35 protein-coding genes (2 of these 35 running past the window's edge) are annotated in these 57,671 nt (G+C 45.8%); 21 read left to right on the top strand and 14 right to left on the bottom strand.

Annotated elements, in window-relative coordinates; translation table 11 throughout:
* From EPX21_RS01705 to EPX21_RS01680, 6 genes are all read left to right on the top strand, one after another.
* Window positions 1–1,179: the 3' portion of an alpha-galactosidase gene (locus tag EPX21_RS01705; protein ID WP_240768465.1), read on the top strand. 1,071 nt of this gene lie to the left of the window's left edge; the window shows 1,179 of its 2,250 coding nt (coding positions 1,072–2,250); its start codon lies off the left edge, out of view; its stop codon occupies window positions 1,177–1,179.
* A 310-nt stretch (window positions 1,180–1,489) separates the two neighbouring features.
* Window positions 1,490–4,537 carry a TonB-dependent receptor gene (locus EPX21_RS01700; RefSeq protein ID WP_134087945.1) on the top strand — a complete coding sequence of 1,016 codons (3,048 nt, stop codon included), beginning with the start codon at window positions 1,490–1,492 and terminating at the stop codon, window positions 4,535–4,537.
* A gap of 19 nt (window positions 4,538–4,556) precedes the next feature.
* The gene (locus EPX21_RS01695; RefSeq protein ID WP_134087944.1) at window positions 4,557–6,356 is read left to right on the top strand and encodes a RagB/SusD family nutrient uptake outer membrane protein; all 1,800 of its coding nucleotides are present in this window, start codon (window positions 4,557–4,559) and stop codon (window positions 6,354–6,356) included.
* A gap of 154 nt (window positions 6,357–6,510) precedes the next feature.
* Window positions 6,511–9,555, top strand: a complete 3,045-nt coding sequence (locus tag EPX21_RS01690; protein WP_134087943.1) for a TonB-dependent receptor — start codon at window positions 6,511–6,513, stop codon at window positions 9,553–9,555.
* 35 nt (window positions 9,556–9,590) lie between these two features.
* Window positions 9,591–11,135 (top strand): RagB/SusD family nutrient uptake outer membrane protein, encoded by a 1,545-nt coding sequence (locus tag EPX21_RS01685; RefSeq protein WP_134087942.1) that lies wholly within the window; start codon window positions 9,591–9,593, stop codon window positions 11,133–11,135.
* Window positions 11,086–13,110 (top strand): glycoside hydrolase family 97 protein, encoded by a 2,025-nt coding sequence (locus EPX21_RS01680; RefSeq protein ID WP_134087941.1) that lies wholly within the window; start codon window positions 11,086–11,088, stop codon window positions 13,108–13,110. The genes EPX21_RS01685 and EPX21_RS01680 overlap by 50 nt, the downstream gene beginning before the upstream one ends.
* A gap of 86 nt (window positions 13,111–13,196) precedes the next feature.
* On the opposite strand, the gene adhP is transcribed toward EPX21_RS01680, so the two are convergent.
* The gene (gene adhP / locus EPX21_RS01675) at window positions 13,197–14,231 is read right to left on the bottom strand and encodes an alcohol dehydrogenase AdhP (RefSeq protein WP_134087940.1); all 1,035 of its coding nucleotides are present in this window, start codon (window positions 14,229–14,231) and stop codon (window positions 13,197–13,199) included.
* A gap of 258 nt (window positions 14,232–14,489) precedes the next feature.
* Here adhP and EPX21_RS01670 point away from each other — a divergent pair, with 258 nt between their 5' ends.
* Window positions 14,490–17,018: a cation-translocating P-type ATPase gene (locus tag EPX21_RS01670; protein WP_134087939.1), complete on the top strand. Its 2,529-nt coding sequence runs from the start codon at window positions 14,490–14,492 to the stop codon at window positions 17,016–17,018.
* A gap of 159 nt (window positions 17,019–17,177) precedes the next feature.
* A complete protein-coding gene (locus tag EPX21_RS01665; protein WP_134087938.1) occupies window positions 17,178–17,981 on the top strand; it encodes a universal stress protein in 804 nt (267 codons plus the stop codon).
* Window positions 17,982–17,996: 15 nt separating this feature from the next.
* Here the strand turns inward: EPX21_RS01665 and EPX21_RS01660 are convergent, their stop codons facing one another.
* Complete coding sequence (locus EPX21_RS01660; protein WP_134087937.1) at window positions 17,997–19,595, bottom strand: sodium:alanine symporter family protein; 1,599 nt, start codon at window positions 19,593–19,595, stop codon at window positions 17,997–17,999.
* Window positions 19,596–20,002: 407 nt separating this feature from the next.
* Between EPX21_RS01660 and proC the strand changes: the two genes are divergently transcribed.
* Window positions 20,003–20,818: a pyrroline-5-carboxylate reductase gene (proC, locus tag EPX21_RS01655; RefSeq protein ID WP_134087936.1), complete on the top strand. Its 816-nt coding sequence runs from the start codon at window positions 20,003–20,005 to the stop codon at window positions 20,816–20,818.
* 57 nt (window positions 20,819–20,875) lie between these two features.
* On the opposite strand, the gene EPX21_RS01650 is transcribed toward proC, so the two are convergent.
* Entirely contained in the window at window positions 20,876–22,453 is a 1,578-nt protein-coding gene (locus EPX21_RS01650; RefSeq protein ID WP_206105970.1) for a glycoside hydrolase family 140 protein, read from the bottom strand.
* A 135-nt stretch (window positions 22,454–22,588) separates the two neighbouring features.
* Here EPX21_RS01650 and EPX21_RS01645 point away from each other — a divergent pair, with 135 nt between their 5' ends.
* Entirely contained in the window at window positions 22,589–23,344 is a 756-nt protein-coding gene (locus EPX21_RS01645; protein WP_134087935.1) for a GntR family transcriptional regulator, read from the top strand.
* Window positions 23,345–23,348: 4 nt separating this feature from the next.
* On the opposite strand, the gene EPX21_RS01640 is transcribed toward EPX21_RS01645, so the two are convergent.
* The 8 genes from EPX21_RS01640 to EPX21_RS01605 all read right to left on the bottom strand — a co-directional run bounded on the left by EPX21_RS01640 (window position 23,349) and on the right by EPX21_RS01605 (window position 38,288).
* Entirely contained in the window at window positions 23,349–25,661 is a 2,313-nt protein-coding gene (locus EPX21_RS01640) for a glycoside hydrolase family 3 C-terminal domain-containing protein (RefSeq protein WP_134087934.1), read from the bottom strand.
* 17 nt (window positions 25,662–25,678) lie between these two features.
* Window positions 25,679–26,392, bottom strand: a complete 714-nt coding sequence (locus EPX21_RS01635; protein WP_134087933.1) for a GDSL-type esterase/lipase family protein — start codon at window positions 26,390–26,392, stop codon at window positions 25,679–25,681.
* Between the two features lie 13 nt (window positions 26,393–26,405).
* The gene (locus EPX21_RS01630; RefSeq protein ID WP_206105969.1) at window positions 26,406–28,940 is read right to left on the bottom strand and encodes a hypothetical protein; all 2,535 of its coding nucleotides are present in this window, start codon (window positions 28,938–28,940) and stop codon (window positions 26,406–26,408) included.
* Window positions 28,941–28,957: 17 nt separating this feature from the next.
* Complete coding sequence (locus EPX21_RS01625; RefSeq protein ID WP_134087932.1) at window positions 28,958–30,382, bottom strand: RagB/SusD family nutrient uptake outer membrane protein; 1,425 nt, start codon at window positions 30,380–30,382, stop codon at window positions 28,958–28,960.
* Between the two features lie 130 nt (window positions 30,383–30,512).
* On the bottom strand, window positions 30,513–33,671 hold the full coding sequence (locus tag EPX21_RS01620; RefSeq protein ID WP_134087931.1) for a TonB-dependent receptor: 3,159 nt from the start codon (window positions 33,669–33,671) through the stop codon (window positions 30,513–30,515).
* Between the two features lie 40 nt (window positions 33,672–33,711).
* The gene (locus EPX21_RS01615; protein ID WP_134087930.1) at window positions 33,712–35,163 is read right to left on the bottom strand and encodes an L-fucose/L-arabinose isomerase family protein; all 1,452 of its coding nucleotides are present in this window, start codon (window positions 35,161–35,163) and stop codon (window positions 33,712–33,714) included.
* Between the two features lie 93 nt (window positions 35,164–35,256).
* Window positions 35,257–36,489 (bottom strand): MFS transporter, encoded by a 1,233-nt coding sequence (locus EPX21_RS01610; protein ID WP_134087929.1) that lies wholly within the window; start codon window positions 36,487–36,489, stop codon window positions 35,257–35,259.
* A gap of 326 nt (window positions 36,490–36,815) precedes the next feature.
* Window positions 36,816–38,288 carry a PLP-dependent aminotransferase family protein gene (locus tag EPX21_RS01605; protein WP_134087928.1) on the bottom strand — a complete coding sequence of 491 codons (1,473 nt, stop codon included), beginning with the start codon at window positions 38,286–38,288 and terminating at the stop codon, window positions 36,816–36,818.
* Window positions 38,289–38,550: 262 nt separating this feature from the next.
* Here EPX21_RS01605 and EPX21_RS01600 point away from each other — a divergent pair, with 262 nt between their 5' ends.
* The 7 genes from EPX21_RS01600 to rocD are packed head-to-tail and all read left to right on the top strand — an operon-like array spanning window position 38,551 to window position 50,744.
* On the top strand, window positions 38,551–41,574 hold the full coding sequence (locus tag EPX21_RS01600; protein ID WP_166670654.1) for a TonB-dependent receptor: 3,024 nt from the start codon (window positions 38,551–38,553) through the stop codon (window positions 41,572–41,574).
* A 19-nt stretch (window positions 41,575–41,593) separates the two neighbouring features.
* Window positions 41,594–43,039, top strand: a complete 1,446-nt coding sequence (locus EPX21_RS01595) for a RagB/SusD family nutrient uptake outer membrane protein (protein WP_134087926.1) — start codon at window positions 41,594–41,596, stop codon at window positions 43,037–43,039.
* Window positions 43,040–43,049: 10 nt separating this feature from the next.
* Window positions 43,050–43,988, top strand: a complete 939-nt coding sequence (locus tag EPX21_RS01590) for a hypothetical protein (RefSeq protein ID WP_134087925.1) — start codon at window positions 43,050–43,052, stop codon at window positions 43,986–43,988.
* Window positions 43,989–43,993: 5 nt separating this feature from the next.
* Window positions 43,994–47,152: an amidohydrolase family protein gene (locus EPX21_RS01585; protein WP_134087924.1), complete on the top strand. Its 3,159-nt coding sequence runs from the start codon at window positions 43,994–43,996 to the stop codon at window positions 47,150–47,152.
* A gap of 32 nt (window positions 47,153–47,184) precedes the next feature.
* On the top strand, window positions 47,185–48,864 hold the full coding sequence (locus EPX21_RS01580; protein ID WP_134087923.1) for an amidohydrolase: 1,680 nt from the start codon (window positions 47,185–47,187) through the stop codon (window positions 48,862–48,864).
* Between the two features lie 2 nt (window positions 48,865–48,866).
* Window positions 48,867–49,493 carry an FMN-binding negative transcriptional regulator gene (locus tag EPX21_RS01575; RefSeq protein WP_134087922.1) on the top strand — a complete coding sequence of 209 codons (627 nt, stop codon included), beginning with the start codon at window positions 48,867–48,869 and terminating at the stop codon, window positions 49,491–49,493.
* A gap of 12 nt (window positions 49,494–49,505) precedes the next feature.
* Complete coding sequence (rocD, locus tag EPX21_RS01570; RefSeq protein ID WP_134087921.1) at window positions 49,506–50,744, top strand: ornithine--oxo-acid transaminase; 1,239 nt, start codon at window positions 49,506–49,508, stop codon at window positions 50,742–50,744.
* A gap of 231 nt (window positions 50,745–50,975) precedes the next feature.
* Here rocD and EPX21_RS01565 read toward each other — a convergent pair whose 3' ends face one another.
* The 3 genes from EPX21_RS01565 to EPX21_RS01555 all read right to left on the bottom strand — a co-directional run bounded on the left by EPX21_RS01565 (window position 50,976) and on the right by EPX21_RS01555 (window position 52,340).
* Window positions 50,976–51,440, bottom strand: a complete 465-nt coding sequence (locus EPX21_RS01565; RefSeq protein ID WP_134087920.1) for an STAS/SEC14 domain-containing protein — start codon at window positions 51,438–51,440, stop codon at window positions 50,976–50,978.
* A 139-nt stretch (window positions 51,441–51,579) separates the two neighbouring features.
* Entirely contained in the window at window positions 51,580–51,960 is a 381-nt protein-coding gene (locus tag EPX21_RS01560) for a YidH family protein (protein WP_134087919.1), read from the bottom strand.
* A 110-nt stretch (window positions 51,961–52,070) separates the two neighbouring features.
* Window positions 52,071–52,340 (bottom strand): hypothetical protein, encoded by a 270-nt coding sequence (locus tag EPX21_RS01555; RefSeq protein ID WP_240768464.1) that lies wholly within the window; start codon window positions 52,338–52,340, stop codon window positions 52,071–52,073.
* A gap of 499 nt (window positions 52,341–52,839) precedes the next feature.
* Here EPX21_RS01555 and EPX21_RS01550 point away from each other — a divergent pair, with 499 nt between their 5' ends.
* The 4 genes from EPX21_RS01550 to EPX21_RS01535 form a co-directional block, all read left to right on the top strand.
* Window positions 52,840–53,112, top strand: coding sequence for a hypothetical protein (locus EPX21_RS01550; protein WP_134087918.1), 273 nt, complete (start codon window positions 52,840–52,842; stop codon window positions 53,110–53,112).
* A gap of 194 nt (window positions 53,113–53,306) precedes the next feature.
* Window positions 53,307–54,623 carry a sugar porter family MFS transporter gene (locus EPX21_RS01545; protein ID WP_134087917.1) on the top strand — a complete coding sequence of 439 codons (1,317 nt, stop codon included), beginning with the start codon at window positions 53,307–53,309 and terminating at the stop codon, window positions 54,621–54,623.
* A gap of 409 nt (window positions 54,624–55,032) precedes the next feature.
* Window positions 55,033–57,414 (top strand): glycoside hydrolase family 127 protein, encoded by a 2,382-nt coding sequence (locus EPX21_RS01540; RefSeq protein ID WP_240768463.1) that lies wholly within the window; start codon window positions 55,033–55,035, stop codon window positions 57,412–57,414.
* Between the two features lie 57 nt (window positions 57,415–57,471).
* On the top strand, window positions 57,472–57,671 hold the beginning of the coding sequence (locus EPX21_RS01535; RefSeq protein ID WP_134087916.1) for an alpha-L-arabinofuranosidase C-terminal domain-containing protein. 2,407 nt of this gene lie beyond the right edge of the window; the window shows 200 of its 2,607 coding nt (coding positions 1–200); the start codon lies at window positions 57,472–57,474; the stop codon falls past the right edge of the window.

The following is a 57,671-nucleotide window of genomic DNA, read 5'->3' as shown; positions in this document are numbered from 1 at the left end:
CATAAGCTGTTCGCACTATTGAAAGATACCAAAAAATTGGGCGTTGATCTCTTTTTATTGGACGATGGCTGGTTTGGCAATAAATACCCGCGCAATGCCGATACATCCGCTTTGGGTGATTGGGAAGAGAATAAAGAAAAACTGCCCAATGGATTAATTTCCTTAGTAAGGGAAGCGTCGCGTAATGAAGTGAAATTTGGTATTTGGGTGGAACCTGAAATGGTTAGTCCTAAAAGCGAATTATACGAAAAGCATCCAAATTGGGTAGTAAAGCAGGCCGATCGTCCGGAGTATTATTTCCGGAACCAATTAGTGCTGGATTTGTCAAATCCTGAAGTACAGGACGTCGTCTTTAAAACGCTTGATGACCTCTTTGTAAAGAATCCCGGATTGGCCTATGTGAAATGGGATTGCAATGCCGTGATTTACAATGCACATTCGCCTTATTTAAAAGAACAGGGTAATTTTTATGTCGATTATGTGCGTGGCTTGTATAAAGTGTTAGCGAAGTTCCGTAAAAAATACCCGAAGGTCCCCATGATGCTTTGTTCAGGCGGAGGCGGTCGGGTTGATTATGGCTCACTCGCCTATTTTACCGAATATTGGCCGAGCGATAATACGGATCCGCTTGAGCGGATATTTATGCAATATGAGTACTCTTACTTCTATCCCGCTATCGCTAGTGCCAACCACGTAACAGACTGGGGAAAGCAATCCATGAAGTTTAAGGTCGATGTCGCGATGATGGGTAAATTGGGGTTCGATATTGTTGTGAGCGAATTGCCTGAAGAAGAGTTAGCATTTTGCCAGGAAGCGATAAAAAACTATAACCAGCTGAAGCCTATTATCTGGCGGGGCGACCAATATCGCCTGGCAGATCCAAAATCCGAAGATTACGCGTCTATTTGCTATGTGAACGAAGATAAAAGCGAAGGGGTGATGTTCAATTACCAAGTAAACTATCGGCAGAATAAAGGTTCCCTGATGCCTATTAAATTGCAAGGTTTAGATCCCCAGAAACAATACCGTTTAGAAGAAATCAATTTATACGGTCAAAAACAGTCGCCCATCAATAGTCAAGCGGTATACTCCGGCGATTTCCTCATGAAAGTCGGATTTAATCCGCAGTTAAGTACTAACCGAACCAGCGTTGTTCTGAAAATATCGGAAAGTAGGTAATAGTACTTAATTATACAGATTAGTACCCCGATAAGGAATGAACAGTTTTTCATTCCTTATCGGGATTATCTTTTTATTATAGCTTAATTTCGTCTGTAATCATTTAAAAATCAATTTTGCTGCGTTTTGACAATCGCCAGTCTGTGTACTTATTAAGCGTCTCAAGCCGCGCAATATTCGTACAATAATCCATCTTTTTATAATATTCGTCCATTTTTTGCAGCTAGGCTATGCCCTAATTTTGTTCTCGTACCGGGTACTTAACTAATAATAAGCTTAACTGATTTCATAACCTTTAAACCATAAATTAATGATGAATTCTTGTTCTGTTAAGACCGTGAGGTGTTTTTTCATTGTCTTGATCAGCCATTTGCTTTTGATGACAAATGTGTGTGCCCAAGAAACGATAACGGTTACGGGAACCGTTCGGGATAGTGCGGGGACGGCCATTTCGGGAGCTTCTATACGCGTGAAAGATGCGGCGAATCTAGGAACCACTACGAACGAACAGGGGAGATACGTGATTGATGTTCTTGAAAACGCTATTTTTCAAGTGTCTTACGTTGGCTATCTCCCTCGTGAAATTTTTGTTAACGGGGCTACCACTTTGAATATCACCTTACAGCCTGAGGAGGGTAGTTTGGAGGAGGTGGTGGTAGTAGGATTTGGTGTGCAACGGAAGATTTCCAGTATTGGCGCACAGTCTACCGTAAGGCCTACGGAGTTAAAAACGCCGGTGCGGAACCTGTCGACTGTGCTAGCGGGACGTTTATCGGGTATTGTAGGCGTACAACGAAGCGGAGAACCAGGTTATGATAACGCTAATTTATGGATTCGAGGTCGGTCGAGTTTGGGCTCCAGTAATCCTTTGGTATTGGTAGACGGCGTGGAACGACCGATGGAAGACGTTGATCCGGAAGATATCGAAAGCTTTTCTATTTTGAAAGACGCCTCAGCAACGGCAGTTTATGGCGTGCGTGGCGCCAACGGCGTAGTGCTCATTAATACACGAAAAGGAAAAGTGCAAAAAACCAATGTGGTGATCGGCTATAACGAGGGCGCCACTCAATTGACAAAAATTCCGGAATTAGTTGACGCACCTATGTTCATGCAGTTGGCAAATGAAGCGAACACCACCCGAGGCCGGAATCCGATTTATAGCGAAAACGCTATTCGGCAAACAAGGAATGGCACCGACCCTGATATTTATCCGAATGTAAATTGGAATGAGGCCTTATTCAATGACTTTGGTAGAAATAGACGGCTAAATATAAATCTGACAGGTGGTAGTGAACGCGCGAATTTCTATGTTTCCGGTGCATACTACAGTGAGGTAGGCTTGCTTAAGAGAGATGAATTGGAAAATTACGACTCGCGCATTGGGGTCGATCGCTATAACTTTACCAGTAACGTTGCCTTACAGGCTACCGGGACAACAAAGGTAGACGTCGGCGTGCAGGGCTATATTTTGGATGGAACCTATCCCGGTTATGGAACCAATGAAATTTTTTCCAAAAGCATGGAAACGCCACCCAATTTGTTTCCTTTAGTGTACTCGAATGGTTACTTGGCTGATTTAAGAGGAGGGAATGGTTATTTAATGCTTACCCAATCCGGTTATAACAGCCGTACCCGGAATCGGGTAAACTCCAATATCCGAGTTACACAGGATTTTAGTTTTATCACCTCCGGTCTGTCTGCTTATGGGATGTTTGCTTTTGACTACTACAACCAAAATGCCGCGCTGAGAAGAAAAAATCCCGACACTTATTATGCTACAGGACGGGATGAGCAGGGAAACTTGACCTTTGATCAAACACGGGTGGGAAGCAACTATCTCGGCTTTTCACGTGGTGAGCTGGAGAATAACCGACGTTTTTATACGGAAGCCGCCGTTAATTATAACCGCAGTTTTGGCGATCATAATGTAACGGGTATGATTTTGTTTAACCAAAGCGATTACGTCGACAGCCAATCAGGTGATTTGATTAACTCGCTTCCTTTTCGTTATCGGGGGATCGCTGGAAGAACGACTTACGACTACGCTAATCGGTATTTGGTAGAGTTGAATTTTGGTTATAACGGGTCCGAGAATTTCTTGCCAAGTAATCGTTACGGCTTTTTTCCTTCTCTAGGCTTGGGCTGGGTGTTTTCGGAAGAACCTTTCTTTGAGTCGTTGAAAAGTGCTATACCGCTGGGGAAGATCCGTTTCTCCAGAGGAACGGTGGGAAACGCAGATATTGGTGGTAGGCGTTTTGCTTATGTTGCCACTGTTGGAGGAGGAGCCGGTGGCTATACTTTTGGCGAACAATATGGTAATAGCATAGGCGGTATTGATATAGACGAATACGCAGTAGATGTAACCTGGGAGAAGGCGCTGAAGACCAATCTGGGGATCGACCTAAACGTCTTAAAAGGCGATTTGAATGTGCAGTTTGATCTTTTCCATGAAAGGCGTGAAGGCTCTTTCTTAAGACGGTCGGCAATTCCTTATTATTTTGGTTTGTACAACAATCCCTATGGTAATTTAGGGATAACGGAGAATAGAGGTTTGGATGCTTCCATGACTTACAACGGGAAGCTTTCACAAGATTTTACGGTGAATATTCAGGGTACAGTAACCTTTAATCGCAACAAAGTGATTGAAGACGATCTACCACCTTGGAACTATCCTTGGCGGGAACGGAAAGGGCAGCGCATTGGTCAGCGTTTTGGATTAATTGCTGAAGGGCTCTTTACGTCAGCGGAGGAAATTGCCGGCTCAGCTACCCAGATCGGGAATACAATGCCGGGAGACATTAAATACCGGGACCTTAACAACGATGGGCTGATCGATGCCAATGATGAAGCGCCGATAGGCTATGGATCTATCCCGGAATTGGTTTACGGCTTGCGTTTAGGCTTTAGTTACAAACGTTTTTCCTTTGCCGCTTTTTTTCAGGGTACGGGCAATGTAGACATCGTAACCAATGGACAAGGATTTACACCTTTTACACAAGGCGTTTCCAGCGGTAATCTATTAACCGCTATTGAAGATCGTTGGACGGAGGATAGTCCGGTGTCAGATCCGCTATATCCCAGACTGACCTTTGGGGATGAAAACATGAATTACCGTACTAGCTCTTGGTGGATTCAGGATATGAGCTTCTTACGGTTGAAAACCTTGGACATCGGTTATACGCTAAATGAAAACTTCAGCAAGCGCTTAGGGCTAAAGAATGCCACCGTTTTTTTTCAGGGTTTTAATCTGTTGACATTCAGTAAATTCGATCTATGGGATGTAGAGATCGAAAATGGGAATGGAACCACTTACCCGCAATTAAAAACCTATAGCTTAGGAGTGCAAGTCAATTTTTAACATCGACTAATAAAACCATATGATACGCTTAATAGAATATAAATATCTCTTTCTGACGCTTCTTTTTGGTGGCGTATGTATAAGTGCCTGTCAGCAAGACTTTTTTGATCAGGTACCGGATGATCGCATAACCATTGAAGAAGTATTTAAACGGAGGTACGAATCGGAGCAATATTTGGCTAATATCTATGCCAATATCCGTACCGAAGGCAACCAGGCATCGGGTAGCCCTTGGGTAGGTGCGGCTGATGAAGCGGATATGACCTATAACTGGGATGGGCACGCATCCCACTTTATGAATATCGGTATGTGGGATGCCAATTCAAATCTCGCAGAGTTTTGGTCGGGCTATTACCGCGGCATCCGTTCTGCTACTTATTTTATTGAACATATTGGGGAGAACGAGGAGATTCTCCGTTTACCCAATGGGCAGCAGCTCATCCAGCAATATGCTGCCGAAGCCCGTTTTTTACGAGCCTGGTTCTATTTCTGCATCTTGCGGCAATACGGGCCCATGGTGATCGTACGGGATATTATTCCACCGGATATCCCGATGGAGGAAGCACAATTGGAACGGAGTCCTTACGATGAGTGCGTGGCTTATATTGCGAGCGAGTTTGATGAAGCGGCAAGCGTATTGCCCTTGAGACATGCCAATGCGGCCGCTGATTTGGGAAGGGCAACCAGCGCCATGTGTTTGGCGGCGAAAGCGCGGTTACTTTTATATGCAGCCAGCCCGCTTAATAATGGCAACACAGATTTTGCCAATTTTACTAATCAGGACGGAACGGTATTGTATAACCAGTCCTACGATATAGAAAAATGGCGATTAGCGGCGGAAGCCGCTAAAGCAGTAATCGACCTGAATGCCTTCGATCTCTATAGAGAGTACAACGCGGACGGTTCGTTAAATCCCATGTTATCTTACCAAAATGCTTTTATTGTGCCATTCAATGTAGAGCAGATATTTATGCGGCCTGATTGGAACTACGGCGAATGGGATGTAATGAATACCCCTCGCTTTGCCGGCGGATGGTCGGCCATGGGGGCAACGCAGCAACAGGTAGATGCCTACTTTATGGCGAATGGAAAATCAATAGACGAAGCGGGGTCGGGTTATGTAGAAAGTGGCTTTTCCGACGAAGCGGACGCTTATACCTTAGCGGGGACCTATAATATGTTCGTGAACCGCGAACCACGCTTTTATGCCTCGATCGTATACAGCGGATCCTTGTGGATCAACCGAGAAGAGGGCGACCGGGTAATTGAGATGCATCGGTACGGTAATAACGGTATGGAGGGTCAATACAATTACTCGAAAACGGGTTATATGGTACGGAAGTTCGTACATCCAAACGCAAATCCACGTATCGGTAGAGAGGTTAGAAGGCCCTATGTGATGATTCGTCTGGGAGAAGTATACCTCAATTATGTAGAAGCGCTGAACGAATATGATCCCGGTAATCCGGATATTTTAAGGTACCTGAACCTCATCAGGGAACGGGCCGGTATTCCAGGCATTGAACCCGGGTTAGGCCAAGAGGTAATGCGTGAAAAGATTAGGAGGGAAAGACGTGTGGAACTGGCTTTTGAAACGCTGCGTTACTTTGATACCAGACGGTGGAAAATATCGATGGAAACTGATAGAGGACCTTTTTATGGCTTGAACGTTGCAGCGGGAAATAGTCTGATGGATATCGAGTTTTATCAACGCACCGCATTTGAGAGCCGGGTCTTTCATCCCAATTACTACTTGTTTCCCATACCGCAAAGTGAAATCGACAGGGCACGGTTACTTGTGCAAAATCCGGGCTGGTAATAAATCGAATATCGTGCAGTAAAAGAATGGGTATTCATAAGATTATCCATCCTTTTATTATGTTAGTCCATTTTCAATGGCAGGCAGCCGACCTAAATTTACCCTTATTATTAAAGACCTAATTGAACGCTAAATTTTAACCAAACGCTAATCTATGAGGCCAAAAATTAGTTATATCCTCGCTTTTTTCCTATTGTTTATCGGGCAACTTGGTGTGCAAACCGTATGGGCGCAGCAGGTCATGCAACTTAAAGGCAGGGTGACGGACAAGAACACCGGAGAAGCCATTTCGGGGGTGAGTATCCTCGAAAGGGGGACTTCGAATGGTACCAGTACTGACGAAAACGGACTGTTTAACCTAAGTGTCTCCGCCGGAGCGCGGATTGTATTTACTGCTGTAGGCTATGATAGTCGCGAATTTATCCCGAGGGAAGCACTCGTTGATGTTAGCTTGTCGCCCACATCCAATCAATTAGACGAAATCGTAATTGTGGGCGCCAGTATTAAAAAGGGCGACCTGACGGGAGCAGTGACACGTATTGATAGCAAGAAACTCGCAGAATTACCGGTTACTGGGGTGAATCAAGCTATGGAGGGCCGCTTGCCCGGTGTGCTTATTCAAAGTAATCCGCGTCCGGGTGGCAATGCCAGCATCCGCGTGCGTGGAAACAATTCCATTCAATATGGCGGCAATCCGATCTATGTAGTGGATGGGTTGATCATTGAAGATGCCGTTAATACCATTAACCCAGACGATATCTCCAGTATAGACATCTTAAAAGATGCCTCAGCAACGGCCTTATATGGTTCGCGCGGCGCCAATGGTGTGATTGTGATTACTACCAAGAAAGGGCAAGGGGAAGGGCAGATAAATTATAATGGCTGGTATGGCGTGCAGGAGTTTAGTAAAATGATACCCTACATGGGTGCACAGGACATCTTTAACCTTCGCTTGGACGCCTTCGCTAACCAATATATGGATAACAACCCAGGTGCCGACCGCCAAGCTTATATTGATCAGCTATTAGCAGACGGATCAGAAGCTTTCGCCGATTACGAATTCGAGACTTACCGTTCGGGACGCAGTTATAATTGGTTGGAAGAGATAACCCGCACAGGGAAGCAACAAAATCATAGTTTGAACTTTTCGAAGGGAGGTGAAACCGGTTCTGTGTACCTGGGCTTGAACTTTACCGATCAACTGGGTCTGGTGAAAAATTCAAGCTACAAACGTTATGGCGGGCAGGTCAATATCGATCAGCAGATAAAGCCATGGCTTAAAGTTGGAACAAACACATCAGTTACCCGAACCGAAGAAGGGCTATTGGCTGATGGGGTCTTTAACATTGCTGCCAATGCGAATCCTTTGCTCGCCATTAATGATCAGATGAATTATTTGCGTTGGGCGAATGTGGAATCGACGGATCTTTACAACCCGATAAGGAGCTTACGTATCGACGGAAACAACTTTTTGAACAGGGTAATGACCAACAACTATATCAACATTCAACCAATTCAAGGCCTGAATATCCGGACAAACTTATCCGTAGACCTCCGCAACCAACAGACTTACTGGTATACACCCAAAGATCTCGGCGAATCTTTGCGTAACTCAACAGAAGGGACTGCCAATCACCGCAAAGATGAGACTTTATATTGGCAATGGGATAATGCGATCACTTATGACAAAAGTTTTCAGGAGAAGCATAACCTCTCTGCACTCCTCAGTATGAGTGTTTCAAAGCAAAATTATAATTATAATCAGGTAAATGCCTTAGGTTTTGCAACTGATGATTTTTCCTATAAATATTTAAGTGGTGCTTTTTTGAGAGACCGTTTCGAGCTAGGCTCTGACTTTACAACGTACTCGTTAATGAGTTACATCGGTCGGGTTAACTACAATTACGCGAATAAATACTATGCGACGTTAACAGCAAGATATGATGGTTCGTCACGCTTCGGCCCGAACAACAAATGGGGCTTATTCCCCTCTTTGGCTTTGGCTTGGAATATCGCAGAAGAAGTTTTCTTCAATAAAGAAGTAGTCAATCTTCTAAAGCTGCGTGGCGGTTATGGTATTGCAGGCAATCAAAACATTCCCGACTTTGCCTTTCGTTCCTTGTACCGGCCGGTTTACTCCAATAATTCGGTGACCTATGTGTCAGACGGGCGTTTGGGAAATGAAGATTTAAAATGGGAAAAGCAGAAACAGCTGAATATAGGTTTAGATGCCGCTCTACTAAACGACCGCTTTTCCTTTAGTTTCGATTATTTCCATATAAATAACGACGATTTGCTAATGCAGCGCACTTTATCGCTGACGTCGGGCTTTTCAAATACCATCGCCAATGTGGGGGCTTTGCAGAACAAAGGACTAGAGTTTGTCGCTAATGCCGCTATTTTGAGGGAAGGAGAGCTGAAATGGAATTTTAGTGTCAATATCTCTTCCTATAAAAATAAAATCACGAAGCTATACGGTGATGTGACGGCGATTTACAACCGTGGCGGTTTCACCGGCGTGGAAATTCAGCGGGAAGGGAACCTGTTTTTGGGCGAGTCACTCAATAATATATTTGTTTATCAATTCGATAAGATTGCCCAAGTAGAAGATATGGAGCGTCTTGCGGGCATGGACTTCGGAGGAAGGACCGTTAGGCCGGGTGATATTCTTCCGTTGGACCGCGATGGCAATGGCATCATTGATGAAAACGATCGATTTGTGGTGGGAAATAAAGATCCTAAATTTTATGGCGGTTTTTCTACCGATTTAGCCTATAAGGGTTGGAGCGTAAATGCAGTATTCAGTTATAATTATGGTGCCAAAGCGTTAAGTTACCTCTATGAAGGCTTGATGGGCGGAAGTGGTATGTATGCTTCGCATGAAGACATGAATGATCGATGGACGCCGGAGCACACCAATACCAATATTCCGAGGGCCTTTTTCGGTGGCGGCCGCTACGGCGCCGGCGATACAAATTGGAGCGTACAGGATGCTTCTTTTCTAAGATTAAACGCACTGACACTTTCCTACACTTTTAACACATCCCTTGCGCAACGCTATAAGCTTAATAATCTGCGCATATATACTACCGCAAGCAATTTGTTCACCATAACCGATTACAAAGGCTACGATCCAACTGGAGGAGACGACTATCCGATGGCTCGCATGTTTGTTTTTGGACTAAACATCGGGCTCTAAATCGCTGAACAGATCGTATATTAAAGAACCAAAAGATGAAAACAGTTATCAAATATAGTCTCTTGTTGCTGATCCTGATTATTTCTTCATGCAGCAACTTTTTAGAGCAAGAGCCGCAAACGGCCCTGACAGAAGAACAGGTTTTTAGTGAGCTCGACAATATTGAACCGTTGGTGTTGGGCCTCTATACGAGTTGGCGGAATACGCGGAAAGATCGGGGAGGTTTCGTCTTTTTATTGGGTACCGACGAAGTGCAACAAGGCGCCTATCAAGTGCTGACAGATGCCAGCCAAGCCGGCCTAGACCGCTATAACGGTTTCTTGTCGCCGAGTAATAACGCCTTGGCTGAGCAATGGGATAGTCGATGGCCGGTTATTGCAGCGGCGGCAAGGGTGATTTCGTCCTTACAGTTTAACGAACAGGATCCCAATCGAAAAAATATTTTACTAGGCGAAGCGAGTTTTATTCGGGCAGCCTTAACTTTTGAGATGGTTCAATACTGGGGAGACGTGCCCATTATCGATGTGGATCGCTTTGATGAACTGGGTACCGCTAGGCAGCCACAGGAGGCTGTTTACAGTTACATCATTCAGGACCTGGAGCATGCTATCGCCTATTTGCCCATTACACAAAGTGACAAACGGAGGGCAACCAAAGGGGCTGCAGAGGCACTGCTCGGAAAGGTATACCTATATGCGCCGGAAGAATCCGGCGTGCGGGATTATGGAAAAGCTTTGGAACATTTTGAAGCAGTAGTTAATAGTGGCGTATATAGTTTAGTAGCCAATTATGCCGACCTATGGAGCCCGGCGTATCCAAACACAAACGAGTCGCTCTACGAATTTCAGTTCAATAATGTTTGGCCGGATAATAATCAATGTCAATGGCAGACTGGCTCGCGGGCAGTAGCCTTGGTAGACCAATACGCGTATTTTGGCGGCTACGACCTGTTGGTGCCAACGCCATATTGTTACGCGGACCGAAGTGCGGGTGGCATTTGGGAAGCGGGCGACCTGCGGAGATCGGAGAGTATTCGCTACGATTTTACATACAGGGGAGTGCCCACACCGCTGCAACCCGGCTGGGGAGGCGATGAGCTCGATCCGCACGTGAAAAAATACGAAGATCCGCGGACAGATGGGACGCTCAGTTTCTGGAATTCGGGAAAAAATATTTTTTACCTCCGTTATGCAGATGTGCTACTGTGTTATGCAGAAGTGTTAAATGAATTGGGGCGTACTGCTGAGGCGGTTAATATTGTTAATACGACGGTGCGTCAAAGAGCATGGGGCGGTAACTTGCCGCCGGAGGCCCATTGGCAGGGCGGAATGTCGCAAGCGGAGTTTCGAACAAACATATTGGATGAGCGGATGCGTGAACTGTGTTTTGAAGGCTTGAGGCGTATGGACCTCAATCGTACCGGCATGCTGACAACCCATGTTCCGGCTCGGAACCGTTGGGCGCAGCAATCAAATACCATTCAGTCGTACCATCGGTACTACCCGATCCCTTTACAAGAAATCAGACAAAATGAAGATATCAGCGAAAACGATCAGAACCCAGGCTATGCGAATCAATAAACCTGTTTTTCTACCTTATATGTTCTTATTTGCTTTGTCGGCCTTTAGCAGCTATACAAAAGCCGAAGAGTTGGAACTGCAATCGCCCGACGGAAAACAACGTGTCCGCGTGGAGATAAGTGATAGCCTCCGTTTAAGCGTTCAATACGACGGTTTGCCAGTTATTCGTTCGTCTGCAATAGGTTTGGAGCTAGCGGATGAGACGTTGGGTCGTAAACCGAAGCTTTTAAAGCAAAAGACATTTGAAAGCAGGGAAGAAGTTAAACCGCTTTATGGGCAATCGGCCCGTATTACGGACGACTTCAACGCGCTTACCCTTTTCTTTCAAGGCGATTATACCTTGATGTTGCGGGCTTATAACGAAGGGGTAGCTTATCGTTTTGTAACGTCCAAGCAGGACTCTTTGGAGATAGTCAATGAAATTGCTCATTTTGCCCTTGATCGAAAAAGTGGCGCTGTACTGCCCATGGTGGAGAACTTTACGTCTTGGGAGGTGCCGTATGAGAAGTACACGACACTAGACAGTATTGCGGCTGGCAAACACTCGCTAACGCCGGCCCTCTTTCTGGATGAGCAAAAGAAGTTGAAAACCGTCATCGCCGAAGCGGCTGTTTTTGATTATCCGGGCATGTACCTGCAACTGGGGCCAGTAAGAGTAAAAGGCTTATGGGCAGCCTACCCGGCACAGACGGAGTTGGGTAGTTGGGGGAACTTCGTGTCGGTAGTAAAGGAGAGAAAGCCTTTTATAGCCCGAACCGCTGGAACCCGTGCTTTCCCTTGGCGAGTGATTATGGCGACGACGGACGAAACGTCTTTGCTCAGCAACCATTTAGTCTACCTTTTAAATGAAGACCCGGACAGGGGAAAAGATTACAGTTGGGTTAAACCGGGAAAGGCTGCATGGGAGTGGTGGCACGACGCTATTCTGACCGGCGGATCGATCCCTTCCGGTATGGATAACCGGAATACAGCGCTCTATACCTATTATGTGGACTTTGCTGCCCGCAATCGCTTGGAGTACATGATGGTTGATGCGGGCTGGTCTAATGTCTACGATTTAAAAAAAGGTAATCCACAAGTGGATATAAAGGCGGTAATTAAGCATGCAAGATCGCGAAATGTGAACGTGTTTTTGTGGTGTGTAGCCACTACCTTATTGGATGATCTGGAAGGCAATCTTGATTTTATTAAGTCGTTGGGAGCGGTAGGCGTGAAAGTGGATTTTTTCGACAGAGATGATCAACTCGCCATGCGTTCAATGGAAAGGATTGCCCGAGCGGCAGCAGCACGGCAGCTGCTGGTGAACTTTCATGGCTGTACAAAACCTTCGGGCTGGCAACGCAAATATCCTCATGTGTTGAACTATGAAGCCGTTAGGGGTGAGGAATGTTCCAAATGGGATTATACGTCTGATCCGGACTATCATTTATTGATACCCTATATCCGGATGTTAGCCGGTCCCTTAGATTATACACCTGGCTCTATGCGCAATGCGACGAAAGAAGTTTTCAAACCAGTGGATCCTGGATTGCCCTCCACTATGGGGACACGTTGTCATGAATTGTCTTTGTTTGTTCTTTTTGATCAGCCCTTGGCCATGTTAAGCGACTCGCCCGACGAGTATGAAAAGTATCCGGATGTTTTGGAGTTTCTTTCGGATGTGCCCACGGTTTTTGATGAAACAAAGGCCTTGCAAGGTAGGTTGGGCGAATACCTTGTGCTAGCGAAGCGGAAAAATGACGATTGGTTTGTAGGTCTGAGTACGAATTGGGCGAAACGGCAGCTGACAGTGGATTTCTCCTTTTTACCGGTAAATAAAAATTATCAGTTAAAGTTATTTCGGGACGATTTAAGCCAGCCGCATGATGCTTCCAGTTATATAGCTGAAACGTTAACCGTTAACAGCGCGAGTAAATTGGATCTTCACCTGGCAGCGGGAGGAGGTGCCGTGATGCAATTAACCTTAGTTGAATAAAACGACTTCACTGCTTCGGAAACCCGCATCGGGTTTCCGAAGTTATTGTTGTGCAAAAAAATGTGTCTCGGAATGGAAAGACAAGGTTAGGCGGTACCTATTTCTAATACAACCCGGCCTTCAATTCGACCTTTTTTCATATCATCAAAAATCTGGTTGATGTCCTCTAATCGGCCTGCGTGGACGGATGCTTTTACTTTGCCTTCTACCGCAAAACTAATCGCTTCTTGCATGTCTTTTCTCGTACCTACAATAGACCCTCTCACCGTATACCGATTGAGGACGGTGTCGAAAATGGGTAGATCAAAACTGCCCGGAGGAAGCCCGTTCAGTGAGATGGTGCCTTTTCTGCGCAGTGCTTCCATACCTTGTTTGAATGCAATAGGCGAAACAGCGGTTACTAGGACACCATGCATTCCTCCTGTTTCTTGTTTTAGATAAGCGCCTGGATTTGTTTCTTTCGCGTTGACAGTAAGATCGGCTCCCAATGATTTTGCCAATGCCAGTTTATCCTCTGCCACATCAATAGCTGCTACATGCAAGCCCATGGCTTTGGCATATTGAACGGCAAGGTGGCCTAACCCGCCCACACCCGAAATCGCTACCCATTCGCCGGGTTTGGTGTCTGTCTCTTTTAAACCTTTATATACGGTAACGCCGGCGCAAGTGATAGGGGCGACTTCCAAAAAGTTGACGCCTGCCGGAAAACGGGCTACATAACGTGCGTCGGCCACGACGTATTCAGCATAGCCGCCGTCGACGCTGTAGCCGCCGTTTTGCTGACTTTCACAAAGTGTTTCCCAACCGCTTATGCAATACTCACAATAGCCGCAGGCACTGAACAACCAAGGCACGCCTACAATGTCGCCTTCTTTTACGTTTGTTACGGATGGTCCCAACTCAACTACATAGCCTACGGCTTCGTGTCCCGGAATTAAAGGTAATTTTGGTTTTACGGGCCAGTCGCCTTCACAGGCATGCAAATCGGTGTGGCACACGCCGCAGGTGACGACTTTCACTAGAATTTGGTTCTCCCTGGGGCGCTTTACCGGTACTTCTTCTATTTGTAGCGGTTCTCCGAACGCATGTAGAACGGCTGCTTTCATTGTTTTTGGTATCATAGCCTTTTGTTTTTGTCTGTACCCAAAGGTAGGTGGCTGCATAGAGGTCGGACATGATCGCGCTCAAGCTTATAAATGATTGTCGTCACAAAGCGTTTCCTACTTGATAACTGCTTGTACAAGCTGGTTCTATTACTTATCGTCCTGTTGGTGAACTTATTCGTTTTCTAGGGGTTATACAAAGGTTGACTTTTTAAATTTAAGTTGAAAGAAGGGCGAACATAAGGTTGCCGGTTTTATGGTCGAATAATGAGCAAGATGAATAGTCAGTCAGGATCCGATGCTGCGCGCTACGGTTATAAGGGCTTAACGCCTGCAGAAGTAGCCCGGCAGCGGCGTAGCGGAGGAGAGAACCTCGTCGAAGCTAAAAAGGAGGGAGGCCTCTTTTTTATGGTGCTTCAACTGGTTAAAGAACCAATGGTACTCCTGCTGTTATCCGCATCGGCTATTTATTTTGTCAGTGGCGAAAAGGCGGAGGCCATTTTTTTAGCGGTATCTATTGTGCTTATTGCAGTCATTTCGATTTTTCAGGACACGAGGAGCAGAAATGCGATCGCCAAGCTACGACAGATCACAGCACCAATGAGCAAAGTAATCCGTTCGGGCAACCTTGAAATGATCAACAGTAAAGACCTCGTACGCGGCGATTACCTGGTGGTAGAGGAGGGAGACACCATTGCTGCCGATGCCCGTGTGTTAGCTAGCCATGACTTCGCGGTGAATGAATCAATTCTTACAGGCGAATCATTAGCAGTTTCCAAGAACGAAGCTAAAAATGATATTCGTATTTTCCAGGGAACGAGTGTGGTAAGCGGTTCGGCAGTGGCTGCCGTTACAGCCATAGGACAGAAGACGGAGCTTGCAAAAATAGGAAAGAGTATTGCCGATATAGTAGTTGAAAAGACGCCTCTTGAGATCCAATTAAGGAACTTTGTGACGAAAATGGCTTATGCGGGTACATTGGTATTTCTGATTGTTTGGGCAATCAATTATGCCGAATCCTTTGCTGTTTTGGATAGTCTGCTCAAGGCTTTGACCTTGGCCATGAGTATTTTACCGGAGGAGATTCCGGTTGCGTTTACCACATTTATGGCTTTGGGGGCATGGCGCCTTATGAAGGATGGTGTACTGGTTAAGCAGATGAAGACCGTAGAGGCTTTGGGAAGCGCCACGGTGATATGCACGGACAAGACGGGTACGCTGACGGAGAATAAAATGAGTTTGGTCAGTATCTATGCATGGAGTGAGGATGAATTTTATCATATCGGCGAGCAGGGCTTGGATAAGGCCGCTCAGTCTGTATTGCGTACGGCAATGTGGGCCAGTGAAGTGGCCCCTTTTGATCCGATGGAACAAGCGCTTCATCAAGCATATGAAAGGTTGTGCGATTTGGATGAACGGCCGCTGTTCCACATGGTGTATGAATATCCTTTAGGAGGAACACCGCCTATGATGACGCATGTTTTTGAAAATGGACACGGAGAGCGGATAGTTGCTGCGAAAGGTGCGCCGGAAGCCTTTTACGCTGTTTCAAACTTCAGTAAGGATGATAAAGACCGCCTTGAAGCCGCCATCCATACCTTAGCAACAAAAGGGTACCGGCTACTAGGAGTCGGGCACTCCAATTTTTCGCAAGCTGAATTTCCCGAAAACCAAGTGTCTTTGTCGTTTGAATTTGTTGGCTTAGTGGCCTTTTATGATCCTCCCAAGAAGAACATCAAAGCAGTGCTCAAACAGTTCTATCGGGCGGGGATCAAGGTTAAGATTGTAACGGGTGATAATGCGGTAACCACATCGGCTATTGCAGAAGAAATCGATTTTTATGGTAGGGATCAGCACATTGAAGGGGCAGCGCTGTTGCAGCTGGAGGAGCCCGCTTTAACGAAAGCGGTGATGGAAAACCAAATTTTTAGCCGCATGTTCCCAACCGCGAAATTGAAAGTAATGGACGTGTTAAAAATGAGCGGAGAGGTTGTTGGAATGGTGGGCGATGGTGTTAACGATGGGCCCGCTTTAAGGGCGGCTCATATCGGCATCGCGATGGGGAAAAAGGGATCGGAAATGGCAAAAGAAGCGGCGTCTTTAATCTTGCTGGAAGACGACCTTTCGAAAATGCTTACTGCGGTAACCATGGGCCGTAAAATTTATACCAATCTGAAAAAGGCGATCCAATATATTATTTCAATCCATATACCGATCATTTTGGTCGTCTTCATACCGCTGGTACTTGGTTGGATGTATCCTCATGTTTTTTCTCCGGTACACGTTATATTTTTAGAGCTGGTTATGGGGCCTACTTGCTCTATTGTATATGAAAATGAACCCGTCGAACCGAATATCATGGATAAAAGACCACGTCCGCTAAGTGAGACCTTCTTTACGTGGAGAGAGCTAGGTACCAGCATCGTGCAAGGGCTAGCTATTACAGTGGGCGTGTTAGCTGTATATTGGAGCGGTGTTTATACGGGGCAAGGGGAAGCTGTGGTTCGCACGATGGTGTTTCTTACATTAATTACGGCTAATATTGCTTTGACATTGGTTAACCGTTCTTTTTATTATTCGCTTTTTGAGGTGCTCAGGTATAAGAATGTGCTTATCCCGTTGATAATTTTTGTTACTGTATTTATGCTCGTATTGTTTCTGACAATAGCGCCGTTGAGGAACTTTTTTGGTTTTGAACCACTTTCTATGCGTCAGCTTTCAACTAGCACGCTGGTTGGCTGTTTAAGTGTTATATGGTATGAGCTTGTCAAATGGTTTAAGAGGCGAAAGATGCTGGCCATTTAATAGGGCCGGTGACTGGGTAAATAGCAGTGACGCACAAATTATGATCACGATCATTAGAAAGGGTTATCTAAATCAGTTAAAAGGAACTTGAAAGTACGTAAATTTGGTTTGTCAAGCTTAATGGTAGGCATCAACGGAGAAGGTAAATATAAATAGGTGATGAAGAATATATTACTGATGGTCGACGTATCGAACAGAAAAGATAACGTTTTGCAATACGCATTGCGGTCAGCACAACAGCTGAAATCGAATATAACGCTGTCGTATATCCTAGATGAAAAGGCTTCGAACTATGCGGAAGTCTTATTTGATATAGAAAAGTTAAGGGATGAGCTCGAATACCTTATTACGCCTTTTGATTACAAGCCCATCATAACCAGCTTAGTCGAAAAGGGTAATTTTGGAGAGGCTACACGGGCTTTGGTTAAAGACCAGCATATAGATCTCATTCTGATGGGAGCTACCGAAGGGAGTAATACCACTGGTTTTTTATTCGGCAATAAGGTCCGGGAAATTGTTGATTCAGTAAGCTGTCCCATTTTATTAATACCCGAGCGGGTTACCTTTGAGGGAATAAAAAACATTCTGTATATCACTGATATAAGGTATATCAACCTAAAGGTTTTGAATGAGCTCGTTCATTTTAGTGAACGGTTAAAGGTAAAGTTGTCTATTTTGCATGTGAGCGCCGACGGCTTACCGCCCTTGGCAGACGAGGCCACTGACGCTTTATTTGCAGATGCGGTGTATTCCCGCGTCGGATCAGCAATAACTGTTTATAAAAGCGGTAAGGACGAGCAGGCCGAAGCACTAATCTACGAGCTATTAGCGGAAGGGCAGCAGGGTGTTGTTGCGATCGCAAACCGTAAATATCATTTCTTTGATCACTTGTTTGCCGCTACACCTGCCGAAGGGGCAGCGATTTACAAACAGCTACCGATTTTGGTGATGCCTGCGAAATAAATGCCTGGTATTCACCTAGCGAACGCCATGTTGCTGGATGGCCTTTATGTAACGCTTTAGTTCCTGTTTTGCCTTAGGCGCCAATAAGAATAAACCAATCATGTTGGGAAAGGCCATGGCTAAAATCATTGCGTCGGAGAATTTAATAACGGAGTCGAGCGTTGCTGCGGCGCCGATTATGATGAAGACCAAGAAAAGAATTTTGTAACTGAGATCTGCCCATTTTGATCGGCCAAATAAAAATTTCCAAGATTGAATGCCATAATAAGACCAAGATAGCATCGTAGAGAAGGCAAATAGAAAAATAGCAACGGTCAGTACGATGGAAAAATGTGGGATGACGTCTTCGAAGGCCATGCTTGTGAGTTTTACGCCGCCTGCGGTCTCACCCGTGGCTTCGATAATCACATTTCCCAAGGCATCTTGTTGTCCATACGTAAACGCACCGCTGCTATTGAAAAAGATAATGGTGAGTGCGGTTAGGGTACAAACAACAACGGTATCAATAAAGGGTTCGAGCAAGGCGACCAAGCCTTCGCTAGCGGGATAACGCGTGCGAACGGCCGAATGCGCAATAGCGGCCGAACCGATACCGGCCTCATTCGAGAAGCACGCTCTCCGAAAGCCAGTAATTAGAACACCTACAAATCCCCCAAGGCCGGCCGCAGGACTAAAAGCCTGATTGATGATCAGGCCGAAAGCTTCACCGATATAGCTGTAATGATAACCGACAACTGTTAGGCAACCTAATATGTATACGACTGCCATCAATGGAACCAGTTTTTCGGTCAGTTTACCGATCCGTTTGATACCGCCAATAATAACTAAGCCTACCATAAGGGCTAGTGCCACTCCGAATAAGGTTTTTACGAAACCTCCTTCTACGCCCAAGGTATTCGTGAGCTGGGCGATCGCTTGGTTGGATTGAAGGGCGTTGCCTCCACCTAAAGAGGCGCCCACACCCATCACGGCAAATACAACGGCTAAAAATTTACCGAATTTGCCAGCGCCGATTTCTTTCAATCCCTTGGTTAAATAGTACATCGGACCCCCATAGGTTCTGCCTGCTGCATCGACGTCCCGATACTTTACACCCAACGTACATTCTACAAATTTAGTGGTCATTCCTAACAGACCGGAAATGATCATCCAAAAGGTGGCGCCCGGACCACCAATGGCGATCGCAACGGCAACACCGGCAATATTCCCTAAGCCAACTGTGCCCGAGACCGCCGTGGTGAGTGCTTGGAAATGCGTGAGCTCTCCAGCGGCGTCTTGATCCTCCTTTTTTTTCGAGTCGCCAGTGGATCCCACCTCAAAATGGTCATAAGCGCCTCGGACGGCTTTTAATGCGATAGGAATTCGGTGCAAATTGACAAACCTAAAATAGATGGTAAAGAAAGCGGCGCCGCATATGAGTAAAATGAGCACCAAGGGGATGGAGACGGTGTCTGAAAACGGTATTTCTACAAAAACGACTTGTTCCCACCAGTCGGCAATAGGGCTAAACCAAGCGTCGATCTGTTTATCGATGCCTTTGTTTTGGCCGAAAGCTGAATAGATAGAAGAATTTATAATTAGTAAAAAGGAAAAGGCTGTTTTGAATAACTTCATGCAATAAATTCTTTTGATTTTGCTAAGTGAAACTGTCTTGAGGGGGCACAAAATAGGAAGATAGCGTTGGAATGTCAAGAAAAAAGGGTAAAAAAACGAATTCAAGTATAACTTGATTGTTTATTATATTTTTATAATACAAAAAACGAGAACGATAATCAATTATTCTGCCATATTTACATTCTTGTCAATTCCGAATTGGCTGCTGCCAAATTTACAGTCGCAACGTATTTACGGGATTGAGGGGAGATAGGCACCATTTAAGGTTCGATTAAAAGATCAGCCTGCCTATAGAATCGGGCGGGGACGTACAATTTGACAAAAATTGGCATGGCTGCATGATGCTTGCGGCGTATCGGACGTACTATTTGTCGAGAAATGGATCTCGGCATGTAAACAGAATAAACATGAAGATACTTGTAATTGGTGGGGGGAATATGGGCTTCACTTATGCTGAAGCCATGGCGAAATCTAATTTTCTAAAAGCAGGGGATTTAATGATTGTAGACAGAAATGAAGATAAGCGGGAGCGGCTGGCTGCAACAGGACTCTTTGAAGTTTATGACGATATAGCATCCTGTATACCGAAAGCGGATCTTGTTTTTCTCGCGGTAAAGCCGCTACATGCGGCGGATTTGATGGAAAGTATGCGCCCGCTGGTAAATACCGAACAAGTTTTTATTTCCATCATGGCGGGCGTAACGCTGGAAAGCCTGGCGATGGGGCTTGGTACAGATAAAGTTGTACGTGCTATGCCGAACCTGCCCGCATTGGTCGGGCTGGGTATGACCTCTTTCACAGCGGCCGCTGGGGTGTCCCGATTGGAGCTGTCGACTGTGGAGATGTTGTTGAACACGACAGGGCGGTCCATTGGACTCAAGTCGGAGCGGGCGGTGGACGCGTCTACAGGCATTTCCGGCAGTGGCCCGGCTTATATTTTTTATTTCATGGAATCGATGATTGAGGCAGCTCAGAAAATGGGCTTTTCATCAAAAGATGCCAGACTGCTGGTGGGTCAGACCTTTGCGGGCGCCATTGAGCTTATTAACAATTACAACTTGACGCCGCAGGACTGGATACAACGGGTGGCTTCTAAAGGCGGGACAACTCAGGCTGCACTGGATTCGATGGAAGAGAATAATGTCAAAGAACTTATCAAAGAAGCCGCCTATGCTGCTTTTCACCGTGCCGCAGCATTGGGAAGGGAGTTTGATCATGTATAGTAATACGGCTACCGACAGCTTTTGTCGATAGCTGTATTATAACCGATGTAGAGCATCTTATACGATCGCCGGCAGATCAGCCTCTTCACTATCTAACACCAATAACCAATCATTGCCGTTGCCATTCGTTGGCGGCGTAAAAAGGGTGATGGCACGATCAGGATAAGAAGCAATAAAATGGGTTGTGCCATTTTTTGGATGGTACCAATAGGCTTGAACCGTCCCCTTGACTTTGTTGAGATCTACGTGAAAGGCTTGTCCTAAAGCGGCGTAAACCAAGGCGAAACTGTGGTCATTTGCGACGGCTCCACAGATATAGGTGCTGTCCTTACCCGCTGATCCAAAGATGAGCGATTGATCAGGTGTCAGCTTGGCGAAATTGCGCGCCAGGAAGAGCTTTTTTAGGTGTTTGACACCGTTCGCTCCGGGACTATGTAAAGCGGTTTTCCAGTCACTTAAGCAGGGGATTTGGAAAAAGCCTTTATGCTCAAAAAATTGCCAGATGGCGTTGTTGCCATAAGTATAACCACAGGCTCCGGATAGAAAGTTCCAGTAAGCTTGTACACGGACATCGTAATCCGTGAAATAGCCATATTTAAAATACGATGTATCGGCAAGACATTTATTCTCGTCCAGAACAGCTGAGGGAACTCGCTGCGGGTTGTTCCAATCTATAAATTCCCAAAACCGTATCGGGATACCTTCGTAAGCGGGTTCTGCCTCAATGAAGGGTTTAAGGGGTTGTAGCAGTAAATGTTTCGCAGCCATTTGATAGACGGGGAAAAACCGCTTAGCGTGCCCGCTTTGATAGCTGTTAAAGGCAAGCCACGACGCATTATGAAACCAAAGGGCGGAGGTCGACTCGCCCGCAGGATGGTAGGTTATAGGATGTTTTCCTTCGTCACCGGCTTGTAAACCCCTAGCCATTGCATCCCAAATTGCTTTTACCTCTAGATTGCTTACGTTGCGATCGCCTCCTAGCATCCAGATGATGGGCTTATTGCGGTAGCGCCTACCGAGAAACTTGCCATAGTGATAAGCGTTGGCTTCAGTAAAAATCACGGGCCCCGCTCCGGGCCGATTGGATAAAACTTTGTCGCCCCATGTCGGCAATAAAGCTACTTGAAGGCCTAACCGGGCCGCTTGATCAATCACCTCATCGATATGTTTAAAGTATCGTTCATTGGGTTGCTCGGGTTGCAGGTTCTTAAAGGGCAGGTCGCCATAAAAGTTAGGAGACTTAAGGCCATCATGTTCCGATAAAATGACCGCTTGAATAACCGTGAAGCCCTGTGCTGCGCGGGTTTGTAGATAGTAGCTGGCATCCTCTATGCTCAACGTATGAAAGAGCTCCCAGGCAGTGTCGCCTAGCCATAAAAAAGGACTGTCTGCCTGCTGGATATAGTTTGTACCAGGACTCACATGCAATTGATTGAAGGCACTTTTCGGATAGATAAATAGCAATAGGAAAAGTATGGTACAAGTTACGGTTTGTTGCATGACGGCCGCTGTTAAGCGCTTCCGTTCGGTGTAAAGCAAGGGGAAATCAACGGCGTATTTCTCCGTTGAAAAAACGGTGAAGGGATTGCTGGATGTTAATGACGTAAATCCCTTTATTATATATTGACTGTTCATGGTGTTATTTTTAGATCTGGTTACACTAAAGTAAATAAATTCAATCAGCCTGCAAGTTGCGCTAGCTGTAACGTTTTATATGAAAATGTCTATATTCGCATAATTAATAGATGTTTAAGAATCGGTATTTGATCAATGAAGCCCAAATTTATCGCCATAAGTGAGGAGATTATCGAAAAAATTATATCGGGCGAACTGTTGCCGGGTGATAAGGTTCCTTCCGAAAATGAGCTGATCAAAATATATCAAATCAGCAATACGACTGCCCGTAAAAGTCTGCTCGAGATTGAATCCAAAGGGTGGGCGCGGAGAATAAAAGGAAAAGGCACCTTTGTGCTGAACCGCACTTCCGGTCATCAGCTCTTGCGTACCTTGGGTTCTATTGATGCAACCCGTAGAGGTTTTAATGAAGGCCTCAAAGTAGAGGGCTTCACCCCCAGAAACGTGCTTTTGGAGAAAACGATCCTGAAGGAAGGCGTTTCTTCTGCTATTATGGGTAAGCATTATATTATTCAAGGACCTGTATTGAAGATTCATCTGCTCCGATATGCCGATGATGATGTGTTAAAAGACGAGGTTCGTTATATTTCTCTGCAACTATGCCCAAAGATCGATCGATTATCTACGGACGTTTCTTATTTTAAAACATATGAAGATCATTATAAATTAAAAATTAATGATATTAAGCAAACTTTAAGCGCCGATATTCTGCATCCTAAAGACAGCCACAACAATTTTGAGGTGGATACACCGATCGCGGTATTTGCTTTAGACGGTGTAGTACTAACACCCACAGAAGAGGTAATCGAAATCGAGCAGTCCTATTACCGGGGCGATAAGTATAAATTTGCGGTGGTGGCACATCCACAGTACGAGCCTTCAATAAAGTAATCCATTATTTTCCTGTCCATTCGGCTATTTCAGTGCGCGGTGCCAACAGCTTTTTAACGCGTTGCACCGTAAAAGCTTTCGGTACGTTAAATGCCACTTTTGCCCTAATGTCTTGGCTGGAACTGCCGAAATACAGCTCATACTGTCCTGCTTCAACTTCCCAGGCGCTTGTTTGACTGTCAAAGGAAGCTAGGGCGGACGGACCAAGCTGAATATTCACTTGTTGTGTTTCACCGGGCGCCAGTAAGTTAGTTTTGGCAAAGGCTTTCAATTCTTTAGTAGGTTTGTGCATACTTTTCCCTGGTGCCCGAAGGTAAACCTGTACTACTTCCCGGCCTGCCACTGTCCCCTTATTTTTAAGAGAGATGGACACTTGAAGGGTATCAGTGAAGCTCTTTGCGCTAAGTTTCGGTTTATCATAGGCAAACCGGGTGTAAGAGAGACCATGACCAAAAGGATAGGCAGTTGGCACTTGATAACTGTCATAATAACGATAGCCTACATAGATACCTTCTTCGTATATCACCTCCGACGGGTTTTCCATGGGCGTGCCCGGGAAGTTAGCAGCGGAAGGTACGTCTTCGTAGTGTAAGGGGAAAGTTGTGGTAAGTTTGCCGGAGGGGTTGATCCGACCACTAATAATATCGGCTAGAGCATGCCCTCCTTCCTGTCCCGGCTGCCAAGCCAAAAGAATGGCGTCCACTTCGTTTCGCCAACTAGCGGTTTCTATAACGCCACCGATATTCAGTACGACTACCACCTTTTTTCCTCTTTCGTGAAAGGCCGTTGAAACGCGAGTGATCAAGTCTTGTTCTGCAGTTGTTAGATAAAAATCGTTGCGTCTACGGTCACCCCCTTCGCCGAACACCCGCATGATGGAAATGATCGCCACATCGCTTGCCGCCGCTTGTTTACGTATCTGCTGCGTACTTATTGGTAGTTCGCTTAAAATACTGTCCAGTTTTGGCATGGCGGTGATTAAGCTGTCACGTTTGTCGAGTTTTCTTTTGCCTTTCTCCAGATAGCTCAAATATTGGTTTGCCAAATCTTCATCCACTACGAAACCCGCTGTTTGGAGTCCCTGTGCCAGGGAGACGCTATAAGCATTGTTAACCATACCACTTCCTGTGCCTCCCACCATCAGTTTATAAGAATAGTTGCCAAATAGCGCCGTTTTCTGTCTGCTGGCAAGAGGCAAAGTAGCGCCTTGGTTTTTAAGTAATACCAATGATTCGGCGGCAGCCTCCCTAGCCAGTTCCGCATGTTTCTTCAGATCGGGTTTATTGGTAACCGGGTGATTTTTAAAAGTGGGTGTGAGTTGGATTACATCCAGGATGCGGTGAATATTGCGGTCAACTTCTTCAGCAGCTAAGGCACCGTTTTCTAAGGCGCTGTCAATGCTGTTTGACCAAGCGGCTAAACCCGGCATCAACAGGTCGTTTCCGGCTTTCATTTGCGCAACGGCATTATCACCGCCATACCAGTCGCTCAGTACAAAGCCGTCAAATCCCCATTCTTTGCGCAGGAGATCTTCCAATAGCTCCGTGCTTTGCGAAGTATAGCAGCCATTGATTTTATTATAAGACGACATGACCGTCCAGGGTTTCCCTTCTTTTATTGCAATTTCAAAACCTTTTAAGTAGATCTCCCGTAAAGCGCGTTCGCTGAGGACAGTATTAATGGTGCGTCGGTTCGTTTCTTGATTATTAGCAGCGAAATGTTTTACCGATGTTCCCACACCTTGCGACTGGATGCCTTTAATTGCAGCGGCAGCCATTGTTCCGGATATAAGCGGGTCTTCCGAGTAATATTCGAAGTTACGGCCACCCAGTGGATTTCGGTGTATGTTTAATGCGGGTGCCAATAATATATCGACACCGTAGGCCAATGCTTCTTGTCCCATGGCTTCTCCTATCGCCTTTGCAACGTCGGGATCCCAGCTGGAAGCGACCAAATTGGCAACCGGAAATGCCGTGCAGTAATAATAGCTGGTGTCTCCATAACGTCGGGGTGCAATGCGCAAACCTGCCGGTCCGTCGGACAACATAACAGCAGGGATACCGAGATGCACGAAGGGGTAGGTGTAACCTCCAACACCCTCTATATTTTTTTGCGGATAGCCGGGCAAGGGCGTAGGAACTACTTCTCGCCGTTTCGCGCCAGTTACCATCAGTGCTTTTTCTTCGTTGGTCATGGCATCGATGACCTGTTGTGTGGAAGCATGTCCCAATTGCGGGAGAGGTGCTTGTGCCTGGGCTTGGAGGCTTAAAAGTATCGATAAAGCGATACTGAAAAATGGATATAAGATCGTTTTCATGGATGTAAGCTGCTTGTTTATTGAAACCATTTGAACAGTTCGTCGGCAATCACTTGATGCCCCGCTTCGTTGGGGTGATTAACGTGCGACATATACTCCTTTAAGCTGTCCTCTTTCGTTGCGATCTGCACAAAACGCTGGTAAGGATCGGCAAGGCCAATATGGTACTGCCGTGCTAGAGTGCGGATTTGCTGCGCATGCTGGGCCAACTGACAGTTTGGATCGATCAGGTTTTGTCGTTGATCGGGTGAAGGAGTGAGGAGGACTACTTTGATGCCTTTTTCTTTTGCTGCTTCGATCATTTTGCTCCATGCAATTTTAGACCGCGCCAAGCCCACCCCCATGTCGTTCAGGGCATAGTCGATAAAGAGCACGTCGGGCTTATGCGGCAGCACGTCTGTAGCAAAGCGTTTTTCTCCTTTTTCGGCCCACTCTCCTCCGATAGAAGTAAGGATAACATTAATTACTGCATAGGGATATTGCGCTTTGAGCTTTTTTAATAAGAGATATGGATAAGACTGCAAGGTATGTACTTCAGAGTTGGCCCAGTATCCGGAAGGGACAGAATGACCGTGAAACACGAGGTTAATAGTTCGGTTTTTCGGGAATTTGGCGTGGAGCATGTGCTTAACCGAATCGAGATAGCCGACCGGAGAGATGCGGTCTGTTTCTTGAGCCCAGCTCACACTAAACAGAAATAAGCTGTAGACGATATATCTTGCTGTTTTCATAAAATATATAATGTCACCAGGAGACCACGAGATCTCCGCTAATATGTTCAACGACGTAGTGATGTCCGAATTTCTGATCGCCTTTTTTAAAAGGTATTTTACCTTCTTTCCAAGGATAATCGCTGTTCAGATAAAAATGGATGGCGCTATCTTTTGTGGTATCCGGCGGATATATCCGTACCGTGGCATTTTTTAGTCCGCTGACCTTTAAGCGTCTGCTAATACCTAGTTCCCCCGAATGCATTTCTTTAGAGGAGACAATGCCGTCTTGTTGTTCAATAAATACACGGCATTCCCGATGTGAGGCGGTTGGGAATATATAACTGCTGCTGCCATTGATCAACTCGGTATCGTAACCGTTTAGTAGAGGTGCCCCTTGTGGAAGCTTAAACAGGTGTTTTACGGTGGTGTTGGGCGCATAACCGGAAAAAAAGTAGGCGTTTCGGTTTCTGGAGATGCCTAGTACCGGACTTTTGATTGCTGGATCCGCTTTCTCGAAATTGATGTCAATTCCGAAGGCTTGAAGGATATAACGCATATAGAGTGGACCGATGAAGTACTCATTCGGGTTGTCCGGATTTAGAAGTCGCCCGCCCGAAAAGTGACTCGAATTGGTGCCGCTGATATAGGCGACGGCGCCCCCTTTCCAGGTCGGCAGTGCTCTTGCAATCACCACATCTCTACTGGCATTACCTTGCTTAAACTGTGCATATACTTTTGTGGATGTATCATGGACATCTTTTACTTTGCTGCTGATACCCGCTCCCGAAAAGAGGGCCTGATGACGGATTTTATTGGGATAAGCTTGCATTAAATGGTCGTTAACGAAGGCTCTGCTTATTTGAAATTCGCCGTCCAGAGGGTCGACCTTCTCCAAATTCAGCAAGTCCAGAAAGCGGTCGCTTGCCCTGTTAACAGGGCCATAAATAACGACTTTTCCTCCCTGTTGAACATGGTTGATTAGCGCCTTTTCATAGTCAGAGCCGGGATCGGGTACGATGCTGATCAGAACAGATTGATCGAAGAGCCCTGGTTTTTCACGTTTTACAGAAGAGAAAGAACGACTACTGATAACGGTGTTTAAGGGCAGACCATTATTGATAGCCTGGCGAATAAACCAGTCGCCATAGTAGATCTCTTCCAGGTTCTTTTGCTGATTGGCCCAATGATGATACTCCTCAAAAGGATATATCCACACGAGTGGGCCAGGCGCATCTGGGCTATCATAACGGGCTTTTAGGATGTGAGGCGTCACTTCGTCGGGCACCTGTGTCGGCATATTGCCAAACGAGTCATCCACTGTCAGAAAATTCAAATGGGTTGGCAAAGCGATGTTTCCCTCTGCATCGATACGGCTCACACTCATCGGTAGGTAAATGTCATGCGGTTCGCGGCCGTAACGATCCAGCCAAGGGCTGTTTAACCACCAAGGGTCGTGCGTATAATATCTAAAAATATAGTGGTCGCCCGGCAGCTCAGCCATGCGCGACATATAACCAACCAATTCCAGTCCGAAATCGCCATCGAGGGCAGCCCATGGCGAGTTGGGTGGGGGCAGTATATTAAAGCCTCCTTTATAGATGGTTCTTAAATCCACACCGTCTTTCGCCAAATCAATACCGGTAGAGAGATTGGTGCCCCGGGTTTCGATGCGGAAGTTGGGGCACTCTTGCCGGAAAAGTTTCCAAAAGTTAATAATCTTTGCTTTGGTGTCAGCAAGCTTGTCGCTGTTGAAACCGGTACCAGTGAAAATAACGCCGGTTGACGACCAAGGCTCCATGCCGAAGCCGAACCCATTGCTGAACCAAATATAGTCGAAGCCCAGGTCGCGTAAAAAGTGCTGACTTTGTCGGCCAAAGAAAGTGCCGAAAGGTGTGTTGGCCGGTATACCTTCCGGATAGCCGGCATAGCTCTGCTTGTCGGCCTTTAAAGTGGCGTAACTATAGACAAAGCTTTTATGGCCCATGGCGCTGCCCTCGAGGATTTCCGGATGTTTCTCGTATTTAAAGGGTGATTTCGCAAATTCAGGCCCAGGGTCGAACGTAGCACCGATACGTATTGGCTTGCCTGTGAGATGCTTTCCTACTTCCTTGAGGGTGTTTACAATTTGCTTAAGATCGCCATAGGTGAAATTAGGCGGGGCCCCCTGATAAAGGTAGGCCCGTTCGTGGAGCGAGAGCTCTTTCGGGCCGGAACCGACAGGGCGATCTGTGTTCGGATTGCCGATGTATTTAGCCCATTCCAGGGACTGATCCGACTTACCTTGGTAGTTGAGTATTTCGGAGCCGTCGGCCACCCATAGCAATACCGAAACCGTATCTGTATGGCGCAAAAGAGATTGCCACTGCGTAAACAGTTCGGTTGCCACCATTTGATAGTACTTGTTGTCTTTTTGCTTAAAAGGCTTCAGAGAGGCTTCTAATGTGATGTTAGCGAAGCGTTTCCCTGTTAGGCTCGTTGTTATTTGTGCGAACGCCTGAGTCCAATTTAATGTCAGCATAAAACACCAAGCCAGCAGCATTCGACATCTATTTTTCGTATACATCATACCTGCTTTTAGTTAGATCAATAACCTGGATTCTGTTGTAAGTTAGGATTTATTTCAATTTCGCGCCGCGGAATCGGCATCAACAATTCATGGTCCTCTACCGAAAAACGTAAGCCTTTTTCGGCATAATAAGCGTTAACCACTTCCTGCGCTTTGCCTGTACGTTTCAAATCGAACCAACGCTGTGCCTCAAAGAGAAATTCGACACGTCTTTCCTGCGCTATGGCACTGCGCAGCGCCTCCTGTCCAGTTTCTTGCAAGGCCGTCAAATGGGCTCGCGATCGCACCAGATTAAGATAGGTGAAGACGTCAGCAGCACCGAGCTCGTTCAGTGCTTCGGCATACATAAGCAAGACATCGGCATAGCGCAATACCGTGAAATTAGCGGCGCCGTCGAGTGGATTATTGGTAGTCATATCTACGAATTTGAGGCCATATCTGCTATAAACCATGCCGACATCCGAAAGGATGGAATCCCCTACGGATGCCGCTTTGCGTACATCACCCGGTTCATAGGCCTGTATGATGCTTAGCGTTGGGTTGATACGGCCTGATCCAGACTGCCTGTCGGGCAATAAACCGATAATAGCAGGCGTAAAGAGGGAGGAATAAGTGTTTCCCAGATTAACCCCTGAAGTGAATTTAAACTCAAAAATAGATTCCGCCAGATTTTCGTTGCCAGGCTGAAAGAGACTTTTGTAATCGTCTACCAGACTGTAATGACCTAAATCGATAACTTCTTTTAATTTGGCTGCGGCTTCTGTATAGTCGTGATGCGCAAGATATACCTTCCCTAATAAGGTTTTGATAGCGCCAATGGAAGCTTCGCCTTTATTGGCGTTTAAGGTGTTTGGTATCTGGCTTTCGGCTGTGACTAGGTCGTTGATGATGAGTTGATATACCTCTTCACTGGGCCTTAAGGTAATGTCGGTCGAGAAAACCTGCGACGGACTTTCAAACTCGGCATCGGTAACGGGAGCGTTTCCAAAAGCCTGCACTAGGAAGAAGTAACTTAAGGCACGCATAAACCGCGCTTCTGCCGATATCCTGTTTTTAGCTTCCTCATTGATGGAAGCCTCCTGAATGCGGTTCAAGAGTACATTACATCGTGCAACCGTAAAAAGGGCACTGTTCCAGGCGCTTTGGACAATGGTATTGGTTGCGGTGATAGTCATTTCATCAAATTCCACTTCCGCAAGAGACGATGTTGGAATGGAAATTTCTGTATTGTCGGTTGTTAATTCCGTAATGAAAAAAATATCGCGCGCGTATAAGTTTCTTAAAGTGGCGTAAATACCTACCATCGACGTTTCAAAATCTTCTTCCGTTTTATAGAAATTGTTCTGATTGATCTGGTTATCGGGTTCCAGTTCCAAAAAATTGCTACAGGCACTTATTGCTAATAGGCAAACGGTGCAGATGCTTAAACAGTACTTTTTCATATGTAAATAATTTAATCCATCGGTCAGATGGAGCTTACCATGTTAAAAATTTACATTCCCCTGTGTGATAAAAATGAATTTTAAACGTGGACGGTTCATAATATTGTTTATAAAGGTAAAATCGCATCGTTTATTTTAAAGTGGCACGAATCCCTAGTGTGAAAGTACGCGCCAACGGATAGCCGAAATAATCGACGCCGCTTGCCGCTATGTTATCGCCGGTAGAACTCACCTCCGGATCGTAGGAAGGGTAGTCGGTAAAGGTGAAAGCGTTTGCAATATCCCCGTATACAGTTAAACCGGGGATATTTAATTTGTTAAGCAAACGTTGCGGCAAGCGGTAGGCCAGGTTGATGTTTTTGATCCGAACGAAAGAACCGTCAAATAAGTAACGCGAGCTAAACTGTTGTCCGCGAGCATAGTCACTTCGAATAGCTCTAGGCACTAAACCGGCTCCTGGCTGTTCCGGCGAGCGCCAACGATCATTTACCAAAGCCAGCTGATTTTGTACGCCCGCGCTGTTCAATAAAATTTCACCTCCCTGAAAATAAACCTCCTGGCCCTGGCTGCCCACCACCGAGACGTTTAAGGTCAGGTTTTTATATCGAACCGTATTATTGAATCCGAAAGTATAATCGGGCATAGGGTTGCCAACAATAGTTTTGTCGTCGTCACTTATACGGCCATCGCCGTTTACATCTTCAAACTTTACGTCGCCCGGTTGTGTATTGGGTGTAACCAAAGGCGAGGAGTTAACCTCATCCCAATCTCTAAATACGCCGATAGCGTTTAACAAGAAAAAGCTAGAAATAGGTTTGCCTACTTCCGTAATTTGATAGGTTGAATTGCTGATACGCGAACCTGTCGTGCTTAATTTCAATACCTTATTCTTATTAAAGCTGATGTTGAAATTAGTAGTCCAGGAGAAATTGTCGCTACGGATATTTTCCGTATTTAAAGCGATTTCCAATCCCTTATTTTCCAGTTCACCGATGTTTTGGGTGGCGGTAAGGAAGCCGGAAATGGCCGGTAAGGCGTTGTTGAGCAACAGGTCTTTCTTCAGGTTGCGATAAAGATCGACACTGAGATTCAGTCGACTGTTCCAGAAAGCGATATCCAAACCTAAGTTTGTTTGCTGCGAGCGTTCCCAAGTCAACTCGGCATTAGCAAGCCCTGCTGGCACAATCCCTAGAATAGGTGCGCCGTTGTTTACATAAGAGGTAGTACCCAGTAAGCCGATGTGAGCGTAATTGCCAATGAGGTTATTACCCGATTCACCATAGCTCACCCGCAGCTTCAGGTCATTGATCACTTGTTGGTTTTTCATGAAGGCCTCTTCAGACAATCGGTATCCAACCGAGGCAGAAGGAAAGGTTCCCCAACGGTTGTTGGCACCAAAGCGAGAACTTCCATCGCGGCGTACTGTTCCGGTAAACAGCCATTTGTCAGCAAAAGTATAGTTAATCCTTCCAAACATGGAGAGCATAGCCCATTCGGAGATGTAGTTATTGCCGGCATTAACATTTCCACCGCCAATGTAATGGATATAATCAGTAGGAAAGTCTGTAGCACCGGCCTGCAAGATTTCAAATCGGTCTTTTTGAGCCGAAAAACCCGCAACGGCATTGATACGGTGTCGTTCATTAAGTTGCTTGTTATAGGTAATCGTATTTTCGTTCAACCAATTGATGGACGTCTGTTGATTGACGCCTGCCGTCGCAGGACTGGTTTTAACACCCCATTGGCCAATCTCGGACGACTTCCACAATTTCGTGTTACCGGAATTATAATTGATGCCGATGGAAGTTCTAATTGAGAGATCGTCGTTTATTTTATATTCGAGGTAATTGTTGTTGAAAATCTGCGTATTATAGCGCTTGTCGCTAAATTCGTCAATGACGAGTAAGGGATTTTCAACAGGCACACCGTAAGGGTCTAAAAGCTCCGACGTGTAAGTTCCGTCGGAATTATAAACCGGCAGGGCTGGGGAGTTTGCTAATGCCGTAGCAATCAAGCCTCGTTGACCTAGGTGACCCTCGGCTCTGGCGAAATCGCCATAAGAATGAGAGCCGGCGATAGAGACACCCAGCTTTAGCTTCTCCGTCAGATCCACGTCTAGGTTACTTCGTAGATTGAAACGCTTGAAATCCGATCCCTTGATGATACCTTGTTGATCGAAGTAACCTCCGGAGATGTTGTAGACGACCTGCTGGCCACCGCTGGTAGAGAATAGGTAGTTTTGCACGGGAGCGGTTCTGAAAATAACGTCCTGCCAATCGGTATTGGTAGTAAGGGCGCTAGGGTTGCGAAATTCGGGTTTGACGATGGTGGCGGTATTTCGAGCCTCGTTCGGATCGCTTGCGTTTCCACCGGCTAAAACCCAGGCATTATCGCGTCCCTCCGCCACAAACTGAGCGAACTCCTGGGCATTCATCATATCCAGCTTATTAGCTACCTGCTGCAAGCCGCCAGAAGCTTCCACCTGTATGCTCGATTGCCCTTTCCTGCCTCGCTTGGTCGTAATGATAACCACACCGTTTGCGCCCCGGGAACCATAGATAGCCGTAGCCGAAGCATCTTTTAAGATTTCGATCGACTCGATGTCTGAAGGGTTGATGGTGCTGAGCGGATTAATCTTTGATACGGTATTGTTGGCCATACCGCTGGAAGAGTAAGAGTTTCCGTTAAAACTCGACGCGTCCGATCCGCTGCCGCCGGCGCCAATGGCAAAGCCGTCAATCACGTATAGCGGCTGATTACCTCCGGTGATTGAGTTGATACCGCGTATAACCACATTAACGTTTCCCCCTGGGGAGCCGGTGGTTTGTGTGATTTGCGCGCCGGCCACTCTGCCCTGCATCAATTGGTCGAAACTAGCCGCCGGCGTTGGTATTAAGTCCCTTCCTGACAAATTTACAATGGAACCTGTTAAGTCGCGCTTTCGTTGCGTGCCGTAGCCCACTACTACGACATCTTCGAGCATTTGTGAAGTTGGTGTCAAACTGACCGTCAGGTTGTTTTCATCGCGCACCAGCACTTCCCGACGCTCAAAGCCGACATAGGTGAAAACGAGACTGGCGCCACTAGTCGCTGCAATGACGAACTGACCGTTTTCACCGGTTTTTGTAGAGGTGTTGCCCCCTTTAACGGTAATACTCACACCTGCTAAGGCTTGTCCGTCTTCTAATGAGACAACCCTTCCCCTGATTTGCGTCTGCCCTAAACTGATCTTATTTATAAATAAGAAGATCAGCAGGTAGACAAGCTTGAGTTTAATAAAAGATTTCATAAATTATTTGGTTAGATTTATAATTTATAGATAGCCTGTGTTATTCGACGATCACTGCTTCGATCGCTAAATATTCCCCTATTTTTTTTAACGTCTGTGCGTGATGTCCAATGCCAAGGGCAAAGTGATGCGTTGGCCCCTCTTTTACCCATTTTTTTAAAAAGGTTCGTACATCTGGTTTAAAATAGCCCCGCGTATTGGTGTTACCGGTGGGAGGAATGGGGCCTTCTACAGACATTCCTTCTGCTATGACAAATTTTATTTTTCCTTCATAAGTTGAAGTAATACTTAGCATGGTGATCGGACCCTCCTTTATTTTAAATTCGACGCCGGCACCAAAGCCGGGTTTTCCATGGTACTTTTTCAAGCTTCGCAGCACCGGTTGGCCTTCTGCTATGGAAATGTTGTGCGGACCGTCATGGCCAACAAGTACAAAGTTCTCCTGGAAGTCGACCGGGTGGAATTCGGCGAAGCTACCGCCTATCCCCAAGCGTTCCATAATCAGCATAGCGATGCAGCATTTCAGATCCGACTCGCCGCACATCGGAAAGCCGGCACCGGTGAGCAACGAGTTGCCTACGATTAGGTTGGTCATCACCTGCCGGGTTAAGCTGTTTTCTTCACCTTCGTAATAATAAGCCAATCCCGTCAAGTTTTTCTCCCGGACGAAGGTGTGCAAGGCGACGGATACACGTGCAGCAACCTCCAGGTCTGTGTCGCGCAGTTTTTCGGAGATGGGATCCGACACCGGGTCCGGTGTATCGAAGAAACCGAGGATCTTGTCTTTTTCGTAGTCGACAGCAGCCGACGAAACTTCATTATATTTATTGACAATCTCATGTGCTTCGCACTGCACAATGTGGAGGCCGAAGTGGGCCGTTAACATGGTTGCATCCGAATGCATATCCAACATCGCTTCTATGGGATGGCCGATATGGCCAATACGTGCTGTTTTGAGGTCGTGCAATACACGGGCGATATCGCAGTATTTCTTTATTTCTTCTTCGGCGGCGGGATCGTCATGTAATGTACCGATAATGACATCTGGGGCTTTCTTTCCCATGCGAACGGCTACGCCCGTGAACTCCGGCAAGGAACAGATGTCATCGTTGTAAAGTTGTTGATGCGTTGAAGCCCTACCGTAGTCGAGCGCCTTGTCCGGTTGGAGCGCTACCAAAACCATAGGGATATCTAATGCTCTTATAATAGCGCCAAAAGTACTGGAGGTGGCATAGGTGAGCATATCACAGAAAATAAGATCAAGGTTCCCTGCCTGGAGTTTCGGCACTAGGGCATAGGCGCCCATCACGTCATCTACCATGCCGAACTCAAAGAGCTCAATGTCGTACGTTTTTACTTTTTCGATGAATACCGCTTGCTTATCAAGCATCTGTTGATAGAGACCCTCAAATTGCGGCCAGTATTTTGCGTAGCCAACGCCAAATACGCCTATTCTCGGTCGTGTTTTTTCTCTTCTGTTAAAGTTTTTCATTCGCTTTTGTTACTAGTTTATATTTTCAGTTAACGCACTAAGTTGTTTTTTTGCAATACTTGTACGTTGTTCCTATTGAATTTTTTATCTGGTTTAATTGAGCGTTGAGAACTTCGGTGCTCGTGGTTTAAGATCGATGCAAAATGCGACGATTATAAAGGCTATCGGATACATAAGGCCGCACAGTAACCATAAAGGCGTGTATGTGTACTGTTGAACCACCAATCCGATGAGTGGGTTAACGATGAGGCCTGAAATAGCACCCGCAGTGCCAGAAAGCCCTACGATCGTGGATGTCGCTGTGTCTTCAAAGATGTCTGAAATGGCTGTGATGTAATTGGTAATCCAAAATCCATGTGCAAATAAGAGTATCGACATCAGTACAATGGCCTCGTTTAGATTTGTTGCAAGCGGTACCAGCATGGCCGACATGGTCAATAGTGCGGCAAATCCCATAATCGTCTTCCTAGCCTTATTAACCGAGTATTTCTTCTTAATCAGTCTGTCCGACAAATAGCCTCCTAGTATATTGGAGAAGCCGAGGGCTAAGAACGGTATCCATAAAAAGCGCCCGATGTCATCAAAGGAAACTTGCTTGGTTTCGTTGAGATATTTGGGGATCCAGAACATAAAAAAATAGAATACAGGATCTAGCAGAAAGCGGATAAGCAAGATGAGCAATGCAGACCGGTTTTTAAATATCTGAGAGAATGGCAATGTTTTTACGGTCGTTGGCAGTTTTGCCACTTCCGGCAAGGTTTCTTTTTTAGGCCACTGCACAAGAAGCCAAATTACGAGCCAAACGAGCCCTATTAATCCGGCTATAATAAAGCACCATCGCCATCCGTAAGCATTAGATAGCCAAATGGTGAGGACAGGTGCAATCACTGCCCCGATCGCCGAGCCGCCGATCGCAATGCCATTTGCTAGGGCACGTTCTTTTTTTGCAAACAGCTCATTCACGGTTTTGGCGGCTCCCGGGAAGCACGCTCCTTCGCCGAAACCGAGTAGAAAGCGCGAAGCGACCAGGTGCGAAAAGTGCGTCATAAATCCATGTAGGGCACTGGCAAGGGACCAGACGCCGACGGCTACTGCCAAGCCCTTTTTGCCACCGAATTTTTCTATTAATCGGCCGCCCACGGTGAACATCAAGGCGTAGCTGACCAAGAAGCTGGTATTCACCCATCCATATTGAATATCGGATATATTGAACTCTTTCTGGATCTTAATGATGGTAATAGATAGTATCTGACGGTCGAGAAAATTGAGGCCTGTTGCGATAAACACCAAGCTTACAATGATCCAACGGATATTACGGGTTAGCATAAGGCGGCGATTATAGGGTTCATAATAATGAATAGGTATTAACTTCTTTTATGTACTGCGGATACCGTTTAAACAAACCGCGGTTGAAAGGATCCAGGCCTGCCACCATGCCAATAGGATATTCTTTATACTTCATAACTTGTTTTGGTTAGCATTGGCAAACTTATCTTAGTGCGTTAAGTTTGTTGATACAAATATAGCTAAATATTATAAATCAGCAAGTTTTATTGTAAAAAAAAATATTAGACCTGTGGGTTCTATGATTCTTATAGCACTAAGTTGAAATGGCGTTTAATGGGAAAGCTTGGCGTGGCTTTATTACCAGTCTATGGTGCACTGATTTTCTGTAGGGGGTATGTAAGGACAGCCTGCTTTAGTAGCGCTACCACTTCATCTATTTCCTCTTTGTTAAGTGAAGCAAAGCCGAGACGCATACCTTGTTGTTGATGTTGGAAAGTAAGAGCCATGCCATTCATATTGATACCTTTGTAACTGGCTAGTGCGGTGGCGTGATCCAGTGAAAAGGGGGTGCGAAAGCCAATCCAAAGTGCCATATTTCCGTTAGGGGTATTTATTGCAAGCTGATTTCCTAATTTTTCTTTTAATTGATGAATAAGATAATCCCTCCGCTCGCGATAGATTTTGGTTGCCTTTTTGATATGCCGTGATAGTTCGCCGTTATTGATTAATGTAGCCAAGGTGTTTTCCATAATCTCGTCACCCATGATATTAATTAATCGCCGGAGCCTATAGGCTTTTTTAATGAGCGTTGCACTGGCGATCATAAAGCCAACACGTAGATAAGGCGATATCACCTTGGAAAAGGATCCAACATAAACAATATCTATTCCCTGTGCCTGGCTATATAAAGGTAGATAGGCCGAGTCGTCGTATTGAAAATCATAATCGTAATCGTCTTCGATAATAGTAAAACGGTATGTGCGGGCTAGTTGAAACAATTTGTTGCGTCGGGAAGCACTTAATGCTACGGTAGTAGGGTAGTGGTGGTGCGGAATACAGTAGACGATCCGTATCGCATGCATTTTGCACAACTGTTCTACGGCGTCTACATCCATACCTTCTTCATCGATTTTTACCTGATGCAACTGAGCTCCGGCATGTTTGAATACCTCGTCCGCCAAGTGATAGCCCGGGGTGCCAACAATCACATGTGCGCCGGGATTCACGAGGCATTTTGCTGCCAGATAGATGCCCATCTGTGCGCCATTGGTTACCATCACCTCGTCGAGGCGGGTATTTATGCCACGGGTTTTTTGTAAATAACCGACCAAGGTGTTTCGCAGCGAGAATGCTCCCCAGGGCAATAAGGGGTCTTCCATAGATTGCAATGCCTTTTGTCGCAATGAAAAGCGGTATTCGCGGGTAATTAACTCGTGTGGAAAAAGACGTATGTCCGGATAGCCGTCGTTTAATACAATTCGATTGCCAGTATGCACGCGTGTTGTAAAGTGTACAACGTCGGAAAAGTGATCTTCCGTTGCCGGCTGTTGCTCGTTTATCCAGGGCTTAGGCTGTAAGTCAGGAAGTGTGTTGGCTACAATTACGCCTTTCCGCGGATTGATATCCACCCAAGCTTGTGCGTAAAGTTCGTCGTAAGCGGAAATGATGGTCTTACGATGAACATTTAACGTTTTTGCCAAGGTGCGTGTGCCTGGAAGGCGAGCACCGCTTTCAATAATGCCTTTTTGAATCGCATCAATTACGCCTGTAGCAATTTGTTGGTATAAAGCAGTGTCGGCCGTACGGTCTATTGGGATAAGTTGTCTAAATGGTAACATCAATTTGCTATTTTTTAAAACTGGACCGTTGTGTTTAAAAAAACTGGATGCCTAAAGGAGTTTGTTTCTCTTATAATTTTGGGTAAATCTACAAAAAAATCGATTTTTCGTTTGTTCTATTTTAAAATTTGATGAAAAATATTGAAAACTATAAAAAAAGTGCTGTTTCGTTGTTCAATGTTGGATTTTCTGATTCATAATGAGCGGATGATGAATGCGTGGGTTGTATTCGTTTAATAAATCACCTAAATATCTAAGGCTTATGTATAAAAACAAATTTTTATGGCTGTTAGTGGCCTGCTTGTGCATGCATGTTTCTTATGCGCAGACGGAACGTAGCCTTTACGGCACGGTGCGATCAATGGTATCGAAGGAACCGCTACCCGGGGTTTCCGTCCGTGTAAAGGAGACGACGGGCGGGGTAACAACGGATGGTGACGGTAAGTTCGTTTTACGGGTTTCTCCTGATGCTAAAGCCCTCATTTTGTCTTCCGTAGGTTTAGTAAGCAAGGAAGTGCCAATTCCGGAGAGCAACCAGTTGGACATTGAAATGCAGGACGCAGATGTAGGACTGAACGAGGTAGTGGTGGTAGGGTATGGTACCCAGCGCCGCGGTGAAGTCTCCGGCGCAATCGCTTCTGTGAAAGGCGCTAGTATCGAAAACTTACCTTCGGTTAGTTTGGACAAAGCGATGCAAGGACGCGCTGCCGGAGTGCAAGTCAATGCGAACAATGGTTTACCCGGGGGTGCTTCCGAGGTTCGGATCAGGGGCGTAGGATCGGTTAACGCGGGGAATCAACCCCTGTATATTGTAGACGGGGTGCAGATCAACCCCGCAGTTCGTTCAGTGAATTTGGCTTCTTCCAATCCGTTGAGTGGTATCAATGCAAACGACATTGAATCCATCGATATCCTTAAGGATGCTGCTGCGGCTTCTGTGTACGGTGCACAGGCCGGAAACGGGGTTATTATAATTACGACCAAGCGCGGTAAATCGGGCAAACCGCGCTTTGACCTAAATGCCTATACCGGAACGAGCCAGATTCTGAAAAAGCCTGACTTGCTGACCGGGCCGCAATGGGTAGCCTTAACGCGCGAGGGGGCACTTAATTCGGGAGACCTTACAGCGGCCTATAACGCCGATTTAACTAACGGCCTAGCGGAAAATGCGCCTACTTACGATTGGGTAGACGCGGTTACACGCAATGGAGCTATACAAAATTACGAATTAGCCGTAAACGGTGGAACAGACAAGGTTCGTTATTATCTGGGCGGTGCATTTAACGATACCAAATATCACTTTATTGGCTATGACTTTCAGCGAGGAACTTTTAGATCTAATTTAGACGCCGAACTTTCGGAGAAGGTGTCCATTGAGACAAGGATTAACTTAAGTACTGTGCGTCAGCGTTCTTCGGATATCCCTTCCTTTCAACTTTACAATATTTTCATTACAGGACTATCGGGTGTTCCTATTGATCCAATATATAACGCTGACGGTACATATAATACAAACCTCCGTGGTTGGGATAACCCACTTTTGGTAGCGGACCAAAATAAGAATCTTGGGATTACCAATCAATTAGTCGGAAACTTCGCATTGAACTATGATATTTTGCCTGGTTTGAAGTTCCGCTCATCCTATTCATTGGAATATAGCGGCGTCAATGAGGAACGCTTCTACGATCCACGCAGTAACGCGGGGGCTGCGGTAGGAGGGTCTGTCTACTTTAATGATTCCAAGGTGATCAATTGGCAGACCGATCAAACGCTTACCTACAACCGTGTTTTTAACGAAGACCATAACTTGAGTGCTCTGTTGGGCTTTAATTACCGAAATGAGGTGTTTACAAAACACGGTTCGCAAGGCAATGGCGTAGCCACGCCCGCCTTTGGAAATACGTTGACGGGCACGACGCCGGTGATGGTGACTTCTACCTACGATCAATTTAAACTTGCGGGCATTTTCGGCCGGATCGGTTATACTTTTAAAAATAAATATATCGCACAGTTTACTTTGCGGCGGGATGGCTCGTCGCGCTTTGGGGCAAACAATGTGTTCGGTTACTTTCCGGCGGTTTCCGCAGCATGGCGTTTAGTTGATGAAGCATTTATGGAAACAGTACCTGTTTTTTCCGAGTTAAAACTTCGGGCGAGTTATGGTGAAACAGGTAACAGCGAACTTATGGTGAATACATCGGGTGCAGGTTCTTATTACCCGGCCTTATCCTTATTTTCGACTTCTCCAGAGGCGTCATATAACGGTGCTGCGGGCGTCAGTTTCTTTCAACTTGGTAACGCGAATCTAGGTTGGGAACGGAATGTTACAAAAAATATCGGCTTGGATTATGGCTTATTCAAGGGGCGTATTAGCGGTACCCTTGATTACTTTATTCGCACCACAAAAGACTTACTTTTAAATCGGCCCTTGCCCAATACCTCAGGTTTCACGACTATCGCCGAAAACGTGGGCTCACTGGAAAATCGTGGGCTGGAGATTGGTTTGAATACGGTGAACCTGACAGGAGCTTTTAAATGGAGTACCGATATCAATTTTACTTTTTTGGATAATAAGGTTTTGTCGCTTATTAATGATAGTCAGGATTTGCCTGCTAATAATTTATGGGTAGGGAAGGCTTTGGGAACGCAATATTTGGTGAAATGGGCGGGTGTTAACCCGGCGGACGGCCGACCTATGTGGTATGATGCAAATGACCAAATTACCTACGTGCCGGTAGCTGCGGACAGACGCTTTGGCATCGGTAGTAATTTAATTCCCGACTATTACGGCGGTATCACAAATACTTTCTCCTACAAAGGATTTGAATTGAGTGCCTTTTTCCAGTTCCAGGTAGGAACCGTACAACAGGATCAGCCTACCGGCTGGCTCTTAAGCGATTTTCGTTATCCTTACAATCAAGATGCCTCTATTTTGAATAGATGGACAGCACCTGGCGAGGTGACCGGCGTGCCACGTATTTCGCCGGGCGCCACCTTTCCGGGCACCTCCAGTCCGATTTTTGGTTCTACCGGAGCGGGGTCTGATCGCTTTTTTTCAGATGCCTCTTATATTCGTTTAAAGACGGTGACCGTCGGTTACACCTTTCCAGCCAGTTGGCTGCAAAGAACCGGATTGGGCCGCGCAAGGCTGTACGTGCAGGGGTATAACCTGTGGACAGGCACGAACTATACGGGCTTAGATCCTGAATTTACGGCGGGTGGTTACAATATGGGACTGGCGCCACAAGGAAAATCCTACACACTGGGAATACAATTGGGTTTTTAATTGACTTAATCTGGAAAACATGAAGAAAATACTGAACTATATATCGGTGGCACTCGCTTTGTCGCTTACAGGCTGTAAGGGAATGCTGGATGTTGAGCCACGGACATACGTGGAGTCAGATCAGGCTATCAATACGGTGCTTGGTATGGAGGCAGCGATTAACGGTGCCTATGCAAAACTTAGGATAAACACCTATTACGGATTGGCTATGGTCGTTTATCCTGAATTATTGGCTGATAATGTGCGATTAGTGCAAGCAGCAACGCAAAGCGGGCGAGGTGTGGGGTACGATGTGAACAACCCGGGTTCCCACCTGAATATTTGGACACCGGCGTATTCGGCGATCAATGCGGCTAACCTAATCATCGAAAAGGCTGATGCTGTAGGTGATGGAACCGATGCAGAGAAGGCCTCTTTCAAAGCACAGGCGTATTTTTTACGGGCGTTGGTTTACTTCGATTTGTTGAAAACCTATGCCTATAATCCTAATTATATACAAGGGAATGCCGATTTGGGTGTGCCGCTTTTGACGGAGGCTGTGGACGACTTGACAAAAATCACTTATCCTGAAAGGGCAACGGTTGCAGCGGGGTATAGTTTGGTGGAACAGGATCTGTCGGAAGCAATCCGTTATTTTCAACAACCGGATGTAAACGGGAGGGCAGGAGCGCCTTTTTATGGAACAAAAGCGGCGGCGCATGCTTTACTTTCGCGTTTATATTTATACTGGGGAGCCGCTAAATGGGATGCCGCCGTCGAGCAAGCCGATTTGGCGATTGATGAGGGGGTAGGGCTTTTCCAACCGGATGCGGCTTCTTACTTAAATATGTGGACCGAGCCAAGCAATCCCGAATCGGTATTTGAAGTGCAGTTTGCGTCAATCAACGAAGTGCCGCAAACGAGCAATAACAATACCATTCAGGCATTTTATCAGCAAGAGCGAAATGGAAGCCAATTCCTGGGATGGGGTGATGTGGTGATAGCAAGTAATTTTTTATCAGCTTTTGAGCAGGGTGATATTCGTCGGGAACTGGTAGTGCCTTATACCCGTTCAAATGGTGAACAGGTGATTCAAACCGACAAGTTCTCTGGCAGTAAAGGTATTTTTGGTTGGGATAATGTACCTGTGATCCGTATCTCTGAGGTCTATCTCAACAGGGCGGAGGCACAGGCTCAGTTAGGACGTGTTCAGGAGGCCCAGGAAGACCTGAATCGTATTCGCACGCGCGCGGGACTGGCGGCTATCACGCCGCAAGGGGCAGATTTGTTGACAGCTATTCGCCGGGAGCGGCGCCTTGAATTGGCTTTTGAAGGGCAACGCTTTTTTGATCTTACACGGTTGGGAATAGATATTTCAAAAGAGACCATCGTGCCGATCCCTTTTTCTGATTACCGAATTCTGGCGCCGTTACCCCAGTCCGAAATCGATATCAACAGTAACTTAATTCAAAATAGAGGTTATTAAACGTATTATTATGAAAAGAATTTGCATCCACATTTTTATAGTAGGCTCACTCTTCGTTTTATGTTCTGCCTGCAGAAAGGAACGGGATCTCAGTTATCAAGGCCCCACGGTGGTGGAGTTTAGCAATCCCGCTACCGGGACAACGGTGAAAACTATGGGGCCGACTATTGGCGGTAGCAGTTTGAAAGGCGATAACCCTGCGATTCCTATTAGGGGCGATCGTGATAGTGTGCTGATCCAATTGGTAGGACCACAACGCAACGATCCGGTGGATATATACTATGAAGTGATTCCGGCCACCGCAGTAGAAGGCGTAGATTTTCAGATTATTGGTGAGCCGGGTTCGGTAACTATTGAATCTAATAGCAGCGCGACAGCAATCTATCTGCGTTTGTTAAATAGAGATACAAATCCGGCATCAATAAAGAATGTAGCTTTCCGGATAACCGGAACCAATCAGTCCGACGTGTCACCTAGCGCCAATTATAGCAGTTTTACAGCGAATATTTTTCCTATGCGTGTGTTTCTCGATAGGACGCTGACCAAGGAAAAACCGTATTTTTCTTTGTTGGACGGAGAATCGTACGACCGACCTAATGAAAATGAGCAGATGGATCTGTACTTAGCGGCTGGCGAAATAACTTCTTTGGTAAGTCCTGCTGGACGGAATACCTTCTTTTCACAGAGATTGTATACGCCCGGTTCGGATATTCCCGCTTATTTGCAAAACTCTTATGTTACCTTGCAGCTTCACAATGCTACGAGCACTACGGTCAATGCGATACCAAGTGCAGGTACCGCAAGCAACGCGGTTACGCAGTCTTCTGCAGCATTAGCGGTTAATGGCGTATACGCTTTTATGACAACGGAAGGAAAGAAAGGATATATTCGAATAAAGGAAGTCGGTACCGACAACAATTGTGTTTTTGATATTATGTTCCAACCTTAATATGAATGATGGGAAATTATAAAAACGGAATGATGCCTTTTGGTGTGGCATTTTTAGTCTTTTTAAGTCTGATAGGGGCGGTGATGGCGCAAGAAGCCAACGATTTGCCCTTAGTGGGCTCTCAGTCGGTAGCGATCGATACCGACGAAGGCACTTGGATGGCCCTTGATGTATCGCCTGATGGAAAAAAATTGGTCTTTTCCATGTTAGGTGATCTCTATGAGCTGCCTATTTCTGGTGGCGAAGCAAGGCAGTTGACCGAGGGGCTTGCGATGGATATACAACCCCGGTATAGTCCTGATGGTAAGGCAATTGCCTTTATTTCCGATCGCGATGGCGCCGAAAATGTATGGATATTAACGCTGGCAACCGGCCAATATAAGCAGGTCACAAAAGCGACCGATGAATATATGGAGGGACTGAGTTGGACGAGAGACGGACAGTATTTGGTGGTTTCTAAAGGGGTAGGAATTCCAAAGTTACATCTCATCCATCGTAACGGGGGCACAGGCACGGCTTTGACACCTGAACCGGCGAGCTTGAAGGCGATCGAACCGTTTGTAGCGCCAAACGACAGTTTAATTTGGTTTGCTAAACGGACAGGTATGTGGGACTATAATGCCAAGCTCCCGCAATACCAGTTGAATACTTATGATCGGGCAAATGGCCAGCTCGAAGTTCGTACTTCGCGTTACGGATCGGCTTTTAGTCCGACACTTTCGCCAGACGGTAGGTGGCTTGTCTATGGCACGCGTTACGATGCGCATACTGCCTTCGTGTTGCAAGACTTACTGACAGGAGAAGAGGAGCTATTGGCGCATCCGGTTCAACGAGATGATCAGGAAGCCTTAGCTGCAATGGGTGTGTTACCTGCCATGTCGTTTACGCCCGACAGCAAGCAGCTCATTGCAGCCTATGATGGAAAGATTCAGTCGATATCCCTGTCAGACAAATCAGTTAAACAGATTCCTTTCCATGTGAAAACCGTATTGACGGTAGGGCCGAAGTTACACTTCAAGTTTCCAATCAGTGATGAAACACAATTCCCGGCATCTCAAGTTCGCGATATAGCCGTATCACCTGACGGAAAGAGAGCTGCGCTGATTATAGCCGATCGTCTCTACGTGATGGACTACCCGAACGGCAAACCCAAGCGGGTAAGTAATTTGGAACAAACGGAGGCTCAGCCGGCTTGGTCGCCCGATAGTCGGAGTTTGGCATTCGTTACGTGGGATGGAATGCAAGGTGCTATCTATACCTGTATAGCCGAGCCAAATACGTCAGTTCGGAAGCTTACAGAGCAAGGAGGCTTGTATCAGGAACCTGTATGGTCGCCTGATGGAATGCGGGTTCTATTTATCCAGGGGAAGGCAGCCGCGAACCGAATGGGAACCTCAAATAGAACGGGCGCCCGGGAATGGTTAAGCTGGATTGCAGCGGACGGGGGGGCTATTCATCGAATCACACAGGCAGAGGGTGGTAATCCGCATTTTGGCGAAGAAGCGCATAGGATTTTCCTCTATAGCCAAAAGGACGGGCTATTTTCCATTAATTGGGACGGACACGACAAAAAGCAACATTTGAAATTATCGGGCATCCGTACCTATGCTTTTTCCAACGATCACGGGGGTGAGTTTCAGTTTTTCCGTAGTAATGCACAACCGAGCTTGATGATGGTAGCGCCGAAAGGCAACAAGGCTTTTGCTAAGATTTCGAACACTATTTATGTGCTAGAGATTCCGCAAGTTGGCGCTCAAGTGCCGTTGATACATGTGGCTAACGAAGCGCAAGCAGAATTTCCTGTTAAGCGGATCACAGAGATTGGATGCGAATTTCCTTCTTGGAGTGCCGATGGCCGATCGATTTATGGTGCTTTAGGGCCTGTATTAATGGAGTATGTAATGGGCCAGCAGTTGGCGGATTCGGTAAGTTTAACGGAACGTCGATTGGAGGTGCCCCTCGTGGCGGCCTATGGGAAGGGGGAATACATGTTACAGGGCGCGCGGATCATCACGATGCGCAATGAAGAAGTGATTGAAAAAGGGGATGTGTTGATAAAAGGCCGTCGGATTGTGGCGGTGGGACCATCAGGTTCTATACAGGCGGCTCCGAACGTGAAGCGTGTAACGATGGAAGGGCTGACGATCGCGCCCGGCTTTATTGATATTCACGATCATGGCGCGCTGCCGCTCAATTTGCACGAAAAACAACCCAGCTCTTTAGCTTTGACGTTAGCTTATGGCGTGACAACCATTCGGAACCCGCAGCCACATGTGACTGATATTTTGACCTATCAGGATAAAGTACGTATGGGCGAAACGTTAGGACCGCGAATCTATTCGACGGGGCCGGGTGTAGGCTATTGGGCTTATGATATCAAAAGCCTGGCACATGCACGGCAGGTGTTGAAGCAATATGCAAATTATTTTGATACTAAAACGCTGAAAATGTATGCTGTTGGTAACCGGAAACAACGACAATGGATCATTATGGCCGCACAGGAACTTCGACTGCTGCCGACAACAGAGGGTAACCTCGACTTTAAATTAGGTGTAACAGAGTTATTGGACGGCTATCCAGGGCACGAGCATGCACACCCGATTGCTCCTTTGTATACGGATTTTACCACCTTAGCTGGTGCAATAGGTATCGCCTATACACCTACTTTGCTAATTAGTTATGGTGCGCCGAATGCGGAGAACTATTTCTTTACGCATGAGAATGTATTGCATGACGAAAAGCTCAAAAGCTTAATGCCGAAAGAGGAGTTGGACCGTAAAATTCGGCGGAGACCGATGTGGGCTTTGGATGAGGAGTATCTTTTTCCAGCGCATGCGAGGGCGGCACAGGCCATGGCCGAAAAGGGCGCTTTGGTTTGTGTGGGCGCTCATTCGCAGTTCCAAGGCTTGGGTTATCATTGGGAGATGTGGGCTCTGGGAGCTGGTATGAAGCCTTTGGAAGTTTTAAAAGCGGCCACCCTAAACGGAGCGAAAGCTATTGGATTAGACGGAGATCTTGGGAGCATCGAGCAAGGGAAATTGGCGGACATGGTGGTGATGGAAGGAAATCCATTAGAAGATATAAAGAATACGAATACGATTAAATACATCATTAAGGACGGTCAGGCTTACGACGGTAAGGACTTGCAAAAAGTGCTTTGGTAAGCGAGTCGTTATTTGTTGAAAAAGAATTTTTTATGAAGAGTTTAAAAAGAAGAGAAAGGTGGACCAAGAGACTGGCCCTGTTGTTACTGGGTTTTTCCAACTTAGTTGCGTCCGCTCAAACAGCTGATCAAGTGTTTTATGGCAAAATCTATACGCAAAATGATCAAGTTCCGTGGGCGGAGGCCATGGCAGTTTCCAGCGACACCATTATGGCTGTGGGATCGGTTTCGGAAGTCCAACGGTTAATCGGAAAGAAAACGGTGGTAGTTCAGCTTACGGATAAGCAACTGTTATTACCAGGTTTTATCGATAGCCATACCCATCTAGTAGACGGAGGCTTTCGTTTGTTCTCCGTACAATTACGTGAGGCAAAAACACCTCAAGCGTTTATTGATACGTTAAAAGCCTATGTCAAGACACTTAAACCCGGCGAATGGATTACAGGTGGAAATTGGGATCATCAGAATTGGAATGGCGAGATGCCGACCCGTCATTGGATTGATTCGATAACGCCGCATAATCCCGTAGCCATTACCCGCATGGACGGACATACAATCTTAGTCAATTCATTGGCTATGAAATTGGCAGGTGTAGATAACCGGCAACCCGATGTAGCGGGCGGGGAGATTATTCGGAAAGATGGTGAACTACTGGGCTTATTTAAAGACAATGCTAAAAATCTGATCACCGCTAAAATCCCCCCGGCAACTAGGGAACAAAAGGAAAAAGCCCTACAAGGGGCCATGCACTATATGGCACAGAACGGGGTGACTTCTGTTGTTAGCCTAACGGGTACCGGTTTTGGCAGTTATTATGACGTGTATGAAAAAGCGCGGCTGGAGAACAAGCTGAATACCCGCATTTATGCGGCGAAAGAAATTGAAAATTGGCAAGCGCTCGGCGAAGAGGTCAAGGCTCAGGGCAATGGTGATCGTTGGCTGCGTCGTGGCGCTTTAAAAGGTTTTATGGACGGCTCTTTGGGTGCGCATACTGCAGCCTTTAAAGAGGCCTTTTCTGACACTCCGCGTGATTCCGGCTTCTTAGTGGTTGATGAGCAGACGATGTATGCACGTATGAAAGGTGCGGACAGTTTGGGCTTGCACTTGATTGTTCATGCTATCGGCGATCGTTCGGTGACTTCCTTTCTTAATATGGTGGCCCGTTTAGAACGGGAAAATGGACCTCGTGATCGGCGCATCCGCATGGAGCATGCGCAGCACGTAAGTGCTGAGGATTTTAAACGCTTTAAGGAATTAGGTGTGATTGCCAGCATGCAACCCTACCATGCTATTGACGACGGTCGTTGGGCTGATAAGGTGATTGGAAGCGAACGAGCAAAACATGCTTTTGCTATGAAAAGTATGTTCGATGAGGGTACAAAAGTGGTCTTTGGTAGCGATTGGCATGTTGCACCTGCTTCTCCGATGCTAGGTATTTACGCAGCCGTAACACGCCGAACAATTGATGGAGCTAATCCGGATGGATGGGTGCCTGAACAGAAAATAACGGTGGAACAAGCGGTAAGGGCTTATACCATCGATGCTGCCTACGGTATTTTCGAAGAAGGAACTCGAGGCTCCCTGATAAAGGGAAAGTTGGCCGATTTTGTTATCTTGAACGAAAATATTCTAAACATTGATCCAAACGATTTGCCGAATGTAACGGTTTTAAATACCTATGTAGGTGGAAAAGAAGTTTATCGCAAGCCATAAGAATGATGTACATACCTAAACAATATAGGGTGGATGACCCGAAAGTAATCCACCAATTTATTCGGGAGCATGGTTTTGCTACCTTGGTAAGCTGTACGGAGAATTTCCCTATAGCGACGCATATACCTATCGAATTGGAAACAAGAGCGGATGGCGAGACCGTGTTGTGGGGCCATCTCGCTAAAGCAAATGAGCATTGGAAATTCTTTGAGCGTTTTCCAAAGGTGCTGGCCATCTTTCAGTCGCCGGTTCACCATTATATTTCCTCTTCATGGTACGATCATGCCAACGCGCCCACCTACAATTATATGAGTGTGCAAGTGGAGGGAATAATCAGGCGGTTAAGCGAAGCGGAAGAATGGGAGTCGGTCAAACGCCTGGTTCGCAGATATGAGCAAATTGCCACGCATCCGGTCGACTTAGAGACGTTACCGCCTGCAGTGCAGCGGGAAATGAAGGGCCTCGTTGGCTTTGAGATTGAGATTATCAAAATGAATGCCGCTTTTAAGCTTAGTCAGAACCGGGACGATAAGAACTTTAAGTTGATTGTCGAAGCGCTTTCAAGACAGGATTCAATTATAGCGAAAGAGCTGGCGTTGATTATGGAAAAACATAGGGCAGGTGAATAAAATAGATGGAAAATGGTGAGTAAGTACGATTTTGTGAATAAGGACACGCGTTCGCTGATAGCGTTGGAGGAACGGTATGGAGCCCATAATTATGCTCCATTACCCGTGGTGTTACGGGAGGGGAAAGGGGTGTTTGTATGGGATGTTGAAGGTAAGGAGTATTTCGATTTCCTTTCCGGTTATTCGTCTCTGAACCAAGGGCATTGTCACCCCAAAATTGTAAACGCGCTTATAGAGCAGGCGCAAAAGCTGACATTAACGTCGCGCGCGTTCCACAGCGAACTTTTAGCGGAATATGCCGCCTATATAACCGACTATTTTGGTTATGACAAGGTACTGCCGATGAACAGCGGGGTAGAGGCGGTGGAAACAGCTTTGAAGCTGGCTCGTAAATGGGCATATACGGTAAAAGGTATACCGCCGGATCGTGCAAAAATTATTACGGTAAGCGAAAACTTTCACGGACGCACGTTAAATGTTATTTCCTTCAGTACCGACCCGAAAGCAAAGAAAGGCTTCGGGCCCTTTATGTCCGGATATATTTCCATTCCTTATAACGACCTGGAAGCCTTGGCCGAAGCCGTAGCGGATGCGCAGGTTGCCGCATTTCTGGTAGAGCCGATACAGGGTGAGGCTGGTGTCCGCGTGCCGGATGCAGGTTATTTGACAGGGGCCTATCGATTGTGCAAGGAGGCGGGGGTCCTTTTTATTGGCGACGAGATACAAACAGGTCTTGCTCGAACGGGTCGGATGTTAGCTTGCGATTACGAGGATGTGCGGCCCGACATCCTAATTTTGGGAAAGGCCTTGAGCGGTGGGATGCTGCCGATATCGGCGGTGCTGTGTGACGATAATATCATGCTTTGCTTGAAGCCAGGTGAACACGGTTCTACCTATGGAGGTAATCCGTTGGCTTGCGCGGTAGCCATGGCGGCTCTGGAGGTATTGAACGAGGAAAACTTGGTGAGTAATGCGGAGACACAAGGGGCGTACTTTCGAGACAGATTGCGCGCCTTGGAGCATCCAAACATCGCTGAGATCCGTGGTAAAGGTTTATTAAACGCCGTGGTGCTGCGCCATGATCATGCGGACGCTGCCGAGTCATTGTGTTTGGAGATGTTACGTAATGGCCTGTTGGCCAAGCCAACGCATGGCGATAAAATTCGCTTTTCGCCACCGCTAGTCATAACGCGTGATGAAATGGATCGCGCACTGGCCATCATCGAACAGAGTTTGGCTGCATGTTTTTGAGGATGTTAGCGGTGTTTATGATCTCGTTTTCGCGATTAAAAAGGTTAAGTTCAAATCTGATTTAGCCCTTTTTACCTGCATTTTTTTTGTCCGCCCTATCAAAAGCAATTGAATGATCTGTCTGTTATCAAGACGAGTTAGAAAAGCCTTGCCTAGGACGGCTATTGAATTTCTGAACTCATAAAGAATAGTCGAACTCAGGTTATTAAGTTCGACGTATTCGACGGCTCCTTAATTGGTTTTTTTTACGAGACTGCAATAGATCAATCCTGCAGCAAGTACTGCACTCAATGTCACCAAAGCAAGCTTTTGCAGCGAGCGTTTTCCGCTCGGTTTAGTGGAAAGCCAGGCAACGGCTGTTCCAACGTCGGTGTGCGAAAAGCCTTTTGCTACGCCCGGTATGAGTTTGCTGGCCATATCGGTGAAAGTATGTACGTTTTCTTCATCCGTTACAATGGCCATTTTTTTCCATTCGTGTAAATGTTTCATGCCGGTGACCATGTTCTGGAACCAGGCATTAACATTAAAATCGTTCACAGGCGTATTAAGGATGAGCAGATAATGAATCTCACCATACTGCGACGATAGTTTTTCTAAGCCTGGTAGCAACACGTCTATTATATCTTTTCCGCTAACATCGCCGGACGCACGTACGCCGAACACATGGGGTGGCAGGGCTTCTATTTTTTCTAACATAATGTATACTAACGGTTATACAATTTCTAACAGCGGCAAGATATAAATGTTCTACGCAGCTAGGCCACGAGGGCATGCGGTATAATGAAATGTGAAATGTGTGAATTTCAAAACGGAATAGGGTGAAAGAATGAGGGGATTAGCGCGTGCTTTGCAGGAGATACCACACCAAGACCACACCCAGCACTATAATAGCGATAGTGATACCGAGGAATGTGCGCCAAGAGGGCCGAAAGTTATTGGCCAACAACTGTTCTTGCGTCTTTTTAAATCGATAGTAGGCAAAAACGGCCATGGTCATGCCGCTAGCCACTAATGCCATGCCTATCGAATCCGAGTATCGGTGATGGGGAAAGCTGGTTCCTATGTCTATTACCGAGCTGAGTTGTCTGATGAATAAGGAGAATTTGACTACAACAAAGCCCAGTCCGATGGTAGCTATACAGGTACGGACCCACGCTAAAAAAGTCCGTTCATTGGCAAGATGGTCATTGGGAACAGGCTTTTTATCTTTCTCCATTTGCGCGTAACTTTTTTTAAGAACAGATTAATAGGCCAACTGTTTGCGAAAGCAGGCCCGAAGAATAGTGAGAAAACAACCGGCTTGGCTTACGCATAATAAATGTGGGGTTATTCCAACAAGTGATGAGACCTATAGTTAAGGATATCCGTTAACCCTTCGCTGGATAGTGTTTGCCATTGGTAGTTCTCTAAGTTATTTATTTCCAGTTCTTTATTGAAGTAATGTTCGGTTATGACGTATTTGTCGTTCAAAGGCAAATAGTCAAATTCACCAATCGTTTTAATTGGGATGCGCAACAGTTTGCTTAGGGATTTCAACGTTAAGGGCATGTTAGTCAGTATTCGATTGAAGATATCACTGTGCAAAAATGTTGCCAAATTATCCGTTTTGAGTAAAAATAGCTGGTTATGTGGTTAATAGAATATGTATTCTGTATGAGCTTATCATTTAATCGGTTGGTTTTCAGCTTGAAGTATGCTTGAAAACTTTACAGAAGCCACAGTTTATAAAACATGAAAAACTTTCTGACAATGATATCGTATCTTTATTAGTACAGTTCTTATACCGATTAATAAATCGATATTACCTTCCTAAGAAATAGTAAGGTGCCTGGCTGCTCAATATTTCACTTCTGCCGGTATTCGGTGCGACATGTAAGTGGGTATATTGGTAGATGCCGGGGATTTTTAGGAATGAGAAAAAACCATTCGACAGCCGTTAATTGGTTTTGGTGTAAAGACAAAGCCTTTTCGTGTAAAATTTTTCGCATTGAACACGTATTGTGTTTTCTTTGTGAAAAAATGCGCCATTACTCCAATGATATTGGGAGTAGGTGACCACAGAGTGCCTTTTTTAACGAATATCAAGTAACCGATAATGTACACAGTAGGATTTATTAGAAGATGTTATCCCGATGTGCTGATCAATCCAGTATCGTGCAGGAGCTTCGCGGAGCTTTTAAAATGGTTTAATCAGTATGTGAATGAAGAAGAAAGCTTTGTGCATAAGGAATACATAATTGACTCGTTTGCGGAATCTCTTGAGCGGAATAAAGCTGTAACGATTAATTTAGCGAACGGCATCGCGCTTGTTTTTGCGATCGCAGACCAAATGGAAAAAGATATTCATCAGCGGGTGCACTTTAATTAAGCCGTGTCTCTTCCTCAATGAGCAGTTATCCATGGAAATAAGGCTGCCTTCTAAAAACGTTCCGACGTTAACGCTTTCCTAATGTCACACATTTTGGAACAAAACAAACGAATTTATTAAAGAAATTGAGTTTTCGATAATATTTTAGATATTTTAGCCTTTCTAGCTATGTTAGTGGTATAAGATCTAAAGATATGACATATTCTGCACGTATTGCCTTAGTTGCGGCTTTAGGCGGCTTTTTGTTTGGTTTCGAAACAGCGGTTATTTCTGGGGCAGAGCGAACCATTCAGGAATTTTGGAATCTGGACGCCTTTTGGCTTGGGTTCACAGTTGCGGCAAGCCTTATTGGAACGGTTTTAGGTTCTCTTATTATTGGAACGCCGGCACAGCAGTTTGGGAGGAAAAAGGTACTCATCGGTATTGCGCTGTTTTACGTGCTTTCGGCGATCGGTTGCGCACTTGCACAACCATGGTTGCTATTCGTTACGTTTCGCTTTTTAGGAGGAATTGCGGTGGGCGCTTCATCGGTTGTCGGCCCGATGTACATCGCCGAGATATCGCCTGCAAAGACGAGGGGGCGATTGGCTGGTATGTTCCAGCTTAATGTCGTTGGCGGAATATTGATTGCTTATTTAACGAATTACTTATTTTCGGCCACCGGTGCCGATAATGCCTGGCGCTATATGCTAGGTGTAATGGCGGTTCCGGCGGTAGTATTTTTTATTTTGCTTCAGTGGATACCAGAAAGTCCGAGATGGCTGGTGTTGCACGATAAAGACGAAGAAGCCGAGCGGATTTTTGTTCGTTTGGGCGAACAAGGGGCTTCACAGCTCATTCGAGAAGAGCACCGTTTAGCTGCCAGCGGTACGCGGGAACATCTTTTTAATGGAAAGTATAACAAGCCCATTTTATATGCCATTTTGTTGGCGATGTTCAATCAGCTTTCGGGCATTAATGCCATTTTATATTATGCACCTAGGATTTTTGAAATGGCAGGCTTTAATAAGGCCGACGCCTTTCAACAATCGGTTTATATCGGCCTTGCTAATTTTATCTTTACCGCCTTAGCCATGACGGTTATCGATCGCTTCGGTAGAAAACGTCTGTTACTGACAGGGGCGGTGGGAATGGTTGTATTTTTAGCCTTAACGGCTATTTCATTTAATAACCCGGAAACGGCTGATAAGCATGTTATTCTTTATTTGATCGGGTTTATCGCCTTCTTTGCCTTTTCGCAGGGAGCTGTGATCTGGGTGTTTATTTCGGAAATATTCCCTAATTCTGTACGCTCTCAGGGCGGATCGCTGGGCAGTTTTACGCACTGGATTATGGCAGCGATCATTTCTTGGTTATTTCCTATCATCGTTGAGGGCAGTCCTATGGGCGGCTTTTACTCTTTCGTTTTTTATAGCATCATGATGTTTCTTTCTTTTCTGTTCATTTGGCGTGTAATGCCGGAAACCAAGGGCAAAAGTTTGGAAGAGATACAGAAAGAACTGGGGATTTGATTCCTCTTATGGCTCGGATTTAGATTTCACTACCTAGGCCGCTTTCTTTTACTTGATTAGCTAAGGATATTGCTCGCGGGCTTTTTCCGGAGCGGCTCTATACCAAGTGCAGATACACTAAAAACATTCTTTTTTTCATATACGTAGCCTATTGGACGCTAAATACGGCTGCGCTGGATTTTTCTTGCTTTTATTTGATATGTTAAGAAGGATTTATATATTTGAATTATAATTGTTAATATAACACTTATACACTAACCAGTTAATACGAATGAAAAATTGCCTGAAAGTTCGCCAAATGTGGTGTTGTTATACCTCGAAAAAAGAGGAAGCCAAAAGGCTTGTCCGCTTCTAGAGGCTGGCAATGGAATTTTAGCATATTTCCCAAAGAACACGACAAATTATGTGTATGAAAATAATGACAACTGTCTTACGGTTAAAACAGATAGTTGCTTTTTCCTTTTTTTGTTTATCGCTTGGGATACCGACGCGATCATGGACTCAGGAGGCCAAGATGGAGCTCTTTCCGCTAGCATCAATAAGATTGGGCGATGGACCACTAAAAGAAGCGCAGGAAGTGGATCTCCATTATATACTGGCGTTAAATCCAGATCGTTTGCTAGCGCCCTATTTAAGTGAGGCCGGTCTGGAGCCAAAAGCCGAGCGCTATGGCAACTGGGAAAACACCGGTTTGGATGGTCATATAGGTGGTCATTATCTTTCTGCATTATCGCTCATGGCTGCGGCGACCGGAAACCAAGCTATACAGGATCGACTTGCCTATATGTTAAGCGAATTAAAACGCTGTCAGGATGAAGACTCGGAAGGTTATCTGGGCGGTATTCCGGGAGGCAAGCAGATGTGGAACGACATAAAACGCGGGAAAATAGAAGCCCAATCTTTTTCTTTAAATGGGAAATGGGTTCCCATTTATAATATTCATAAGCTCTTTGCCGGTTTAATTGATGCGTACCGTTATACAGGAAATGAGCAGTCGAGACAAATGGTTCTTAGGCTAGGGAATTGGTGGTTAAGCGTATTCGATGGGCTCACTGATGAGCAGATCCAAACCATATTACGTTCTGAACATGGCGGAATTAACGAAGCATTCGCGGATCTGGCCCAAATAAGTGGCGACCAAAAATACTTAAGAATGGCTGAACGACTTTCACATCGTGCCATACTACAGCCGTTAATGGCGGGCAAAGACGAGCTGACGGGCTTACACGCCAATACCCAAATTCCCAAGGTGATAGGTTTTGAGAAAATTGCGGCGCTGGCCGATAGCTTGGCCTGGGTAGATGCTGCCCGTTTTTTTTGGGAGACGGTGGTGGAGCGTCGTACTGTATCGATCGGCGGAAACAGTGAAAGTGAACATTTTCATGCCCTGAATAGTTTCGGAAAAATGTTGTCGTCTCGCGAAGGACCGGAAACCTGTAACACCTATAATATGATGAAATTGTCCAAAGATCTTTTCTTACTGGATCCGGAGCGGAGATTCATCGATTATTACGAAAGAGCCACCTACAATCATATTCTTTCGTCACAACATCCTTCGGAAGGTGGTTTTGTTTATTTTACACCTATGCGCCCGAATCATTATCGGGTATATTCCCAAGCGCAGGCCTGTTTCTGGTGCTGTGTCGGCAGTGGGTTAGAAAACCACGGCAAATACGGAGAGTTAATTTACTCCCATAGCGGAGCGGATCTTTATGTTAATCTCTTTATTCCGTCAACATTGAAATGGCCGCAGCAAGGCATATCGCTGCAACAGAATACAGCGTTCCCTTACGGTCAGAAAAGCGAAATTACCATTGAAGTAGTAAAACCGAAGGCTTTTTCGGTCTTTATCCGCAAGCCAAACTGGTTAGGAGAGAAAAGCATTAATCTTTTGGTAAATGGCAGAAAAATAAGCTATCAAGAAACAAAAGGATATTGGGAAATCAACCGTACATGGGCAGGAAAATCCATTATTACCTTTGATTTGCCTATGGAAATAAAGGCCGAGCTATTACCAAGCGGTGAACCATGGGTCTCCTATACCTATGGCCCAATTGTGCTGGCATCAAAAAATGGAACGGAAGATCTGAAAGGACTTTTTGCCGACGACAAGAGAATGGGGCATATTGCTGCGGGCGCATTACTTCCAACGGATGCCAACCCGATCCTGGTGTCTGAAAACGGAGCGCTCAGCCAGCACGCGAAGGTTTTAGATGCAAATAGATTGTTGTTTGAACTCAGTCACCTACATCAAAAAGGAAAAGCAACCAAAGCGACCCTTCAACCCTTCTTTTCTATACACGATGCACGTTATACCGTTTATTGGCGCACAGCTGACACACGGTCATTAGATAGTATTACCAAGGCGGCACGTCAGCGTGAAGAAGCACAATTAAAGCTCGATAAGCAAACGGTAGACGTCGTATCATTGGGTGAACAACAACCGGAGTCGGATCATCATATGCAGCAAGAGGATTCCTATACAGGGGTGTTGGGTGATTATCACTGGCGTGCCGCAAGAGGATGGTTTAGTTATGAAATGAACAACAAGGGCCGGCAAAGTAAAACAATAAGTATTAAACACGAACACGATACAGGAGCTTGTTATGAACTTTGGATAAACGATAAGAGGCTTTCCTTAACAGATCAAGCAAAAGATTCGGAAGGGATCGATATTTCAAGCTTTAATCTGGAAAAAGCGGATGTAGTTCAAGATAAATTAAGGGTTAAAATTAAGGCATGCAATGAAAAGACTACAGGAAAAATTTTAGAGATCAGGTTGTTGAAGTAGCAGCGCCTATACCGTATTCAAATCAGAAAGATGCAAAATAAACTACACATCATATCAATGAAAAAGTACTTATTTTTAGTAATTACCTTCAGTTTACTTCATTGCATGCAAGCCGGCGGTACCGTAATCACAAAAGAACCGGATTCTGCCTATCTTTTTGCCTATGCGTCGTTAAAAAACGGGGGGCGGAACGGACTACATTTCGCATGGAGTATCGACCGGAACAACTGGCATGCAATAGGACCGGAGCATAGTTA

It is taken from the genome of Olivibacter sp. XZL3 (genome assembly GCF_004368405.1).
In the GTDB taxonomy this organism is placed as follows: domain Bacteria; phylum Bacteroidota; class Bacteroidia; order Sphingobacteriales; family Sphingobacteriaceae; genus Olivibacter.
The sequence above is the reverse complement of the archived record's forward strand: the minus strand, read 5'-3'. Positions and strand labels throughout refer to the sequence as shown.

What these genes read in the sequence shown, in the direction of transcription:
- EPX21_RS01700 (WP_134087945.1), top strand. Translation starts at nt 1,490, where the DNA reads ATGATGAATTCTTGTTCTGTTAAGACCGTGAGGTGTTTTTTCATTGTC.
- EPX21_RS01695 (WP_134087944.1), top strand. Translation starts at nt 4,557, where the DNA reads ATGATACGCTTAATAGAATATAAATATCTCTTTCTGACGCTTCTTTTT.
- EPX21_RS01690 (WP_134087943.1), top strand. Translation starts at nt 6,511, where the DNA reads ATGAGGCCAAAAATTAGTTATATCCTCGCTTTTTTCCTATTGTTTATC.
- EPX21_RS01685 (WP_134087942.1), top strand. Translation starts at nt 9,591, where the DNA reads ATGAAAACAGTTATCAAATATAGTCTCTTGTTGCTGATCCTGATTATT.
- EPX21_RS01680 (WP_134087941.1), top strand. Translation starts at nt 11,086, where the DNA reads ATGAAGATATCAGCGAAAACGATCAGAACCCAGGCTATGCGAATCAAT.
- adhP (WP_134087940.1), bottom strand. Translation starts at nt 14,231, where the DNA reads ATGATACCAAAAACAATGAAAGCAGCCGTTCTACATGCGTTCGGAGAA.
- EPX21_RS01670 (WP_134087939.1), top strand. Translation starts at nt 14,490, where the DNA reads ATGAATAGTCAGTCAGGATCCGATGCTGCGCGCTACGGTTATAAGGGC.
- EPX21_RS01665 (WP_134087938.1), top strand. Translation starts at nt 17,178, where the DNA reads ATGAAGAATATATTACTGATGGTCGACGTATCGAACAGAAAAGATAAC.
- EPX21_RS01660 (WP_134087937.1), bottom strand. Translation starts at nt 19,595, where the DNA reads ATGAAGTTATTCAAAACAGCCTTTTCCTTTTTACTAATTATAAATTCT.
- proC (WP_134087936.1), top strand. Translation starts at nt 20,003, where the DNA reads ATGAAGATACTTGTAATTGGTGGGGGGAATATGGGCTTCACTTATGCT.
- EPX21_RS01650 (WP_206105970.1), bottom strand. Translation starts at nt 22,453, where the DNA reads ATGAACAGTCAATATATAATAAAGGGATTTACGTCATTAACATCCAGC.
- EPX21_RS01645 (WP_134087935.1), top strand. Translation starts at nt 22,589, where the DNA reads ATGAAGCCCAAATTTATCGCCATAAGTGAGGAGATTATCGAAAAAATT.
- EPX21_RS01640 (WP_134087934.1), bottom strand. Translation starts at nt 25,661, where the DNA reads ATGAAAACGATCTTATATCCATTTTTCAGTATCGCTTTATCGATACTT.
- EPX21_RS01635 (WP_134087933.1), bottom strand. Translation starts at nt 26,392, where the DNA reads ATGAAAACAGCAAGATATATCGTCTACAGCTTATTTCTGTTTAGTGTG.
- EPX21_RS01630 (WP_206105969.1), bottom strand. Translation starts at nt 28,940, where the DNA reads ATGATGTATACGAAAAATAGATGTCGAATGCTGCTGGCTTGGTGTTTT.
- EPX21_RS01625 (WP_134087932.1), bottom strand. Translation starts at nt 30,382, where the DNA reads ATGAAAAAGTACTGTTTAAGCATCTGCACCGTTTGCCTATTAGCAATA.
- EPX21_RS01620 (WP_134087931.1), bottom strand. Translation starts at nt 33,671, where the DNA reads ATGAAATCTTTTATTAAACTCAAGCTTGTCTACCTGCTGATCTTCTTA.
- EPX21_RS01615 (WP_134087930.1), bottom strand. Translation starts at nt 35,163, where the DNA reads ATGAAAAACTTTAACAGAAGAGAAAAAACACGACCGAGAATAGGCGTA.
- EPX21_RS01610 (WP_134087929.1), bottom strand. Translation starts at nt 36,489, where the DNA reads ATGCTAACCCGTAATATCCGTTGGATCATTGTAAGCTTGGTGTTTATC.
- EPX21_RS01605 (WP_134087928.1), bottom strand. Translation starts at nt 38,288, where the DNA reads ATGTTACCATTTAGACAACTTATCCCAATAGACCGTACGGCCGACACT.
- EPX21_RS01600 (WP_166670654.1), top strand. Translation starts at nt 38,551, where the DNA reads ATGTATAAAAACAAATTTTTATGGCTGTTAGTGGCCTGCTTGTGCATG.
- EPX21_RS01595 (WP_134087926.1), top strand. Translation starts at nt 41,594, where the DNA reads ATGAAGAAAATACTGAACTATATATCGGTGGCACTCGCTTTGTCGCTT.
- EPX21_RS01590 (WP_134087925.1), top strand. Translation starts at nt 43,050, where the DNA reads ATGAAAAGAATTTGCATCCACATTTTTATAGTAGGCTCACTCTTCGTT.
- EPX21_RS01585 (WP_134087924.1), top strand. Translation starts at nt 43,994, where the DNA reads ATGATGGGAAATTATAAAAACGGAATGATGCCTTTTGGTGTGGCATTT.
- EPX21_RS01580 (WP_134087923.1), top strand. Translation starts at nt 47,185, where the DNA reads ATGAAGAGTTTAAAAAGAAGAGAAAGGTGGACCAAGAGACTGGCCCTG.
- EPX21_RS01575 (WP_134087922.1), top strand. Translation starts at nt 48,867, where the DNA reads ATGATGTACATACCTAAACAATATAGGGTGGATGACCCGAAAGTAATC.
- rocD (WP_134087921.1), top strand. Translation starts at nt 49,506, where the DNA reads ATGGTGAGTAAGTACGATTTTGTGAATAAGGACACGCGTTCGCTGATA.
- EPX21_RS01565 (WP_134087920.1), bottom strand. Translation starts at nt 51,440, where the DNA reads ATGTTAGAAAAAATAGAAGCCCTGCCACCCCATGTGTTCGGCGTACGT.
- EPX21_RS01560 (WP_134087919.1), bottom strand. Translation starts at nt 51,960, where the DNA reads ATGGAGAAAGATAAAAAGCCTGTTCCCAATGACCATCTTGCCAATGAA.
- EPX21_RS01550 (WP_134087918.1), top strand. Translation starts at nt 52,840, where the DNA reads ATGTACACAGTAGGATTTATTAGAAGATGTTATCCCGATGTGCTGATC.
- EPX21_RS01545 (WP_134087917.1), top strand. Translation starts at nt 53,307, where the DNA reads ATGACATATTCTGCACGTATTGCCTTAGTTGCGGCTTTAGGCGGCTTT.
- EPX21_RS01540 (WP_240768463.1), top strand. Translation starts at nt 55,033, where the DNA reads ATGAAAATAATGACAACTGTCTTACGGTTAAAACAGATAGTTGCTTTT.